Origin of the sequence: Brevibacterium renqingii (genome assembly GCF_017808095.1) — a bacterium.
In the GTDB taxonomy this organism is placed as follows: Bacteria; Actinomycetota; Actinomycetes; order Actinomycetales; family Brevibacteriaceae; genus Brevibacterium; species Brevibacterium renqingii.
Map to the genome: position 1 here is coordinate 1 of NZ_JADBHG010000004.1, position 57,193 is coordinate 57,193.

The window sequence follows — 57,193 nt, forward strand, 5'->3', positions numbered from 1 at the left end:
TCCAGGGGTGATGGCCATGGTGCTCCGGTTCCTCTCTCATCCGGAGTGGCTCACAACCAGCCTGACACAGAGGGTTTCTCGCTGGAAAGTATCCGAACGTGACCGCTGTTTCGGTGCTGACGCATCAGCCCCCGTCTGTAGGGTGCTTAGGTGGGAGGAATGGGCGGATTTTCCGCGGGTGGTCTCAGCCCAAAACGACCACTTAAGACGCCGAAGGGCCGGTTGCAGCCGAGGCCCGAATGTACCGCCCGGCCCACCCCGGGCCGCCACCCGGCCCACCCCGGGCCGCCACCCGGGCGATGCCTCGGCCGCTGCCCGGTCCTCCTCCGGTCCGCCTCGGGGCCGCCGCCCGCGTCGCCTTCCGGATTCAGGCCCCGGAACAGCGCGTGGAACTGCTCCGAAATCCCCGCGCACAACGACAAGCCTGCTTGCTGTCCCAATTCCGTCCAAGTGACATGGAATACGTGGAACCGCTGTTCCAAGCCGGCGCAAATGTAACGAAACGATAACGAAGCTCCAGCCCGGAATGAGCGCGAAGGAGTGCCCCGTCACATCCCAGAGATGCCATGGGGAAGACCGGGTTCGTTACATGTCAGTGGTTCGCGACGATGGTTGCGAAAGTGCCCCGTAATCGATGGTTGTGGGGTTGACGCTCGATCTCATCCCGTTAGGTTTGTTGGCGTGAGAAACGCACTCGCTGAACCGAAGACGCAAACCGACGTTCGTACTCCCGAGCTGGAGGACGGACAACATCTATGGCGGCTCGCGAAAGACACAGCCGTGCTCGATCTGAACTCCTCGTACTCGTACCTGCTGTGGTGCCGCGACTTCGCGGAGACCTCGGTGATTGCGCGGATCGACGGAGAGCCCGCCGGCTTCATCACCGGGTACACCCGTCCGGAGAATCCGGACACCCTGATGATCTGGCAGGTCGCCGTCGACGAGAAGTTCCGTGGCCACGGACTCGCATCGACCATGCTCCACGAACTGGCCGATCGGACCGGCGCTCTCCGCCTGGAGACGACGATCACCGATGACAACGCGGCCTCGAACCGTCTGTTCCAGGCGTTCGCCGAACAGCGCGGAGCAGGTTTCGACCGTCGACCGCTGTTCACCCCGGACCTCTACCCGGACGGCCACGACACCGAATACCTCTACGAGATCGCACCGCTGTAACGAGCCACACCCCGGCGCCGCGCGGAGCCCTGCATCAAGGGAAAAGGCCGCGCACGGCGCCAGGAGGCGGAAGCGACTGCCCGCGATGAGCGGTTGCGGCCACCGCCTCGGCGCCTGCATAAGTGCAGACGCACAATCAAGAAGTCGAAAGGACTCCAGTGATGACCGAAAGCTCCACACCTGCCAAGCCCGATATCTTCGAAACTCGCGAATCCGCCGTTCGCAGCTACTGCCGCTCCTGGCCCGCCACCTTCGCCCGCTCGCTGGGCGCGAAGCAGTGGGACGAGGACGGCAACGAATACCTCGACTTCTTCTCCGGCGCCGGTGCGCTGAACTACGGGCACAACAACCCTGTCGTGATGAACCCGCTGATCGAATACCTGCAGTCGGGAGCCGTGCTGCACTCGATGGACATGAAGACGCCGGCCAAGCGTGAGTTCCTCGAGACCTTCCAGGACCTCATCCTCAAGCCGCGTGGGCTCGACTACTCCATCATGTTCCCCGGACCGACGGGCACCAACACCGTCGAGGCCGCCCTCAAGCTGGCCCGCAAGGTCACGGGACGTCAGCACATGCTCTCCTTCACCAACGCCTTCCACGGCATGACGCTGGGATCGCTGTCGGTGACCGGCAACTCGATGAAGCGCGAAGGCGCAGGCATCCCGCTGACCAACAGCTCGAAGATCCCGTACGACGACTACTTCGACGGCGAGATCCCGGACTTCCTGTGGCTGGAGAAGGTCCTCGAGGACTCGGGCTCGGGCGTCGACAAGCCCGCTGCCGTCATCGTCGAGACCGTGCAGGGCGAGGGCGGACTCCGTGCTGCTCGGGCCGAGTGGCTGCGCGCACTGTCGGAGCTGACGAAGAAGCACGACATCCTCCTCATCGTCGATGACGTGCAGGCCGGCTGCGGCCGCACCGGTTCCTTCTTCAGCTTCGAAGAGGCCGGCATCGAGCCCGACATCGTCTGCCTCTCGAAGTCGATCTCCGGATCGGGTCTGCCCATGGCGCTGACCCTGTTCCGTCCCGAGCTCGACGTCTGGGAGCCGGGCGAGCACAACGGCACGTTCCGCGGAAACAACCCTGCGTTCGTCACCGCGACCGCTGCGATCAAGAACTTCTGGGCCGACAACGACTTCCAGAACCAGCTCGCCGACACGATCGCCGAGCTGCACCAGCGCCTCGACACCATCGTCGAGAAGGCCGAGGGCGCATCGATCCGCGGACGCGGTCTGCTGGCCGGGCTTCACTTCGAGGACACCGAGGTGGCCGAGAAGGTCGCCGCTTACGCTTTCGACAACGGCCTGCTCCTTGAGACCTCGGGTCCCGAGGACGAGGTCATCAAGATCATGCCGGCGCTGACGATCGACTCGCGCGATCTGCAGGCCGGGCTCGACATCATCGAGGCCGGAGTGCTCAAGTTCGCTCCCGCCGCCGAGGCCGTCCTGGCCTGATCTCAGCTGTGTCCGGGCCGGCGCCGCAGCAGTGGCGCCGGCCCGCCGCATGACGGCACCCCTGAACTCCATGAACTTCACTGAAAGGACCACGAATGTACGTAGTCAACCGCGATGACCTCAATGACACCGACCGCGACATCAAGTCCGAGACCTGGCGCAGCCGCCGCATGGTGCTCGGCAAGGAGCGCGTCGGCTTCTCGTTCCACGACACCGTGATCTATGCGGGAACCACCTCGACGTTCCACTACCAGAACCACGTCGAAGCCGTGTACTGCGTGCAGGGCAAGGGAACGCTGACCGACCAGGAGACCGGTAAGGAGTACCCGCTCCACGACGGCGTCATGTACCTGCTCGACGGTCACGAGAAGCACACCGTGGTCGCCGAAGAGGAGCTGCGCATGGCCTGCGTGTTCAATCCTCCGGTCACCGGCCGCGAGGTCCACGACGAGAACGGCGTCTACCCGCTGATCGTCGAAGACGAAGAAGCACCCGTGAGCTGATCATCCTTCACTCGCCGAGGCGGCCCGAGCGTTTTCGCTCGGGCCGCCTTTGTGATGTGGGCTGCGCCTGGAGCGGTGTCACACGCGTGTGCAGCCTGTCGTTTGTGGTCGCTCCGCCGAGGAGGATCCGCCGAAATCGCAGATATGCCTCGGCTCAGTGACCACAAACGCGGCTGCCGGTTTCTCCAAGGCGACTGCACGTGCTCGTTCCGTCGCCGAGAATCTGCTCCGAGCTGACTTCATGCGTGGTATTGTTCGGTCATACAACTTTCAAGTTTCGTAACCTGTCGTTGCCGACTCCACTCTCATTGACTCCAACTCAGGCATCTCTTTCGTCCCCTCTTCAGTTGGAGTCTCTATGAAGTTCCTCAAACGAGCCCTCGTGGCTTCGGTCGCCGCAGTTACTCTCGCCATCGGCCCAGCAGTTTCCGCTGAGGCGGCCAAGATGTCGTTCGACGTCACGAAGCTGTCTGCCAAGAATATGGTGATTGCCAACTCTGATTGCAAGTACTTCGACGTGCATATGAAGTACAAGAAGAAGAACGTGGACTCCTGGTCCGTCGATGCCGACATCGCTGGCCGCTATGGGAACGCGACAACAGCATTCTTCGGTACTTATTCGCGGCCCTACGACAAAGACAGGGCAATGATCTGCCCGAGTCTTGAGGGCCTCGGAAAATACAGGATCGGTCCGTCGGAGATTGATGCGGACTATGACGATGCGGACTATAACTCCTATTGGTACGCCCGCACGGACTACACCAAGGGCTACTTCTACGTTCGCGGTAAGGCCTACGCCTCGCTGTCAACCAAACGCAGCGGCAAGACCGTCACGCTGACCTCGAAGACGAAGGTCTACAACCCGGAGAAGTACGGCAAAGTCACCTACAACCCGAAGGTGAAGTTCCAGGTCAAATCCGGAAGCAAGTGGAAGACCTTGAAAACGGTCACCGCGAAGAAGGGCAAGGCCACGTACAAGATGAAGTCGAAGAGCAAGAAGTCCTACCGCGTGACTTTCAGTCAGATCAGCTGGGCGACCGGGGCCACGTCGAAGTCGGTCAAACGCTGACCGTCGCATGAATGACCGGCACTTTCGGGGCGATCCACCAGAAATGAATCGCCCCGAAAGTGCCGGTCTCGCTGTTCTGGCTCTGACCGGACTACCACCGGGAACGTCCTCCTGTTACGGTGGCCGCACAAGCCGATTTGCCAGATCGATAAGCGGTCACGACACCGCCTGGCAGTCGGCACATAGCGAAGGAAGGAGAAATGATGACAGCAGTGTCAACTGCAACCACCGCCACAGATCTCTATCCGACTCGCTCCGGTGAGGCCACTGAGGTCCTCCCGCGCACGGGTCCGATCGTCTTCGGTTCCCCCGACGATGGTCCCCTCGAGGCGACGGAGCTCAAGCATTTCGAGGACACGGGCTATCTCACGATCGATCAGCTCATCACGCCCGAAGAGCTGACTCTCTTCACTGATGAACTCCACAGGCTTTCGCACGACCCTCAGGTGAAGGCCGATGAGCGCACGGTCGTCGAAGCGAAGTCCGACGAAGTCCGGTCGATCTTCGACATCCATCGCACCAATGAGATCTTCAGGAAGATCGCGAACGATCCGCGACTCGTCGATCGTGCACGTCAGATCCTCGGGTCGGATGTCTACATCCATCAGAGCCGGATCAACTACAAGCCTGGATTCGTCGGCAAGGAGTTCTCCTGGCATTCCGACTTCGAGACCTGGCATGCCGAGGACGGAATGCCCGCTCCCCGTGCGGTGAGCATCTCACTGTCGCTGACGGACAACTACTCATTCAATGGTCCCTTGATGATCATGCCCGGCTCGCACAAACGCTACATCAGCTGTGTGGGAGGCACTCCCGAGGACAACTATCGGAAGTCTCTGATCATGCAGGGCGCAGGCACCCCGGACCGTCAGACGCTCAGTGACTTCGCCGACGAATTTGGAATCGATGTGCTCGAAGGCGCCGCCGGGGGAGCGATCATGTTCGACTCCAACTGCATGCACGCTTCGAACGGCAACGTCACTCCGTACTCACGCTCGAACATCTTCATCGTGTACAACTCGGTGGAGAACGCCTGCGTGGAACCCTTTGCCGCGCCGAAGCCGCGGCCGGAGTTCGTCGGCAGCACGGACTTCACACCGGCCGGTCGCTGAGAACTCGTACGAGCGTTGAGCCTCTCCGCAGTGTGAGTGCATCAGCACAGGAGGCCCGGTGCCGCAGAGGCGGCACCGGGCCTCTTCCTGTCAGCGGGGCAGGGGAAGGCCGAGCCTGGGTCGGCGGTCGACACGCGTCCGGGCCGGCCGAAGCCCGCACCGCAACTGCAGCCGTCACTGACCGTCGTCACGGACCTTCCTGCCGCGGTCCCGCCAGAACTGCGCGGTGGTCACCTCGTCGGTGCCGTCCCAGGCGTCGACCTCGGTGTTGATGAACTTGAATGTGGGCAGATCGCCCCGACGGAAGATCGGTTCCTGTCCCGCACGGCGCTGGTCCATGTAGTTCTTCAGCAGCGTGAACACCAGCGGCGAGAGCAGGATCAGGGCGAAGAGGTTGATGAGCGCCATGACGGCCATGAAGATGTCTGCCGCGGTCCAGACGAGATCGAGGGCGGCGATCGCACCGATGAACACCGCGGCCATCACGATCAACTGGTACACGCGCAGAGCCGTCCTGTTCGTCGTCAGGTGCTCGATATTGGCTTCGCCGTAGTAGTAATTGCCGAGGATCGACGAGAACGCGAAGAGGAAGATCGCGAAGGTGAGGAAGTGGATCGCCCACTGGCCGAGCTGCCCGCTCAGCGCGGTCTGCGTCAGCTGGATTCCCTCGGCCGAGCTGCCGTACTCCGGGTTCGACAGCAGGATGATGAAAGCGGTGATCGAGCACACGAGGATCGTGTCGAAGTAGACGCCGAGTGCCTGCACGAAGCCCTGCTTGGCCGGATGCGAGGCCGACGCTGTCGCCGCGGCGTTCGGAACGGAGCCGATGCCCGCCTCGTTGGAGAACAGGCCGCGCTGCACGCCGACCAGCATGATCGAACCGAGCGTGCCCCCGGCGATCGAGTGCATGCTGAAGGCATCGGAGAAGATCGTGGCGATCATGCCCGGCACGGCGCCGATGTTCATCGCCACGACGATGATCCCGACGATCAGGTAGAGCCCGGCCATGAACGGCACGAGATAGGCGGAGATGTTCGAGATGCGCTTGGCACCGCCGGCGAAGATCGCATAGGCGCCGACGGCGATGATCAGCCCCGCGATCGCCGTGAACATGAAGTTCGAGTCCTCGACGCCGAACGAGGCACCGACCGCGTCGACGATGGAGTTCGACTGCACCGTGTTGAACACGATGCCGTAGGTGATGGCGACGATCACGGCGAAGATCAGTCCGAGCCACTTCATCTTCAGCCCGTGCCTGATGTAGTACGCCGGGCCGCCTCGGAAGTTGGGGCCGTCCTTGAGCTTGTAGAGCTGACCGAGAGCGGACTCGGCAAAGGCCGTCGCACCGCCGACGATGGCAGTCAGCCACATCCAGAACATCGCCCCGGGGCCGCCGAGCGAGATCGCCAGAGCGACACCGGCGATGTTCGCCGTGCCCACGCGTGAAGCCGCAGAGATGGAGAAGGCGCGGAACGGAGAGATGTTCCTGTTGCCTTCCGAATCCCGTCCGCCGGGCTCCGTCAGCGTGCGGAACATCTCGGGGAGCAGCCGCACTTGGACGACTCCCGTGCGAATGGTGAAGTACAGACCTGTGGGGATGAGAACAGCCACGAGGATGTATGACGAGACTGTGCTGACATTGTCGAACACGCCCTGGAGCATCTCCATCGAACTGAGCCTCCTTCGGCTATCGAGCTGCGGGGATCGGAGGGGCACACGCGAGAACTCCGTCCGTGGTTGGCTCCAGTCTGCCACTTGCCACCGAACCGCGCAGACATCGACCCCTCATTGAGGTGCGCACGACCACAGGTCCGAGGAACGGCGGCGATGGAGGAACAGCGAAGGAAACGTGCAGCTCAGGCACCGCCAGGATTCACGTGGTGTCCATGCGCATATCATCGGAAACTCGATCGTGCCGACTAGTCTGGCCGCCATCGAACTGCACGATCGGACGCCGGAACGGACCCCCGATCACCACCCTCGCAGTCTTCGTGGAGGAGTCCTCACATGCCCATCACCCTCGTGACACCCACTGCCGGATCCGCGTTCCCACACACCGTCGACCCCACCTCTCAGAGCATCGCCGACGCCGTCCGCACCCACGTCCCACCGTTGGTCATCGCACACCGAGGCGCGTCCGAGGAGTGGCCGGAGAACACCATCCCGGCGTTCCTGGCCGGGATCGACCAGGGTGCGGACATGATCGAGACCGACGTCCACATGAGCGCCGACGGTGAGCTCGTCATCATGCACGACACCACCGTCGACCGCACCACGGACGTTCGCACGCTCTACCCGGATCGCACCGACCGCAGCATCGCCGGAATGGACGCGGCCCAGATCGCCGCGCTCGACGCGGGCCGATGGAAGGGTGAGGAGTTCGCCGGAATCCGCGTGCCCCGCCTCGCCGAGGTGCTCGCCCTCGTCCACGACACCCGCACAGGGCTCCTGCTCGAGGTCAAGCACCCCGAACGCTATCCGGGAATCGCCGAGGCGATCGTCGCCTCGCTGAGGGCCCTGCCCAACTATCTCGAGCGGGCACTGGCTGCCGGGATGCTCGTCATCCAATCGGCGGACTGGGCATTCGTGCGCGAATTCCATGCGCTCGCCCCGGAGATCCCCGTCGGCGTGCTCGGGCGCCCGTGTCCGGACGAACTCCAGGCCTTCTCCGAGTGGGTCGACCAGGTCAACCCCGAATTCATCGCCGCAGATGCCGATTTCCTCCGCTGCGTGCATGAATTGGGCATGTCGAGCCTCGTGTGGACCGTCGATGAGGTCGCCGACATGCGCCGGGCCATCGAGTCCGGAGCCGATGGGATCATCACAAACGCCCCGGACCGGCTCGTCGAGATCGTCGAAGCACTGTGAGGAGTGCTCGAGTCCTCACTCCCGCGGCGCGGGGGACACCTGACTGAACGGCGACTCCCACGTCGAGGGCTCCGTCACCTGGAAACGGCGCCCCGTGACCTCCTCGGCGAGTATGCGGATGAAGTGGTTTTTCGTCCCTGACTGCCAGGGTGCGACATCGACCGAGATCGTCTCCTGCAGGTCCTCGGGTGCGGTGACCTCTTTCGCGGTGCCCTTGACCACGACGCTCCACGCGGTGTCGGTCTCGGCATCGAGGCCGTCGATTTCGAAAGCGACGCGAGGATTCGCGCGGATGGCATCGACCTTCGTGCCGTCGCCGGTGCGGATCATCAGAGCGGAATGCTCGATGGCGTAGTTGATGGGGAAGATCTCGGGGCCCTCTTCGACGAGGACGGCCAGACGTCCGACCGTGGTGCTGCGCAGGTGGTCCCAGCAGTCATCGACGTCGAGGATCTGTGTCAGTTCGGCGCTCATGGTTCTTCCTCCTGTCAGCGACGGCTGGCGGGACGGTTCCCCCACCGTCTGGTTCTACGAATTGTAGAATAATCCTGCGCGAAGCGGAAGAGCCTGTGCCTGTTGTTCAGAGGTCGGAATTCAGCAGAGCTTTCCACCGCCGAGGCATCGGTGCCGTGACTACGAGGTCCGCGCCGTCCGGCTTGGGGATGACCAGCTTGGCGGCATGCAGATAGATCCCGGGACCGCCGAGGCCATTCACACGACGATTGAAACCGCGATCCCCGTAGCGGTCGTCACCGGCGATGGGGTGGCCCGCATGGCTGAGATGAACGCGGATCTGATGCTTCCGGCCCGTCACCAGTCGGACGTCGACGACGGTGGCCCGATTCCCGATCCGCCGCTTCACGGAGACACGCGTTTCGGCGCTCTGACCGTCCGCGGCGACGACGACGCCGTCCTCCTCGCGCCGCAGAGGGGCATCCACGATGTCCATGTCCGCCGGCCAGCGCCCGGCGACGACGGCCAGGTAGTGACGTTCGATCTCGTGTTTCCTGTCGCGCAGCAGTCCGTGGAGGTACCGCAGCATCGACGGGGTCTTCGCCAGCGCCAGCACACCGGACGTGCCTCGGTCGAGGCGATGGCTGAGTTCCAGCTCCGGCAGCTCGGGTCGCAGGTGCTGAAGTGCTTCGACCACGCCGGCCGAGACATCGGTGCCCCTGTGGACTGCCGCGCCGGCCGGCTTGTCGATGATCAAGAGGTCATCGTCTTCGTGGAGGACCGCGCCGCGCAGCTGGTCGAGCAGTGTCGACGGGACCGCAGGCCGGGGAGCTGCTGCGGTATCGACGTGCAGTTCGGGAACATCGATGACATCGCCTTCTTGCAGACGGTGGTTCTGCTGTGCCTTGCGCCCGTTGACGCGCAGCTTCCCCTGACGCAGGAGCCGGAACAGCAGTCCTGCCGGCACCCCTTTGAACTGTGAGCGCAGGAACTTGTCCAGCCGCCGGCCGGCGTGTTCGCCGTCGATCGTGATCGTACGCGCCGCCTTGCGCTGGCCGAGGCTTCGCTGCGGCGATGAACGCTCGTCGGAATGCCGTCGTCCGCCGAGACGAGGACCTGCCTCAGACACCCACTCACTCCATCCGGTATTCGCGGTCGCGACCGCGGCATTGTCATCTCGGACGGCATTGTACCGATGGAGCATGCTTCACCGAGGCGGTGCCACCTCGGTGAGGAACGCTCAGTCCTGAACGGCTGGGCTCTTCACACTGCGGCTCTTCACACTGCGGCTCTTCACAGCGTCGAGTGTGACGATGCCCAGCGCGAAACCGCCGATGGTGAAGGCGCACGCGTGCAGCACCCAGGTCATGAATCCAGTGCCGAGCTCGACTGGGAAGCCTGCCGCGATGGCGGTCGATGTCAGACAGAGATGGAGTCCGCCGGCGAGGGTGAAGAAAGTCAGCGCCCGTGCGAGCCGAGGGTGAGCACGGCGCGGGCCGACGACCGGTTCAGGGCGGGGCAGCGAGCGGGAGACCGCGACGCAGCGGAGCGCGAAGACGGCGGCGATGGTTCCGGCGACCGCGGCGAGGGCATTGATCACATCCCCTGAGGACCAGAGCACCGATAATCCGGGCGCCGACTGGCGGAGGAGCCAGACTCCGACTGTGACGATTGCAGCGGCAAGGAGTGCGAACGCGGACAGCAGCCCGCTGCGACGGACCGCCGAACGTTTGCGCTCGATCTCCGGACCGGCAGCCTCGTCCGTGGCGGGAGAGACTTGTGAGACCGTCGCGGCCAGGACCGCGGCGACGACGAGCGGGTAGAGCAGATCGGCGAGGAAGACGAACAGCGTCAGGGCAGAGAAGAGCGGGAAGCCGACATCTCGAGTCCCGCCGGTGAGAGCGGCGAGAGGAGTCAGTCCCGAGAAGACCGAGTAGCAGATCGTGATGACGATGAAGACGCTGCGGGGAACCGGCCTGAGGCTCCTGCCGACCACGATGGCAGCGGCCCCGGCGAGCAGGAACAGCGCGAGCTGGAGGAGGCTGAGGTCGGTTCCGCCGGCACCGTCGACCGGGACCGAGAAGGCGGTCAGCTTCGCACCGATCCACGCCGGAATGAAGACGACGAAGGCAAGGAGAGTGATGGACAGACCGGTATCGTCCAAGGCGGCAGGGGCAGTCCGGGGAGTCTCGCCGTGTGCGGCTCCCGCGGTGTCGTTCGGGGTCGCGCTCATGGCCTCATCATCGCATAGAACCAGGCGCCTTGTGTTTGAGAGTTCCGCGGCCCCTCGCCACAGCGGTCCCGAAGTGAGACGCTGGGTCCATGCCGAATGAACTCGCCACTTCGACCAGCCCCTACCTCCGCGCGCATGCCGACAATCCCGTGGACTGGCGGATGTGGACGCAGGACGCCCTCGCCGAGGCGGCCCGCCGAGACGTGCCCCTCCTCATCTCCATCGGCTATTCCACCTGCCACTGGTGCCATGTCATGGCGCACGAATCCTTCGAGGACGAAGCTGTGGCCGCGGTGATGAACGAACGGTTCGTCCCGATCAAGATCGACCGTGAAGAGCTGCCCGACATCGACGCCTATTACATGAATGCGCTGCAGGCGATGACGGGCCAGGGCGGATGGCCGATGACGATCTTCGCGACACCGAAGGGCAGCCCTTTCTACGCGGGAACGTACTTCCCGCCTGGCCAGCGCGGCAACCTGCCCGCCTTCACCCAGGTGCTCACGGCCGTGTCCCAGACGTGGACCGATCGCCGCGACGAGGTGGACCAGATGACGCGGCGCATGGACCGCGGGCTGGCCGAGATGGCCGACGCGGTCAGTGGTGCGCTCCCCGCCGAGGCGGCCGCAGAGTCCCTGAGCGCCGAGGAGCTCGATTCCGCCGCCGCTGCGCTGCTCGACTCCTATGATCCCGCCTGGGGCGGATTCGGCACAGCGCCGAAGTTCCCGCCGATGATGAACGTCCTGCAGCTCTTGGCGGCGTTCGTGCGCTTGGGCGGGACCGCCTCGGCGGGCGATGGCGCAGTAGGGGTCACTACGGCGGACGATGACCAGCGCGGGACCACCTCGGCGGATGGGGGCGAGACCGACGATCACCCGGTGTCGCGGGCACGGGCCGAGGGGCGACTCGGCTGGCTCGGTGCCGATGGTCATCTCAGCGGCGAACTCGTCCTCGACTGTCTCATCGCCGTCCGGGGGACTCTCGCCCGGATCGCCAGCGGCGGCATGCGTGACCAGGTGCGCGGCGGGATCGCCCGCTACAGCGTCGACCGGCAGTGGTTCGTGCCGCACTTCGAGAAGATGCTCTACGACAATGCGCTCTACCTGCGGGCCGTGGTGGCCTGGGCCAAGGTCGAACGCGCGCTCGACCCGGATTCGAAATGGCTGGCACTGGCCGAGCGCGAGATCACAGACACCGCGGACTTCCTGGTCAGCGACCTGTCGACCGACGACGGCCTCATCGCCGCGCTCGATGCGGACTCGCTCAACTCGGCAGGTGTCTCCGAAGAGGGAGCCGCCTACGTCTTCACTCCCGAAGAGTTCGCCGAGGCGGGTGGTGCCGGAGTGCTCGGACTCGTCGATTCCCCTGCCGGAGGGGAGCTGTCCGGACAGGTGGTCGCGGCCGTGCGCATCATCGACTGGCTCGGCATGGAAGACGTGCCCTTCGACGACGAGCATCCCGCTCCATGGAACATCGACGCCACGCGCAGCCAACGCGAGACGCTGGCGAACATCCGTGCGCGGCGTTCGCAGCCGGCCCGCGACGAGAAGATCATCACCGAATGGAATTCCCTGGGCATCACAGCCCTCGCCGAGGCGGCCCTGTACTCAGGTGCGGGTGCCGGTGATGCCGGCAGTGAGGCCTCCCGAGACGCCGAGGCGCGGGGTTCCGGCGGAGCCGAGGAATGGGGAAAGACCGCCCTGCACTTCTGGTCGGCCATGCACGCCCGTTTCGGCGGATCGGCCGAGGCGGCCGAACCATCCGAATTCGACGTGCGCCGCAGCTACACCGACGGGGTGGCCGGTCCCGGACACGGTGGACTCGCCGACTGGGCCCAGTTCATCACCGCCGGGATCACGGTCGGGCAGCTGCCAGGTGGGGCCGCCTCGGCGCCGGTGGGTCTCCTGGCCGGGGCGGGTGCGCGGATGCTCGATCTGTTCACATCCGATGGCGAGGACGGAATCCTCGAAGTGGTCGATTCGCTCGGCGACGGGATCCTCGAGGTGAAGTCCTCGGATCCGGTCGACAACACCGTGCCGTCCGGGCGGTCAGCCGCCGCCGAGGCCGTGCTGCTGCTCGCGGAACTCGGCGTCGAGGCGGCCGAGCGTGCTGCCGGCAGTCAGGCCGCCTCGTTGGACACCGGTCGGCTGCTCGACGTCCGTGATCGGCTGCTCGGCGTGTACCGGGCGCTCGCCGGGCAGGCTCCTCGCGGTTGCGGTCACGCCCTCTGGCAGGCCGAACGCGCCCTCGGCCCTGTACGTGTCGCGACCAGCGAGAACGACCTGCGGAATGCCGCCGTGCGGCATCCGTCTCTCACTCTGCTCACGGAATCGACCGGGGTGCCGGGCGCGGACGGCGACGAAATCGACGTTCCAACAGGCACGGCGATCGTGTGCCGGGGAACGCAGTGCTCCCTGCCGGTGACGACGACCGCCGACCTCACGGCGCTGTTGGACGGGTAGGAGTGCGCCGGGCAGATAGGCAGGCGCCGACGGACACCCGGGCTCCGCTCAGTGCGCCAGCCGCAGCTCCCTGTAGCGGTTGAGCGCCGCGGCGATCTCCTGTGTGCGGGGTCGGGTGAGGTGGCCCGGATGGTCGCGGTGCCCGGTGATCCCGTCGAGTCCCTGCGCCTCGAGCATGCCGTCGATCTCGGCCAGCGCCTCAGTCAGGGAAGTGCGGCCGTCGAAGATCTCCGCGAGGTACTCGAGCGCTTCTGCCACGCCGGCGGTCTGCTGTGCGTCGACGAGCTGAGCCACGGCGACGAGATCGATGAAGCTCCGGCCGAACTGGATCCGATCTGTGCCCTTGGCCCGGGCGGACTTCGTCTTCGACGCCGGCCGCAGAGCCTTCGCTGTGGGCACGCGCCGCACCGCACCGAACGCGGGGGAGCCGCCGCCCGGTTCGCCGGGCCCGGTGCCGTCAGAGCCGGTGTCGTCAGAGTCGGTGCCGTCGGCGTGGTCCTGATGCGCATCGAGGTTCTCGCCGGAGACGCCGACCAGCTCATGCGCCCGTTCGGTGACGACGCTGGGCACATAGGCGTCGAGGGCGATGACGTGATCGGCGACTTCGAAGAACGCGCTCGATCCGCCGGCGACGAGGACCGTGGACACGCCGCCACGAGTGAGCAGCGGACGCACCCGATCGACGAACGGGGTGATCGGCTCCTGCTCGGCGGGGATGAGCGCGCGCATGCGTTCGTCGCGGATCATGAAGTTCGTCGCCGAGGTGTCCTCGTCGATGAGCAGGGTGCGGGCTCCGGCCTCGACGGCTTCGACGAGGTTGGCCGCCTGCGAGGTCGAGCCGCTCGCGTTCGTCGTGGAGAAGGCCCTCGTGTCAGTGCCCGACGGCAGATTGTTGATGAACGCCGAGATGTCGTCGCCGGTCACGGCGCGGCCGTCCTCGGCACGGATGGAGGCGGCGCTCGGGTCGCTGATGACCCATTCGCGTCCGTCACCTGCGATATGCGGGTAGACACCGCGTTCGAGGGCGCGCAGGATCGTCGACTTGCCGTGGTAGCCGCCGCCGACGATGACAGTGACACCGCGGGGGATGCCCATGCCCGTGAGGCTGCGCCCGCTCGAGAGATTCACCGTGTGTTCGAGCTCGGGAGGGGAGGTGAAGCCGACCGCAGCCGCAGCATCCATCGGCCGGTCCGAGTCTCCGGCCTGACGCGGCAGGATCGCGCCGTTGCCGATGAAGCCGATGAGACCGGCCTCGCCGAGGTGGTCCCGCAGCTCCAGCTGATCCCGGTGCAGCTGCACATGGGCGGCCAGGTCCAACGCGGACGGGCCGGATTGCGCATGGACGTCGGTGGCGTGGTGCGCATCGGCGGCGTGGTGCGCATCGGCGGATGCGAGCGAGTCCGCGTCGCTCCAGCTGTGGAAGAGGAACAGCGTCTGCGCGAACTCCGGCAGATCACGGGTGAGGATGTCGGCGGCCTGATGGCCGAGGATGCTCCGACCGCGGGCGGGAAGATTGACGAGCAGCCGTGCTTCGAAGCCCGCATCGTCGATGAGGATGTTCGTCCTCTCGAGGATCTCCTGGCCGGGACGGCCGAGGATGGTCGCACGCTGCCCGATTCCCGACAGCACCGCATTGCCTGCGCGCTGCAGGTAGTCGGATGCGGCGATGCGGTCGGCACGATCGGTGGTGAGTTCCGGCGGGAACTTCGCCTCGTCGCGATCGACTCGGACCCGCACCTTCGAGGGGGAGGCGAAGGGGTCGGCCTGGACCCGGTCGATGAAGAGGGTCACCGGTCCGAAGGTGTAGCGACCGCGGATCTGTTTGAGATTGCCATAGCTGCGGCCGTCGAGGCTGCGCAATGTGGAAGCGAGATCTGTTCTGGAGCTCATTGGGGCATGCTACTCGATCGGGAAGCGGTGAAAGGACCTCAGTTGGCGCCGTTCGGTTCTGTCCCCGAACCGGGTTCCGAGATGACCCGATACCTTCCGGCTCGGGCCAAAGCCGAGTCGATGGTCTCGCGGCGGGGTTCGCAGCCGACCTTGTGCTTGATCCACAGTCGGGTCGGTTCGTTGGGCACGATCTCGAATGTGGCCTGGCCCAGACCGTTGGCGGCGAAGACGTCGTAGAGGGACTGAAGCGCCTTCTTCGTATCCCGGTCAGTGGTGACTCCCTCGACGAGGAAGCACGACGAAGAGATTGGTGCCACGGAGCTCAGATCCTTCCGTTGAATGCCTGCAAAGCGGAGTCCTCTCGAGTGCCTCCGCGGCCATCGCCGTAGTCAGCATAGTCGTGGATCCACATGATCCGCGAAACCCACTTCACGTGTTTGTAACCGTGGTTGGATTCGACGCGCAGGCGTGCGGGTGCGCCGAGGTGGTCCTCGAGCGGATGGCCGTTGCGTTCATAGGCCATGATCGTCTCCTCCTCCGCAGTCGAGTCGAGATCGATGGCCGCGTAGAACGGTTCGCGGGGGCGATTGTCGTACATCTTCTGCGCCAGCCCATAGGACTCCACCAACAGGTATCGGGCACCGTCAGGGCGGGGCCCGAGGAGATCCATTAGGTCGATCAGTCGGGCTCCGGTCCAGCGGGAGGTCGCCGACCACCCCTGCATGCACGTGTGCGTGGCGACGTAGGAATGCTTCGGCAGTGACTTGAGATCGCCGATGGTCACGGTCTTCTCGACGTCGTTGATGTCGTCGCGCAGGGTGATCGTCAGCCCCTCCCAACCGTTCTCGCGCGCTTCGGTCCACGGCTTCGACTCCTCAGCCGTCGGCGGCAGGCCGTTGGTCCAATGGAATTCGGAGATGTCCTTGTCGGTCAGTGCCCTCTTCTTATTCCCGATGGGACGCAGCCGGTTGAGGAAGATTGCGCGTCCGATCTCGGTGAAGCGCTCGGTGACGCGCTGAGCCCGAGCCCGATCGGCCAAACTCCAGTACGAGAGCGCGATCCAGAACACGACCACCGCCACTATCGTCGCGATCATGATGACCACTGCCTGCGCCGCGCGTGCGGCAGTGACCTCGCCGCCGCCGTAGACCATGTTGACGACGTTGTGGTCGCGGTGCACGAGGAAGACCAGGGTCACGTGCATGACGATGAATCCGGAGAAGACGACCAGTCCGATGAAGTGCAGGGAACGAGCGCCCTGATGGCCGCCGAAGGCTTTGACGAACCAGGGGAAGCGGGAGCGAACGGCCGGTGACATCGCGATGCCGCTGAGCATCATGAATGGGGCGAGGATGAAGATGACGAAGGTGTAGCCGAGCATCTGAAGTGAGTCGTAGGGCGTGAAGTGGCTGATGTCCGGCACGTCGAAGCTCAGGTAGATCAGCAGCGAGTCCCAGGCCTCACCGAAGACGTCCCACGAGGTCGGAATGATCCGCCGCCAGAGCCCGGTGGCGAAGAGCAGTACGGCATACACGACGCCGTTGAGCACCCAGAGCATGACGGATGCGCCGTGCCAGTGCCGTCCCAGGCCGATGTTCTCCCTCCCGGGCAGCGCGAGGGTCGGGTGGACCGATCTCTCGTCCATGAGAGAGGTGTAGACGCCCTCTTCGGCCGGCAGCTTCCGGCGAGTGAACTTCAGCCACTCCCTGCCCGGGGCGCAGTCATTTCGCCACCAGAGACGCGGCAGGGACGCGAGCATCTCGATGCCGGATCGGATGAGCATGCCGATGAGGATGAAATTGATCAGGTGCTGAGCACGCAGCCACAGCGGGAAATCACTTCCGACGGCTTCCATTGCCTCTCCTTGCGGGCTTGAGCGGCGGCCGGCGCTCGAACGCCGACCGATATGTCAGTCGTGGGACTCGAACGCGGCGATTTCGTCGACCTTCGGCCCGTAGGATCCGGTGGGATCATGTGTGAGGTCCAACCACAGGTCGATGAGCATTCGTGCGTACGGAGCGGCGATGACGTTCTGCCCCATGCACAGTATCTGTGCGTCGTAGTTCTCGACCGCCCCGCGAGCCGTCACCAGATCATGCGCCGTGGCGGCGCGAACTCCCCTGACCTTGTTGGCAGAGATTGCGGTGCCCACACCCGTGCCGCAGATGAGGACCGCCCGATCGACTTCACCGGCGGAGACCTTCTGCGCGGCGAGGAACGACACCGCCGGGTAGGTGATCTCGGGTTCGGACAGATCGAGGACGGCATCGACCCGGTCATCATCGACGAGGAAGCTCCTGATCTCGTCCTTGAGGATCTCCCCGTTGCCCGGGGCGCCGATCGCGATATGCATCTCTGTCCTCCGCCTGCTCACTACTTCGTAAGTTTCTACAGACTGTAGTAAAAAGCGCCTTGATAGTAAACAGTGCTATGTGGCTGAGCCCGCTCCTCCTGCGGATGTGACGGGCTCGATCCGATAGAACTTCGCCGCGTTCGTCCAGAACACCGCATCCGCCTCGGCGGGGGTGAGCACCTGGCGGATGAGTGCGAAGTCGGCATCGGCGAACGGCCTGCGCGCCCTCGTCGACGGCAGATCCGTGCCCACCATCAGTGCGGTCGGGTCGGTGTCGACGATGCGGCGCACCGCCTCGGCGGGGTCGAACTCCACCCGGCCGAAACCGGTCGCCTTGACCTTCACCCCTCGTTCGACCATGCGCAGCAGGATGGGCAGACCGTCCTCGTGCATGCCGAGGTGGTCGATGCTCGCAGCCGGCAGCGCGGCGATCCGATCAGCGAGCTCGTTATCGAGGGTGCGGGCGTCGATGTAGAGCTCGGTGTGCCACCCTGCAAGGTCATGGACCCGGCGGGCGAAACCGTCGAGAGCATCGAGCGTGGACGAACCGCCGCGGGCGATGTTGAAGCGCAGCGCCGTCACTCCCGCCTCGTCGAGCTCCCGGATCTCGTCATCGGTTGCCCCGTCGGGCAGCTGGGTGACGCCGACATAGTTCGGACCGAGTTCGTCCAGCGCGGCGATGAGATACCCCTGGTCGAAGCCCTGGAAGGATCCCGAGACGACGGCGCCGCCTGCGATCTCGACACCGACCTCAGGCAGGCTGCGCAGCCGGGCACGGTAGTCGGCGACGGTGAACGGCTCGGGCAGAAAGCCGTTGTTCTCGATCAGCGGATGGCCCGGATCGATGATGTGCAGGTGCGCGTCGAAGGCACGCTGGAGTTCACTCATGGAACACAACCTCATCGTCGGACGCGCTCGAGGCCGCTCGAGGTCGCTCGTTCAAGGCGCCAAGCGGATGTCGAATGGTGCACGGTTCTGGCGAGAGCTCGGTCCACGACGGAGGGAGCGGTGCGGAACCAGAGATTTCTGTCGTAGACCGAGCACTCGCGGCGGCTGTTGCTCGAGCGATCTCAAACGCCCTGGAGGAACGCCTTCGCGACAGCACCGAGGTCGACGATGTCGGAGACCGCTGCCATCTCGCGGGCCGAGTGCATCGAGTACAGAGCCGGACCCACATCGACGGTGGTCATGCCCAGCCGTGTGGCGGTCAGCGGGCCGATCGTCGACCCACAGGGCATGGCGTTGTTCGACACGAAATCCTGATACTCGACCCCGGCCGCCGCACATGCCCGCGCCCAGACTGCCGTGCCCACAGCATCGGTGGCGTAACGCTGCTGGGCGTTGAGCTTGAGCAGTGGACCGCCGCCGAGGCGGGGGCGGACATGCGGATCATGCCGTTCGGGATAGTTCGGATGCGCGGCATGCCCGGCGTCCGAGGACACGCAGATCGAAGACGCGAGCGCGGTCAGGTAGTCGCTGCGCGTCGAGTTCGGCAGCAGAGACGCGATGATGCGCTCGGTGACATCGGCCAGGAACGGTCCGCAGGCCCCGGACCTCGAGTTCGAGCCGATCTCCTCATGGTCGAAGGCCGCGAAGAGCGCGATGGCCTCGAGGTTGTCGGCATCGAGATGTGTCAGCGCGGTGACGCCGGCGTGGACGGACAGGAGATTGTCCAGTCGCGGCGAGGCGAAGAACTCCTCGGCGGCGCCGAAGCGGGCCGGCTCCTGGGCCGCGATGGTGTAGACGTCATGGCCGACGACGGTCTCAGGGTCGACCTCGGCCGAGGCGGCGAGCAGCTCGATGAGATCCGCCTCGGCGAGGTCGGCCAGCCCGATCACCGGCGCGGTGTGACGCTGCTTGTCCAGGGTCAGGCCCTCATTGACCTGACGGTCGAGGTGGATCGCCAGCTGCGGGATGCGGGCGATCGGCCCGGTGCGGGCCAGCACGACCGTGCCGTCGGCGAGACTGAGGCGACCGGCGAAGGCGAGCTCGCGGTCGAGCCAGGAGTTCAGCAGCGGACCACCGTAGATCTCGACGCCGACCTGACGCGTGCCTTCGGCGGTGTACTCCTCACCGGGCTTGAGCTTGAATGCGGGGGAATCCGTATGGGAGCCGAAGACCCGGAACCCGGGCACAGCCTCGGCGGGTGCCGTGGGATTGATCCACGCGATGAGCGCGCCGTCGCGGACGACGTAGTGACCGCTCCCCGGCGACAGCGCCCACGCAGTCGATTCGTCGAGGCGGGAGAATCCGGCCGCCTCCAGGCGTTCGACCGCGGCGGCCACGGCGTGATAGGAGCTGGGGGAGGCGTTGACGAAGTCACTGAGGTCGGCCGCAGTCTCGGCGGCCACGTCCTGTCTCGGGTGCGATTCACTCATTTCTTCAGCCTATCGTTTGCGGTAGTTTGGATGGCAGAGGGTTTGGTTCCAAGCAGCGGCCTGGCACCGGATTCGGTGGCAGACGCGGATGACAGGAGCCCGGTGACCGCGACCCGGTGACCGCAACAGCGACAGCAAGGAGTGTTCGACGTGAACCAGTTCGTGACTGAGTGGAACACCTGGCGCGATTCACGGAACTCGGCACTGGCGAAACCCTTCGGCTGGCTCAGCGTCGTCGGCCTCCACTGGCTCGACGAAGAGACGACCTGGCCCGATGCGCCCGGCACTTTCACCGTCGCGGACGGCTGGGTCACCGTCGCACTCGAGCCCGGAATCAAGGCCGGGCCCGCGGCCGAGACCTTCGACCTCATGAGCACCTCCCAGACCGCTGCGACCCAGGGCTCGACCGGCGTGACGAGAGCGACCAGCCCCTCGGTGCCCAGCGACACCTCGACCCTGCCGACCGTCAGCGAACAGGCCGCCACCGAGGAGACCGAACCCGCCCGGCCGCAGGTGCGCGTCGAAGACAACGGCTTCAGCGCACGCCTGCCCGAAGGGGGATCGCTGAGCTGGTTCACCGTCGGCGGTGTGCTCTACGAACTCATCGACCGCGGCGGCCGCCTCGGCGTGCGCGTCCGTGACTCGAAATCGCCCCTTCTGGGCAAGTTCTTCGAGGTCCCGGCCTTCGACCCGGACCCGGACTTCGTCTTCCTCGGCCGGTTCACCCGCTTCGACCCCTTCAGGACGTTCACGATCGAGACCGCCCAGGAGGATCTGCAGCTGCAGACCCAGGCGGCCGGGGTCGTCATCTTCGAGACGAAGCAGGGCGAGGTCAGCCTGCTCGCCACCGGGTGCCCGAAGACCGGGCTCCAGCTCGACTTCCACGATGCGACGAACGGGAAGACCACTCCTGCGTGGCGGACGCTCGACCTCGGCGTGCCGAACCAGGACGGCTCGCTCGTCATCGACTTCAACCGCGCCGTGAACTACCCCTTCGCGTTCACTTCGTTCGCCACCTGTCCCGCCCCGATCGAGGGCAATGACGTGCCCTTCGACGTCACCGCCGGCGAGCGTCGACCTCCGTTCTTCTACTCGGAGGCCGGGATCAACGTTCCGTTCCTGTTCTACGTCTGGTGGGACGAGGAGAGCGCCGAGGTGACCCGTCCGTGGTATTCGCGGTTCGGCCTCGACATCACCATCCTCAATCCGAACCATGACGACGAGCGGGTCTCCCTGACCGGTTTCGATGGTGTCGCGATGTCCGGCGGGGACGTCGGCCCGCTCGGACGCAAGGCGAGGTCGCGTCTCATCGACGTCGCCACCGAGGCGCTGACTTCGCGGATCCCGGTGATCGGCATCGGCGCCTACACCGAGTTCGTCATCCGAGCCCAGCGGGAGCTGCGCCAGCAGCAGGGCTACCGCGACGACATCGAATCCGAGTACCAGCCCTCCGAGGGGCGCCTGCTCATCGTGATGAACAACGAACTCGATCCGCAGCAGGCAGGGTTCGACATCGTCCACACCGATGCCAGCGGCCTCATCTACGTGGAGATGCCTTTCGACATCCCGCTCGAGTCCGATCTCACCGAGGTCGAGGACTTCGAAGCGGCGATGGAGGCAGACCGTCCGATCACGAGCTGGCAGGAATTCGACTACCGCATGGTCGCGCTCATCCGCCAACACCGCTGAGGGGCCGGACCCCGGGCCCTCGGGTCTCAGGTCATGTGCTGTCGGGCTCCTGCGAGGTGCGGATGATGCCGCCGGCCCGAGTGAGCCAGCGAGCGACAGTGGCGAGCTCTTCGTCGTCGAAGCCCTCGTTGAGAGCAGCATTGAGGTCGTCGAGTGCCGTTCTGGCTTCTGCGGCGACGTCGCTCCCTCGATCCGTGAGCGAGACTCGGGTGACGCGCTGATCCGACTCATCGGGCGTGCGAGCCACCAACCCGGCCGTCTCCATCCTCGCCAGCAGTCCGCTCGCCCCTGCCGGAGACGCGTGCAGGGCGGAGGTCAGTTCGCTCATCGTCGCCGCCGGATTCCGCCGCAGGTACATGAGGACCCCGCCCTTCGCAGCGGTCATGCCGGACGCGCTGCCGCGAGCCTCGATCCACCGTCGCACGGTGCGTTCGGCATTGCTGAGGAGGAAGATCAGCCGCGGGGGTTGTGAGCGGCTCATGATGCCGGTTCGATTCGCCGCCGCAGCCACTCGCTCACCTGCGGCCAGAGGCGGTCGCGGTTCGCGCGGCGGAAGAATCCCATATGACCGATCTTCTCCACGCCCACGGATGCGGGGTCGATGGTGCGCCGTTCGACCTCGGCATCGGCCAGGTGCCCGGTGATGGCATCGATCTGTTCGGGCGTCGCCCACAGGTCATCGCTGAATCCGATCGCCAGAACATCCGTCCGCACACCCGCGGCCCGCGCCTCGGCGTCCATCGTCGGGTCGTCGAAGAAGTAGCGGGGCAGCCTCGACCATCTGCTCCACTCGAGCATCGCCGCCCCGGGCATGTCCTCACCGAGGCCGATGCGCCGGCCGGGCACGTACCCGAGGAGCCGGGCCGTGACCGGTCCGAGCACGCGGAGCACGAAAGCGACCCGCAGGCGTTCGGCATGTGTGGGAATCGCACGGGTGACACCGGCATGCGAGGCGATCGTGACGAATCCCCGCAGCTCGGACGAGCCGTAGCCCAGGGCCAGGGCATGACCGCCGATGCTGTGGCCGACCGCCAGCTGGGGCGCATTCGGGAACCGGTCCTGGGTCCATTGTGCGACGGCCGGGACGTCGACGCTCATCCAGTCGCGCATCCGGATGCCGCGGTTCTCCCGCGGCACGCCCGACGTTCCGGTTCCGCGATAGTCGTAGGTGACGACGGCGAAGCCCTCGCCGGCGAGGAACTCGGCGAATCCTCGGTAGAGGCGCTCGGGCACGGCGGTGGCCGGGTGCAGGACGACGGCCGCCGCGACGGTCTGAGCATCCGCAGGCTCCAGCACGTGCCCGCGGACGGTCCCCGCCGAGGTGGGGATGGACACGCTCTCCGACGTGATCTCATTGAGAATATTTCGCATGCGAAGTAATGTACCTCGCATGCCCGCCGCATGGAACCCCGATGCTCGGGCGGAGGCAGACATTTCGCGAAGGAGACACAGCCCATGGCCCAGGACATCGTCATCGCCGAGCACGAGGGCGTGCTCACCATCACGCTCAACCGCACGGCGAAGAAGAACGCGCTGACCAACGAGATGTACGACGAGCTGGCAGATGCTCTCGAGCGCGCGGAGACGGACAGGGCGATCCGGGCTGTGGTCCTGCGCTCCGAGGGCGACACTTTCACCGCCGGCAACGACCTCGCGGACTTCGCCGAGCAGTCCGCCGGTCGGGGAGCCGCTGCGTCCGAGGAGGCGGCCGGTCAGAGATCCGAAGCATCCGAGGAGAAGCCGGTCCAGCGCTATATCCGCGCGCTCGTCGACTCCTCGACGCCGATCGTGGCGGCGGTGCAGGGCAAGGCGGTGGGCATCGGGACGACGATGCTGCTGCACTGCGACTACGTCCTCCTGACCGACGACGCTCAGCTCAGCACCCCGTTCGTCAACCTCGCCCTCGTGCCCGAAGCGGCCTCGAGCAGGCTGCTGACCCAGCGCATCGGGCACGTGCGCGCCTTCGGGATGTTCGCCCTCGGCGAGGCCCTCGACGCGCAGTCGGCGGTCGCCGACGGCGTCGCGAACGCGATCGTGCCCGCAGACGAACTCCATGCGCGGGCGCATGAGATCGCCGTGAGACTGGCGGCTCAGCCGGCGGGATCGCTGACGGCGACCAAGCGTCTGATGCGCGATGTGGGCCCGACGCTCGAGCAGATCGACGCCGAATCCGCCCTCTTCATCGAACGCCTCGGCAGCGCGGAGGCGCTCGAGGCCTTCACCGCCTTCCGCGAGAAGCGCCGCCCCGACTTCGCGCAGTTCTCCTGAGCCCGAAGCCGACCGGCCCGACCTGTCAGATAGCGGCCGAGCCGGCCAGGTGGCGGCTCAGCCCGCCAGGTGGCACCCCGACCTACCAGATGGTCACGCGTTCGGCCGGGGCGAGGTACATGCCGTCGGACTCGCTCACGCCGTAGGTGTCGTGGAAGGCGGTCATGTTCTTCACGACCTGGTTGCAGCGGAACTCCTCGGGCGAGTGCGGGTCGATCGACAGTCGACGCACGCGCTCCTCGGTGCGCATCTTCGACCTCCAGGCCTTCGCCCACGCGGAGAAGAACGACTTCGCCTGCTCCGTCGACGGCGCCACCGGCTGACCGGGGGTGCCGGCACGTTCGCCGAGTTCGAGCTCGAGCGCCTTCCACCCGATCGACAGGCCGCCGAGGTCGCCGATGTTCTCACCGACGGTCAGCGCCCCGTTGACGTGCTGGGACTCGTCGAGTCCGGCCGGAACCAGCTCTTCGTACTGGGCGATGAGCGCGTTCGTGCGCTCCTCGAACAGCTTCCGGTCCGATTCGGTCCACCAGTCGACGAGGTTGCCGTCCCCGTCGTAGCGTGATCCCTGATCGTCGAAGCCGTGTCCGATCTCGTGGCCGATGACCGCGCCGATGGCACCGAAGTTCGCCGCCACGTCACCCTCGGCGTCGAAGAACGGCGGCTGCAGGATCGCGGCGGGGAAGACGATCTCGTTCATCACCGGGTGGAAGTAGGCGTTGACCGTCTGCGGGGTCATCAGCCACTCGGTCCGGTCGATCGGCCCGCCGATGCGCTTGACCTGCCGCACATGCTCGGCCTGGGAGCAGCGGCGCACATTGCCGACGAGATCAGTTGCATCGATGACGGCCGGGTACTCGCGCCACACCTCGGGATAGCCGACCTTCGGCGTGAACTTCGAGAGCTTGACCAGGGCGCGCTCCTTGGTCTCCTCGCTCATCCAGTCGAGTTCGCGGATCGACTTGTCATAGGCCTTGATGAGCATGGCCACGAGGTGGTCGATGGCGTCCTTGGCCGTCGGCGGGAACTCGGCTGAGACGTAGAGCTTGCCCACGGCTTCACCGAGGCAGCCCTCGACGAGTCCGACCCCGCGCTTCCAGCGCTCCCGCAGGGCCGGCGTGCCCGAGAGAGTGCGGGAGTTGAAGTCGAAGTTCTCCTCGACGAGCTCATCGGTCAGCAGCGCCGCGGTGTCGGACACGACGACGAAGCGCAGCCAGGTCTTGATGGTCTCGATGTCGGTCTCGGCCCACACCTTCGCCATGCCCGTGACGAACGAGGGCTGGGAGACCACGAGGTACTTGAGGTCGGCCGCTTCGGCGGTGAGGATGCCCAGGTAGGAATCGAAGTCGAACTCGGGGCCGAGGTCGCGCAGCTCGGCGATCGAATACTTGTTGTAGGTCTTCTCGGCATCCCGGCAGGCGACCCGGTCCCAGTGGTGGCGGGCGAGTGCGGTCTCGAACGCCATCACCTTGGCGGCCACCTCGGTATCAGTGATCCCGGACTTCTCACCGAGGCCGGCCAGGGCGGCGATCCTCTGCACATGGGCGAGGAACTTCGCCCGCACCTCGGCGTGGTCGTCGTTGAAGTAGTAGTCCTCGTCGGGCAGGGAGATGCCGGCCTGGACGAGGTAGAGGGCGTAGACGTCGGAGTCCTTCGCATCGGCGGTGACGTAGCCGCCGAGCACCCCGCCGATGCCCTCGATCTCGAGGCGGGCGAGCAGCGCGGCGAGCTCGGACTTGTCCTCGGCGGCGTCGATGGCCGCGAAGGTCGAGTCGAGCGGGGTGACGCCGAGTGAGTTGATGCGCTCGACGTCCATGAACGAGGTGAACAGGTCGGCGACCTTCTGCCCTTCGCTGCCGGGTTCCTGCGGGGTTTCCGACACGGAGGTGATGATGTCGCGGACCTTGGTCTCGGCGGTGTCGAAGAGCTCGCGCATGGCACCGTCGCCGGCCCGGTCCTCTGGGATGGTGAATGAGTCGATCCACTCGCCGTTGATGTGGCGGTAGAGATCGTCCTGAGGCCTGATCGACGGGCGTGAAGTTTCAGAAGTCATGGTCCAACAGTATCGTGATCAGTGCCCGGGTCGATGGCCGTCGACGTCCGAGAAGTGCCGCCGCGGCCGCGTGTCGGTCGCAGCCGCGGTCGCGTGTTGAGGAGGAACGAATGAGTATGGCATCCGTCGTGTTCGTGTGCACCGGCAACATCTGCCGATCCGTCACCGCCGAACGCGTGCTCGAACATCATCTGCAGATCAACGGCGCCGAGGCTCTCGTCGACTCCGCCGGGATCAGCGACGAGGAGGCCGGCAACCCCATCGACCCACGACAGGCGCGTGTGCTCGCCGCCGCCGGCTACCGCACCGATGATCACATCGCGCGGCAGATCACGCCCGAATGGCTGGCCGAACGCGACCTGGCCGTGGCGATGACCGCCCGCCACTATCGAGTGCTGCAGAGGCTGATCGCCGACCTCCCCGCCGAGGCGGCCCCCGAGCTGCGGATGCTGCGCGAATTCGACCCGCGGGTGAGCGGGGCGGGCAAGGGTGCGGCAGGCGATGTGAGCGCGGATGCCACGGCCGGCGCAGGGGCCGCCTCGGCGTGGGACGACGATGCCCCGGCCCCCGATGCGCCGGATCCCTGGTACGGCGAATTGAAGGATTTCGAAGAAACTCTTGAGACAATAGAGGTATCCGTGCCGGGAATCACCGATCACCTGCATGCGCTGGCGGCGAAGTCTCAGTGATACTGGTAGGCAGAAGCTTGTCGGCACGACTCCACCGATATCGCAGGTACGCCTTGAAGGAGAATCTCTCATGTCTCGACTCATGACTCGAACGAACTGGTCCGCTCTCAGGCTGGGCTTCGCCGCCCTGCTGGTCGCCGCGATGAGCGTGTTCGCGTTCGCCCCGGCCGCCAGTGCGCACGACCAGCTCGTCTCGTCGAATCCCGAGGACGGCGCCGAACTCGACCAGCAGCCGAAATGGCTCGAGATGAACTTCTCCGGCGATATCCAGGAAGTCGGCTCCGAGGTCACCGTCGTCGTCGACGGCAAGGACGTCTCCGCAGGTGAGCTGACCGTCGAGGGCAAGAAGCTGAGCGTGGCGCTGCCCGATGACCTCAAGCCCGGCGACTACAAGGTGACCTGGCGGGTGGTGTCCCAGGACGGCCACCCGATCTCCGGCGACTACTCCTTCACCATCAAGGACTCCGAGGGCGCCGGCGGCTCCGTCGAGGAGTCGACGAAGGCCGGACTCGGCGGCGGCGTCGTCGACGAGCCGGGCAAGGACACCGAGGACCGCGGCGAGATCGGCGAGACCGCCGGCAGCGATTCCGGAATGTCGACCCCGATGATCGTGCTGCTCTCCGTCGGCGGCGTCGCCATCATCGTCATCGTCGTCCTGCTGATGCGCCGCAAGTCCCAGGGCCTGCCCGGCACCAAGGACGACTGAGCCTCAGACATACGCAATCAGGGCCCCGGAAGTGATCGCTTCCGGGGGCCTCTGTGTCTCACGGGGTGAAGCGCAGGAGTCGGTCGTCGTCCGGGCCAGGCTCTCCGCGGCCGTCGGTGTTGTTCGTCAGCACGAGCAGTGAACCGTCGGTTGCCTGGACCACGTCGCGCAGCCGCCCATGTTCGCCGGTCCAGAGCTCGGTGGAACTCGAGAGCTCGTCGAGCGGCACCTGGTGCAGGCGCTCGCCACGCAGCCCGGCGATGAGGATGCTGTCGTCGGTGACAGCCAGTCCGCTGGGGCTCGCCTCGTCGGGGGACCACTGCTGCACCGGATCGATGAAATCGTCGCCACCGCCACCTGCACCGCCGCCGTCCTCGGCGATGCCTTCGACCTCGGGCCACCCGTAATTGCCGCCGGCCTCGATGACGTTGAGCTCGTCCCACGTGTCCTGCCCGAATTCCGAGGCATACATCGTGCCCTCGTCATCCCACCCGAGCCCCTGCGGGTTCCTGTGGCCCATGCTGAAGACGAGCGAATCGCCGAATGGATTGTCCTCGGGCGCCTGCCCGTCGGGTGTCATGCGCAGAATCTTCCCGGACAGCGCCTTCTCATCCTGCGCACTGTCGCGATCGCCCGTATCACCGAGCGTGGCATAGAGCATCCTGTCGGGGCCGAAGGCCAGACGTCCGCCGTTGTGGAAATCCGCGGTGGGCAGCTCGTCGAGGATCGTCTCTTCCTCACCCAGCGACAGATCTCCGGCCTCGCCGAGGAGGTCGAACCGCACGATCCTATTCTCCGTCCCTGCCGCGAAGAAGGCATAGAGACGGTCGTCGTCGACGGCGAGACCGTGGAGCCCGGCCTCGCCCGATGCTGAGACCTCATCGATTCGACCGACCTCACGGACGTCACCACCTGCGGAGACTTCGAGGATGCGACCCGAATCGCGCTCACTGACCAGCGGGGTCTGACCATGGAAGGCGATCGACCACGGAGATTCGAGCCCAGTGGCGACGACCTCAGGGGAGTCCGCAGCCGGGGCGGATGAGGCCTCGGTGCTGCCACCGGAAGACCCGGCGTCCGCGCTCGCCGAGGCGGTCCCAGACTCGTCTGCGCCCTGGTCGTCGTCGGGATTCGAATCCGAGGAGCAGGCGGTGAGGAGGAGAGCGCAGGAGATCGCGGCACCGGCGAGAAGCCGTTCGGTGCGCCGCAGTGCTGGGGTTCTCATGTTCACTCCTCTTCAGGGGAGTCCGGTTTCTTCAGCGTAGCCGTCAGCACCCCAGGAATAGAACCGTCCGTCCGGACTGTTCACTGTAGCGATCGTCGTCTGCGACCGTGTTCTGCGCTCGCGTCGTCCACCTGCCTGAGGAGTCCTCTGTTTTGTCCGTTCCGCTGAATATCCTCGACCTCGTCTCCATCCGCGAGGGTGCCACTGCCCGCAGCGCCATCGCTGAATCGATGTCCTCGGCGGCTCTGGCCGACGAGCTCGGATTCAAGCGGCTCTGGTTCGCCGAACACCACAACACGATGGGCCTGGCCGCCAGCGCCACGGCCCTGCTCATCTCGCAGGCCGCCTCGGTGACGGAGCGGATCCGGGTCGGATCCGGCGGCGTGATGCTGCCCAACCACGCCCCGCTCATGGTTGCCGAACAGTACGGAACCCTCGCGAACATCCACGGCGACCGCATCGACCTCGGGCTCGGCCGCGCGCCCGGCACCGACGGAATGACGGCCGAGGCGCTCGCCCGGTCCTCGGCCGAACCGCAGGACTTCGCGCAGAACATCTATGACCTGCAGGGTTGGTTCGGCGAACGCGGGCAGGCGCACAGCACGCCGATCAAGTCCGCGGTCTCGGCGGGCACGGACGTTCCCATCTGGGTGCTCGGCTCGACGATGAACGGGGCGTCGATCGCCGGTCAGCTGGGTCTGCCGTTCTCCCTGGCCTCGCATTTCGCTCCCTCCCAGATCGACGCGGCGATCAAGGTCTATCGCGACTCCTTCACCACCGAGGCTCCGACCGCCCAGATCGACGAGCCCTATGTCATGGCCGGGATCAACGTCATGGTCGCCGACTCCGACGCCGAGGCGGACCGTCAGTTCACCTCGGTCCAGCAGATGTTCGCCGACATCGGCCGCGGTCGCAGCCGCGGACTGCAGCCGCCGATCGACCCGGCCGAGATCGCCGCGCAGGGCGGCGCCAATCCGATGCTCGAGATCAGCGCGGTCGGCTCGCCGGACAGGGCCACCGCCCAGATGGCCGAATTCGTCGAGCGCACCGGTGCCGACGAACTCATCACCATCACCTACGCATTCGACCCGGAAGTCACCCGGCAGTCGATGACGCTGCTGGCCGACGCCTGGTTCTGAGTCAGCGCCTCACCCCGCCAGCCGCACATGCGCGGCCAGGCCCGTGTCCTCGGAGGCCATCGCCCGCGCGGTCGCGAGGATCGTCGACTCCATCGCCGAGGCGGCCCTGGTGGCACGCACGTCCGCGCGCTCGGCGAGGCTGACCGTTCGCGACAGGCTCGGGTCGACCAGCTGCGCCGACGTCAGTCGCGGGCGGTCGACGAGCACCATGGCCGGGACGATCGCGACCCCGATCCCGCGTTCGACGAACCGCAGCACCGCATCCATCTCCGCGCCTTCGACGACGACATTCGGGCTCAGTCCCGCTGATTCGAAGGCCGCCGAGGTGGCTTCCCGCAGGTCGTAGCCGTGATGGAACAGCACCTGGGGAAGGTCGGCCACCTCGGCGAGGGTGATCCGATCCCTGCCGCTCAGCCGGTGACTGTCGGCGGCGTCGATGACGACGAGGTCCTCGCCGAGGACCTCCTGCAGGTCCAGCCGCGGCATCTGCGCGCCGAGGTCGAGGGTGCGGGTGATGAGCGCCAGGTCGAGCCCGCCGGCGCCGAGGGACTCGATGAGCTCGCGTGATCCCTTCTCCACGAGCTCGAGTTCGATGCCGGGATGCTCGTGATGGAAGCCGCTGATCGCCTCGGCGACGAGGCTCACGCACAGCGTCGGCGTCGCGCCGAGCCGGATCCGACCCCGTCGGAGGCCGGCGAGCTCATCCATGTCGCGGCGGACCGCCTCGGCGTCGGCGAGCATCCGCCGAGCTGTCGGCAGCAGGGTCTCCCCGGCCGCGGTCAGCGAGATGTGCCCGTGCGCACGATGGAAGAGCTCCGCGCCGAGCTCCTTCTCCAGGGTCGAGATCTGGCGGCTCAGCGACGGCTGGGCCAGATGCAGACTGGCCGCCGCCTTCGTGAAGTGACCGGTGGCCGCGACCTCGACGAAGCTGGTCAGCTGTTCCAAATTCATGCCGATAGCATATCGCTATCGAGTTCACTCAAACAATGCATTGGACGTATGCATTAGGCGAACCTAACGTGGAATCCATGAACACCACACAGGGACAATCCCACTCATCCCGCCAGGGCCACGGCTCCGTTCGCAGAGAGCACGCCGTCTCCACCTCGGTGCTCGTCATCGGCACCGGCGGATCGGGCCTGCGGGCTGCGATCGAGGTCGCCGAGGCCGGAGTCGACGTCCTGGCCGTGGGCAAGCGTCCGAAGGAAGACGCCCACACCTCGCTCGCCGCCGGCGGCATCAACGCCGCCCTGGCCACGATGGATCCCGAGGACACCTGGGCCCAGCACGCGGCCGACACGATCAAGGAATCCTATGACCTCGCCAACCCCCGCACCGTCGAGATCGTCACTCAGGGCGCAGCCGAGGGCATCGCCGACCTGGAGCGATATGGAATGGACTTCGCAAAGGAGGACGACGGTCGGATCTCACAGCGCTTCTTCGGCGCCCACACCTGGCGTCGCACCGCTTTCGCCGGCGACTACACGGGGCTCGAGATCCAGCGCACCCTCATCCATCGTGCCGAAGCCTTAGAAATCCCGATCCTCGACCGCGTCTACATCACCAAGCTGCTCGTGGCCGACGGCCGCATCTTCGGTGCCTACGGCTTCGACGTCATCGACGGCGCGGGCTATCGCATCCATGCCGACGCCGTCATCCTCGCCGCCGGCGGACACAACCGCATCTGGCGGCGCACCTCCTCGCGCCGGGACGAGAACACGGGCGACTCCTTCCGCCTGGCCGTCGAGGCCGGGGCGCGCCTGCGCGACGCGGAGCTCGTCCAGTTCCACCCCTCGGGCATCATCGAACCCGAGAACGCCGCCGGAACCCTGGTCTCCGAGGCGGCCCGCGGCGAGGGCGGGATCCTCACCAACGGGCTGGGGGAGCGGTTCATGGAACGCTACGACCCCGAGCGCATGGAGCTGTCCACCCGCGACCGCGTGGCCCTGGCCGCCTACACGGAGATCGCCGAGGGCCGCGGGACGGAAGGCGGCGGCGTCTGGCTCGATGTGTCCCACCTGCCGCGCGAGACGATCATGAACCGGCTGCCCCGGGTGTTCCAGACGCTCATGGAGACGCAGATGCTCGACATCACGCGCTCGCCGATCGAGATCGCCCCGACCGCGCACTACTCGATGGGCGGGGTGTGGGTCGACCCTGTCGATCACAGCACCGACGTCGAGGGCCTGTGGGCCATCGGCGAGGCCTCCTCCGGACTGCACGGGGCCAACCGGCTCGGCGGGAATTCGCTCATCGAGCTCCTTGTCTTCGGCCGGATCGTCGGCAGGTCCGCCGTCACGTACTCCGATGAGCTCGAAGCGCAGGTGCGTTCGCGGGACGCCGTCGCCGAGGCGCGGGACGAGATCGCTGATCTGCTCGCCTCCGAGGGCACGGAGAATGTGCGCGCCCTCCAGCGCGAGGTCCGCAACCTCATGACCGAGCACGCCGGGGTCGTCCGCGACGAGGCCGGCCTGCAGGCAGGTCTGGAGAAGCTCGCCGGCATCGAGGCGCGGATGGCGAATGTCGGCATCCACCCGGATATCGCCGGGTTCGCCGACCTCTCACATGCCTTCGACCTCAAGTCCTCGGTGCTCGCAGCCCGCGCGACGCTCGAATGCGCCCTCGAGCGCAGGGAGACGCGCGGCTGCCACAACCGCAGCGACTATCCGGCGCAGGATCCGTCGCTGCAGGTCAACCTCGTGTGGTCGCCGCAGGCCGGGGTCGTGCGTGAGGGGATCCCCGAGGTCGACCCCGAGGTCGCCGCACTCATGCGCACCGACGAGATCAGCCAGGTCGGCAAGCTCGTGGAGTGACGCCCCTTCTCGAGCTGTCTGACGGCCCTGCAGCTTCATGTGAGGCTGCAGGGCCGCCGTGTGAGCACGGGATGCTGTTGCATCTATCAATGCATGCATCTGTTAGTCTGGCGACGTGAACAACATGCTGACGCTCCCGTGGGAGCGCATCGACGACAGCTCACCGATCGCGGCGAAGATGGCCGCCTGGGCCGCCCGCGAGATCATCGAACAGCGATTCGCACCCGGAACCCTGCTCACCGAGGCTGAACTCGCCGCGGCCCAGGGTGCCAGCCGCACCCCTGCGCGGGAAGCGATGCTCCAGCTCGAGAGATGGCGCCTCGTCCGACTCGTACCGAAGAAAGGCGCGATCGTCACCACTGTGACGGGTTCGGAGCGCCGCGACCTGCTCGCCGTCCGCGTCTTGTTCGAAGTCGACGCTGCCCACGCCCTCAAGTCCGCGAGCGGACTCGAGCCGGTGGCCGCCGACCTGCGCACTCTCCTCGATCGACAGCGGCAGGCCCTGAACGCAGGCGACACCCTCGGTTTCGCCAGCGCCGACTACAGCTTCCACGCCCGCATCATCCGCAGCGGCGGCAACGCCGTGGTCGATGAGATGCTCACCACGATGGGCCCCCGCCTGGCTCGACTGACCTATCAGGCCGTCATCGACCGCCCAGGCTCCCTCGACACCCTCTTCGACGAACACGCAGAGCTCACCGACCTCGCCGAACGCAGCGATGCCGACGCCTTCGGTGCGCTCATCCGCCGACATATCGACGCGACGCACTTCGCCTGAAATCGGGACTCCGCCCGGGGTGCCGAGGAACCATGGCACCCCGGCCGATGCCCCGGACAGCCACGCACAGCCGACCCGGAATCGCCAGACATGACCCCAGAACCAACCACCGATGCCCCTGCTCGCACTACCACGGGGGAAGCATCGAACACCGACACCGTCCCCGCTGAGCCGGGGGCCCACCGCCGCCGAGGCGGGTCCTGGATGCGCGTGGCACCGGCGGTCTTCCTGCTCGCCTGGGGCGGGAACCACTTCACCCCTCTCGTGCACATGTATGAAGTGGACGGCAGGTACGCCGTCTGGCAGGCGAACCTGCTGCTGGGCATGTACGTCGGGGGACTGATCCCGGGCCTGCTGGTCGCCTCGGCGCTGTCGGATCGACGCGGACGCAAGCCCATCCTCGTCGGCGGAGCGATGGCTGCGATCATCGGCAGCATCTGCCTCGGGCTCGGCTACGACCTCTTCTGGCTGCTGTGCGGCGGGCGAGTGCTCGCAGGCATCGGCGTCGGCGTCGCGATGTCGGTGGGCACGAGCTGGATCAAAGAGCTCTCGGCCCCGCCGTTCGATTCCAGGGCCGACATCACCGCCGGCGCTCGCCGCCCGGCTCTGACGCTGACCATGGGGTTCGCAGCCGGTGCTGCGGTCACCGGATGCCTGGCCCAATGGGGACCGGTCCCCGAGGCGCTGCCCTACGCGGTCCACGGTCTCCTCAACGTCCTGGCTCTGCTCATCCTCCTGACCGCGCCCGAATCCCTTCCGAAGGGCAAGCGCTCGAACCAGCACTGGTGGCGGGGCCTGCGCATCCCCCTGGTCGCCCATCGCACGTTCGTCAGGCTCATCGTCCCCGCCGCCCCGTGGGTCTTCGGTGCCGCCGGCATCGCCTATGCGGTCATGCCCGCACTCGTCCAGGACGAGCTGGGAGAGTGGACGACGCTGTATGCGACCGTGCTCACCGTCGTCACCTTGGGAGTCGGCGCCTCGGTGCAGAATCTGGTGCCGGCGATCAACCGCTGGACCGGCGGGCGCGCACTCGTCGTCGGACTCGGGCTGATGACGTTCGGGATGGCGTCGGGCATCGTCGCGGCGCTGACCGTCGATCCGGTCCTCGCTTTCGTCGTCGCCGTCGTGCTCGGGCTCGCCTACGGCATCTGCGTCGTCGCCGGCCTCATCATCGTCCAGGCCATCGCCGAACCCGACGACCTCGCGGGCATCACCGGCGTCTACTATTCACTGGCCTACTCCGGATTCCTGCTGCCGACCGTGCTCGCAGCGCTCCTGCCGGTCATGCCCTATGCCGTCTCCTTGGGCGCAGTGGCGGGGATCTGCCTGCTCTGCCTCGGCGCTGTGGGACTGGGATCGCGGAATCGACGGTGAATGGCAGCACGTGGTGAGCGCAGCGGAGGGGCCTGTCGGCCCTTGCCGCCGGGAACTAGGATGAAAACGGAGTCCTCACCCGCAGGCGGATCCACGACGACGGAGGTGACACAGTGAGCCAGGAACCACCGTCATTGTTCGAACCCGACGACATCGGGCGGCCCCTCGCCGACCGTCTGCGTCCGAAGACTCTCGAAGACGTGCTGGGGCAAGACCACCTTCTCGGGCACGACGGGCCGATCGGCCGCATGGTCGACGAACGCCGACTGGTCTCCATGGTGCTGTGGGGGCCTCCGGGGTGCGGGAAGACCACAATCGCGCGTCTGCTCGCTGACCGCACCGGATTGGCCTTCGAACCGCTGTCTGCGACCTTCTCCGGAGTCGCCGAGCTCCGCAAGGTCTTCCAGGCGGCTGCCAAACGCCGAGAGATCGGCCAGGGCACGATGCTGTTCGTCGATGAGATCCACCGCTTCAACCGAGCTCAACAGGATTCCTTCCTTCCCTATGTGGAGGACGGCACGGTGATCCTCGTCGGCGCGACCACGGAGAACCCCAGCTTCGAACTCAACTCCGCACTGCTCTCTCGCTGCCAGGTGTTCGTCCTCAAACGCCTCGACGAGCAGACGCTGACCACACTCATCGAACGTGCAGAAACCGCCACGGGGAAATCACTTCCGCTCGACGAGCAGGCCCGGCACGCGATGGTGGCGATGGCCGACGGCGACGGCAGGTACCTGCTCAACCTCATCGAGCAGCTCCAAACCGTCAGTGAGACGCTCGACACGTCCGGCCTGACTGAGCTGGTTCAGCAGCGCGCACCGATCTACGACAAGGGGCAGGAAAGCCACTACAACCTCATCTCTGCGCTGCACAAGTCCATGCGCGGCTCCGACCCGGACGCGTCACTGTACTGGTTGGCGAGGATGCTCGACGGCGGCGAAGACCCGCTCTACATCGCCCGACGTCTGGTGCGGTTCGCCAACGAGGACATTGCGATCGCCGACCCACAGGCCGTCCACCAGGCCCTGGCGGCATGGGACGTCTATGAGCGGCTCGGCTCCCCGGAGGGCGAGCTCGCGATCGCCCAAGCCGTCGTCTACCTTGCCACCGCACCGAAGTCCATCGCGGTCTACTCGGCATTCAATGCCGCCAAGCGGCTGGCGAAGAAGACCGGGTCTCTCATGCCGCCGGCGAATATCCTCAACGCCCCGACGAAGCTGATGAAGGACCTCGGCTACGGAGAAGGCTACGAGTACGATCCGCACACGCCGGGAGGATTCTCGGGCGCGAATTACTTCCCCGAGGAGATGGAGCCGGAGAGGCTGTACCGGCCCACCAGCCACGGCTACGAAGGTGTCATCGCCGAAAAACTCGCCGAATGGCACCGGATGCGTGCGGAGAAACGGACGCAGGATGGGCAGGACGACGACGGAACCGAGACCTGATGATTGGACTGCCGGGCCGCCTCGGCGTGCATCGACGACGTTCCACGATGAAAACAGCTCGCAACGACAGAGAGGGAGCGACACCATGCTCGGACGATCACAGGAACCATCACCGGCGGTCAGCGCCTTCATCGACATCATGGGCAGGCGACACGTGCTCACCTCGAAGCGGGCGACCGAGCCGTATGCCAAGGGCAACCGGTTCGGCGGCGGCAGTGTGCTGGCCGTTCTCAAACCGGGCAGCCTCGTCGACATGTGGCGGGCCCTGCAGGTCTGCGTCGACCACGACCTCATCGTCATCCCGCAGTCGGCCAACACCGGCCTGACCGGCGGTTCGGGCCCGGGCGCACAGGACTACGACCGCGAGATCGTCATCATCTCGACCCTGCGCATCAACGGCATCCATCTCATCAACGACGCCCGCGAGGCGGTGTGCCTGGCCGGTTCCACTCTCTACGAACTCGACGAGGCTCTCGCCCCGCTCGGGCGCGAACCGCACTCGGTCATCGGCTCGTCCTCGATCGGTGCCTCGGTCGTCGGCGGCATCGCCAACAACTCCGGCGGCAGCCAGGTCCGGAAGGGACCGGCGTTCACGAAGCACGCGATCTTCGCCCGCGTCACCGAGGCGGGGCGACTCGAACTCGTCAACCACCTCGGCGTGGAGCTGGGGGAGGATCCGGCCCACATCCTCGACAAGCTGCAGCGCGGCGACTGGTCTCCGGCGGACGTCACCCCGCCGCCGGAGGACACGATGGAGACCGAATACGGCGAGCACGTGCGCGAGATCGTCGACTCGCCCGCGCGGTACAACGCGAACCCGAAGTTCCTCTATGAGGCCTCCGGTTCGGCCGGCAAGCTCATGGTCTTCGCGGTGCGCACCCGCACATTCCCGAAGGAGACGGGCGCGACGACGTTCTACGTCGGCACGAACAGCCCCGCCGAACTCGAGGGGCTGCGTCGGGCGATCCTGACCTCGGACATGCCCCTGCCAATCTCCGGGGAGTACATGGGGCGGCCCTCATTCGATCTCGCGGAGAAGTACGGCAAGGACACGTTCGTGTCCATCAAGCACGCCGGCAGCCGCGAGCAGATCAAGCTCTTCGCGCTGAAGAACTGGGCCAACGGGGTGTTCGCGAAGATGCCGTTCTTCGGCGAGACCGTCGCCGACACCATCGCCCAGCGGGCCTTCGGCCTCCTGCCGCAGCAGCTGCCGAAGCGCATGCTCGAGTTCCGCGATCGCTTCGAGCATCATCTGCTGCTCGTCGTCAGCGGCGAGGAGAAGGAGCGGATGGGGGCCTTCCTCGACGAATTCTTCGCCGAGGCGGGGCGCGGTCCTGAGCACGAGGGAGACTACTTCGTCTGCGACGCCGATGAGGCTCAGTCCGCGATGCTCCACCGGTTCGGCGCCGCGAGTGCCGCGACCCGGTACTTCAACCTCAACCGCGAGGACTCCTCGGCGATGATCACCTTCGATGTCGCGCTGCGTCGCGATGAGGACGACTGGCTCGAGGTCCTGCCCGACGAGATCGCCGAGCAGCTGCACATCAGCTCCTACTACGGCCACTTCTTCTGCCACGTCCTCCACCAGGACCATGTGGCGAAGAAGGGGGTCGACCCGGTGGCGCTGAAGCAGCAGATGATGGAGCTGCTCGAGGCCCGCGGCGCTGCCGTGCCCGCCGAGCACAACTATGGTCGCCTCTACCACGTGCCGCCGGAGATGGAGGCCCACTTCAAGGAGCTCGACCCCTGCAACGTCTTCAACCCCGGCGTCGGCGAGACCTCTCCACGCAAGAACTGGGCGGGAGCCTGCGTGCGCCGGGCGTGAGAGCAGTGTTCGGTGAGCGGTGGCTGCTCCTGAGCCAGCCCCGTGCCTGGTCGCCGGCTGAGCGCACCGTTGGCGTCAGCGCCTACCCTCGCTGACACAACGCACTCTCCCTCGCGCATCCTGCTCCGTTAGTGTCATAACCCCCTGGTGCAACGGGATGTCATGACGCTAACGGTGAGGGATGCTGGCGGCGCTGAGGCGGCTGGCCCGGCGCCGGCACTGCCGGGCGTCGCCTGTTCAGTCTTCGTCCTCGATGTCAGCGGCTGCGGCCGCCTCGGCGCGGGCCTGCTTGATCTTGCGCGACCGCGAGATCGACATCGCCACGATGGCACCGACGAATCCGACCGCTGCTCCGATGGCGATCGACGACGAGCTGGTCACTCCGCTCAAGTCGCTTCCGAGGCTGACGTCGATGAGAGGACGGCCGACGGTCATATGGAAGACGAGGGCCGCGACCCACGCAATGGCGAACCCGGCCCCGACGACATTGGAGATGAGCAGTCTTCTCGGGGAGACGCGGGCAATCGCCATCGAGAAGTCCACGTTCTCACGTTTGCAATAGGCCGAGACCGCCACACCGGTCAGACCCGAGGCCAGGATGATCAGCACGGACCACATCCCGGCGCCGATGGCTGCGAAGACGAGGCCGAGAGCGAAGAGCGCATAGGTTGAGATGACGGAGCCGAACGTGTAGGCGCGCAGGATGACGTCACGTTCGCGTTCGTCCCCCATGGACGGGTCGTCGAAACCGACGATCCTGTCGGCCAGTGAATTGGTGCGGGGCTTCTTTCCGCTCATGTTGCTCATTGATATTCCTCCTGAAGCGAGAAGATCTCTTCCACTGTGGTGTTCAAGGCGCGTGCGATACGCAGAGCCAGATAGACGCTGGGGGCGTAGTCGCCCTTCTCAGTGGCGATGATCGTCTGTCGCGATACTCCGGTCACCTGTGCCAGCTGCGCCTGAGTGAGCCCCGACGCTTTGCGAACCTGCTTGAGATCCGAGGTCTGCACTTCCATACGGTTCCTTGATGTCAAGTTTCTTTTACACGAAAAGTAAAACATTCTTAACGCCTCAATGTCAACGATCGTTGACATTTCCGGGGTTGGCGCGCGGCTTCGATCGGGTGGCAGGCAGTTGCGCGCACGACAGCGGCTCCGGGAGAATCCCGGAGCCGCTGGACGTTCGAATGAAATCGTGGCCGAGGTCGGCGCTAGTGCCGCGCGCCCGGCTGGTCGGACTGCGGGTCGATCCGCGGAGGTTCGCCGAGGCGGCCCGGCGTCCCGTCGGGACCTGAAACTCCGGCGCTCGTTCCGCCAGCGCCGGAGGCACCCGATCCGCCTGCACCCGATCCGCCTGCACCCGAGCTACCTGCACCCGATCCGCTGGCAGGCGCAGAACCTCCGGAATCGCTGATGGTGCTGCGGGCCTCTTCTGCCTGGTCCTTCACATCCTGGGCGGCGTCCTGGCCCTCGTCCTTGACGTTCTCGGCCGCGCCCTGGGCCGTGTCCTTGACCTCGGCGGCAGCTTCCTTGGATGGCTGCTTCATGTCCTCGGCAACTTCCTTGGCTGCATCCTTGATGTCGGAGACCAGAGGTTCGCTCTCGTCCTTGATCCGCTGGGCCGCGTCCTTCTCCTTCTGGCTGGCAGGCAGGAGGGCTGCGGCGAGCAGGCCGGCACCGAAGGCGATGAGACCTGCGGCGACAGGGCTGCCCTGTGTCTGCTCTTTGACCATGCGCGGTGTGTCACGAACGGTGTCGGCTGCGTCCTGTGCCTTGTCCTGCACGACGTCCTGTGCCGTCGCCCCGCTGTCGCCGGTGTGGTCGGCCTCGCCCATGATCCGGTTCTTGAGCTGTTGGGCCTTGCCGCGGGCGTCGTCCATGCCGCGCTGGGCGATCGAGGACGGATTGACCTTGTGCTCGACGGCGTCGACGTCAGCGCCCAGTTCGGCTCGGGTCGCTTCGATGTCTCGACGTATCTGCTCTGGTGACTGACTCATGATTCATCGCCTCTTCTCACTCGAATGCCTTCGGGATGTCTTTGACGGTCTCAGCTGTTCGAGGTGCACCCTCGATGGTTTTCAGTTCCTTCTTGCCTGTCAGCGCGAGGATCGCGGCAACGATCGCCCAGATGACGGCGACAATGATCGCCGACCAGACCAGGCCGGTGAGGTAGGAGATGCCGACCCAGACCGCCAGCGAGAGGAACAGCAGCACCATGTAGCCGCTGAGAGCGGCACCGGTGAACATGCCGGCTCCCTTTCCTGCCTTGGTCGCCGACTCGCGCATCTCTGCCTTGGCCAGCTCGACCTCCTGACGGATGAGCGTCGACAGGTCCTCACTGACTTCCTTGAGCATGTCGCCCAATGACTCGCGGCGGGCGCGCAGATCGGCGGCGTCCTCGGAGGCTCGAGGCTCCCCAGTGCCTCCGGGAGGACCGTCGGATGCTGCGCTTCCGACGTTCGGGTTGTGTGGTTCCGTCATGTGCCGTCCCTCCTCAGCTCAGCCCTCGGGCGCCGTCGTCGGGGAAGGTCGGCTCCAGCGAACTCGGCCGACCTCCGGGGGCGGTCGCGGGATAGCCGGGCGCCTCCGAGGGATATCCGTCCACCGGCTGCGCGAGAGTCTCCTCCGGCGGCTCCACATTGCCGATTCCGCCTCGGAGGGAGCCTCTTGCGGCTTCTCCCTCCGGGCGGGTCCCTGGAGGTGCTGTCTGCGATTCGGGCCCGGAACTTCCACCGTCGCCGGCGCCTTTGAGACCGCGTGCGAGACGCCCGGCAAGCAGCCCGGCTCCCGCCGCAATCGCGAGGAAAGCGACAGGACGATTGCGAGCGAATCGCTTGGTCTCGTTCAGCACCGAGGCGGGATCACGCTCATCGAGCCATCCGGCAGCGCTTCCGAGCCGGCCTGCGGCCTCCTTGACCCATTGGGTGGCCATGCCGGGCTGCTCCGAGTTGTCCGCCATGGAATGCAGCTCGTCGCTGAAGGAGCGCAAGCCCTCGGCCGCTCTCTGCTGCTGATGCGCAGCCTGGTCGCTGAGTTCGCTCTGCAGAGTGCGAGCGAGGTTCTGGGCTTGGCCCTTTGCCTCCGCGGCGACGTTCTGAGCTTCGTCCTTCGCAGTGTCGGCGACGTGCTTCCCGGCAGCCTGTCCCTCCCGGCCGACCTGGCGTGCCTCGTCCTTGGCCGCTTCCGCGCGAGAACCGTCCTGGTCCGAACTTCTGCCCTGCTCCGGGGCGGCATCGGCGTCTTCAGTCCCGGCTATTCCCGTGGCCGGCAGAGGTTCGGTCGGTGTCGCCTCCGGTGGGTCGGGCAGGGGGTCGTTGCGAAAACTCTCATTGCTCATAGCGCTTCCTCCTTGTGCGGGGGTGCTTCGTCAGTGGACTTCGCCAGCGTTTCCGAACAGCAGATCGAGAGACAGCAGATCGAGATGGTGGAGGCGCCTGTTCGCCGCACCCCAGCGCTCGAGGGATCCGAGCCGAACTCGAGAGCTGCTGTTCGGATGACCGACTCTACGCCCGAGGAGGTCTTTGAGAAGGCGGGCTAGGAACTCACTGACAGTACCCGCGGGGGCAGGTGCCTTTGCTGCACAGGCGTCCGACACCGCAGACAGCACAACGCCCCGTCGCAACGGGGCGTTGTGGCATCAGCGGGAGTATGGGGCGCCGCTACTTGTCGACGCGCACCCGGCGGGCGTCCTTGGCCAACCGGACCTCGTGGCTCGACCGCGAGGGGTTGAGCAGTTTGAGCAGCGACAGCGCGATGATCGCCCCGAGCACCGCACAGCCGGCGGGCAGCAGCATCGCGGTCTTCGCATTGTGCGCATCGATGATGTTGCCGGCGATCGCCGACCCGAAGGCGACGCCGAAGCCCAGCGAGGTGCCGAGCCACGCAAACGCCTCCGTGAGTCGCCGAGGCGGAGCGAGCTGCTCGATGACCGAATTCGCTCCGATGAGGCTCGGGGCGATCGCCGAGCCGACGATGACGAGGATGATGCCGTAGGAGACCATGTTCTGTGCCAGAAGCATCATGCACGCACCCACCGCCAGGCACGATACGGCGATGCCGAAGCGGTGATGCACCGCCGAATTCCAGTTCCTGGCTCCGTACAGCGCGCCGGAGATCAGCGAACCCAGCGCCAGACATGACAGCAGCACTCCGGCCGAGGATTTCACCCCGAGCTCGTCGGCGAAGGCCACGGCGATGACGTCGATGGCACCGAAGTTCACGCCCAGGAAGATATTGACGATGATGATCGCGAAGATGCCCGGGTTCGAGAACACGTGTCCCTTGGCTTCTGTGGTGCGCTCGACCGGAGGCGGTTCGGTCGACTTCTGGACGTAGAGCAGCAGCGAGCCGACTCCGACGGTGACCATCGAGAGGATGATTCCGGCCGGCGGCCAGACTGCGGTCGCCATCACCGTCGCGAGCACGGGTCCGGAGACGAACATCAGCTCATCGGCCACGGACTCCCAGGAGAACGCGGTCTGCAGCTTCTTCGGCGAGTCGACGATATGCGACCAGCGCGAGCGCACGAGCGAACCGACGGAGCCGACTGTGGCACCGCCGATGCCGGCGAAGACGAAGACCAAGCCCGTCCACCATTCCTCGTACACGGACACGATGAGCAGCGTCAGCGCTGTCAGGTGGATGACGACGATGGGCGCCATGACCCGCGACTGGCCGTGGCGGTCGACGAGGCGAGCGATCCCGGGGCCGGCAAGTGCCTGGACGATCATATACACGGCGGAGACGATGCCCGCCATGCCGTATGACCCGGTCACGCCCTGGATGAAGAGGACGATACCCAGCCCCAGCACTGCGATGGGCATCCGGGCGACGAGACCGGCCAAGGAGAACTTGAGAGCACCGGGAAGCGACAGAATTTCCCGATAGTTGTTGAACACCAGAAAAGTCTACCCAGCCCGCAGCGGCGCCACCATCCGGAACGGGTCCTGGTGCCGGTGAGACGCCTCACCTCGGCGGGGAGCGAGACCGAGGTGTCCTGGGGTTTGTAACAAAAGCTATATAATTGCCGAGATTGCAATTTTCTCCCCCGTCGGCGTGAGTGCCGCACCGACATGACCCCGGAGTGCCGATGACGGACAACACCACTTTCGACGATCTCTTCGACCACCAGCCCGAGGAGCAGCGACCGCGGAAGAAGAAGCGCGTCTGGCGCAAAGTCCTCGTCATCCTGCTCATCATCGTCATCCTCGGCGTGCTCGGCATCGGACTCTACGTCTGGAGCGTGGGACGCTCCTTCGACAAGAACGCGAACCAGCTGTCCGACGAACAGGTGTTCGGCAAGCAGAAGTCCGGGGACAAGGGCGACGGCGGAACGAACATCCTGCTGCTGGGCTCCGACGAGCCGATGGACGAGGTCGACGTCAACGACTCGCGCGGCCTGCGGTCGGACACGATCATGGTCATGCACCTGCCCGATGACGGCGGCAACGTCCAGATCATGTCGATCCCGCGCGACACCTGGGTCGACGTCGAAGGCCACGGCAAGTCGAAGATCAACTCGGCCCTGTCCTACGGCGGTCTGCCGCTGGCCGTGTCGACGATCTCGGACTTCATCGGCACCGACCTCGACCACGTGGCGATCATCGACTTCGAAGGCTTCAAGGCCCTCACCGACAGCCTCGGCGGGGTGACCGTGAACTCCGAGCAGTCGTTCGAGAAGAACGGGTACACCTTCACCAAGGGCGAGAACGTCCTGGACGGCGATGAGGCCCTGACCTTCGTGCGTGAGCGCAAACAGTTCAAGGACGGCGACTTCCAGCGCGCCCGCAATCAGCAGGCCTTCATCCGCGGCCTGACGAACGAGATCATCTCCGCCGACACCCTGTCGAACCCGGGCAAGATCCAGGACATGGTGAAGAACTTCGCGCCGTACATGTACGTCGACTCGGGGCTGGATGCGAAGTACATCTCGGCCACCGCCTTCGATATGCGCGACGTCCGCCCCGGGGACATCGAGTTCTTCACGGCTCCCGTCGCCGGCGTCGGCACCTCGCCGGACGGTCAGTCGATCGTCAACGTCGACGAGGAGGAGCTTTCGAAGCTCCAGGACGCGTTCAAGAACGACACCGTCGACGACTACGTGCAGAACGCCCCGGAGGCGCATCTGTAGGCATTCCCGCCGACAGGAGCCCCGCACCGATCTTCCGTCGGTGCGGGGCTCCGGTCGTTCGCCGAGGTGGCTTCACCCTTCGAATCTGATGCTGTGCACCGCATTGGGTTCGCCCCACTCGCCGCCGTTGTGCACCGCCTCGGTGGGCAGACCGAGGGTCATCTGCTCGCCGGTGACTGTGTTCACGTAATCGACGTAGGTCGTGCCGGCGGCGCCTTCGACCCGCGTACGGTCCCAATGGGTGACGTTGTCGTCGCTGTGTGCGTTGATCTTGTCCACGACGTCGGCCGAGGCGAACGCCTCGACACGATCGGTGTTGTCATTGCCCCACGCCCGGACGAGTTCGTCAGCATAGACAGCGGGGTCGGTCGGGTAGTGGACGGACTGAGTGCCGGCATCCGAGGAGGCTGTCTGCGATGACGAATCGGCGAGGGCGGCCCCGTCGGCCATGGCTGGACCGCCGGCGAGGCCGATGCCGGCGAGTCCCGCGACGCCGGCGATTCCCAGGGCTGCTGCGCGGTGGCGGATGGTGGACTTCATTGTGTCGATCCCTTCTGCTCTTCTGCTGCCGCCGCAAGGCGGCATGGTGTCTGTCGCAGATCAGTATCGTGACCGAGTATGAGCCGATGACAACGCCGCCTGAATAGCGACTCGGAGCCGGTCACAGCTCGACGACGATTCTGTTGCAGTCATGCGGCGACGGCTGCTGCTCGTGCACGAGCGAACAGTTGAGGGCAGCAGAACCTGCTTGCGAATCCGGTGGTGGTGACGCCAAGTCGATTGCGCTGCTGATGCCGCCCGGCGCCCAGGATCGGCAGCGGATGCGACGATTCCGATGACGCAGCGATATGTGATCGTTGTATCCGCGTTCTGCAGCGGTGGCGGAGTCCGCGCTGAGGCGGACGGAGTAATGTTGGCGTTCCGAAGGCAGAGTCTCTGCGGCAGCGAAAGGAAAGGATGAGGACACCATGCCCGACCACCTCCCGCTTCCGCTTTCGCCGCTGTCACCGTGTTCGGCTGCCCCGTCCGCGTGCCAGCACTCGACTCGTCTCGAGGCTCTGACCAAGGCACCCCTCTTCGCGGCCCTGCCCGTGGATGAGCTCCTCGAGCTTGAGGGACGGGTCAGTGCTCCCGGCTACGTCGCAGGCGAACGGGTCTACCGGGCGGGTGAGCGCGCTGCTTCTCTCTTCATCGTCGCCTCGGGCGCGGTCAAGCTCCTGCGGCCGTCTCCCCATGGGGACGAGGCCGTCGTGTCGGTGCTCGGGCCGGGAGACAGCTTCGGGACTCTCACCCGCACTGAGCACTGTGGGGAGACCGCTGCGGTCATGGTCGATTCGTGCATCATCGGCATTCCCGTCCGCGTCGTCCGCGGTGTCCTGGAACGTCACCCGAAAGTCGCCATGGCGGCATTCGATGAACTCGCCGAGCGTCTCGAACAGTCCTACCAAGCGCTCGAGCAGCTCTCCGTGGGCAGTGCGGACAAGCGCGTGGCCGCCGTGCTGCTGAACCTGTCGGAGAAGCTGGGCCGTCCGGCACAGGGAAGGATCGAGCTGTCCATTCCCCTCAGCCGCGCTGATCTCGGTGCCATCGCCCGGATCACGCCGGAGTCCGCCAGTCGCGCGCTGGCACGACTGCGCGCGGCCGGAGCAGTCGATTTCGGACGGCAGTGGACGTCGATCGTGGATCCGGCGATGCTGCACGACATCGCCACGAGCTGACTGCACCAGGCCGACGTCAGCCGAGTGTGTCGAACATGATCGGGATCATATGCGCCCGCGCCGTTCTTGCCTATGGTGGGCACTGACCCTGGAATCTGGAAATCGAGTCCGGAATCGGGACCGCGGAGGTCGCCGGAGAGCCCGTACGACCTGAAGGAAGGCGGTAGGAACGCATGACCTATGTGATCGCGCAGCCGTGCGTGGACGTCAAGGACAAGGCCTGTGTCGACGAATGCCCGGTCGACTGCATCTACGAGGGCGAACGCAGCCTCTACATCCATCCGGACGAATGCATCGACTGCGGTGCCTGCGAACCGGTGTGCCCGGTCGAGGCGATCTTCTACGAAGACGACGTCCCGGATGAATGGGAGGCCTATTACAGCTACAACGTCGAGTTCTTCGACGAGCTGGGCTCACCCGGCGGCGCTGCGAAGCTCGGCAACACAGGCCGGGACCATCCTGCCGTGGCGGCCCTGCCCCCGCAGAACCAGGACTACCAGGGCTGAGTTCACAGCGTCGTGCGCACGATCGGTCAGGCACCGTCAGTGGTGTTCGACACGACCGGCCAGGTGCCGTCGAGGCTCGGCAGTGGAACGGAGCAGCTACCCCAGCACGCCGTCGACCAGAGTCCGGGCATCGTGCTGGACGGTGCGCAGGTGGTCCTCGTCGCGCAGGGACTCGGCGTAGATCTTGTAGACGTCTTCCGTGCCCGAGGGACGCACAGCGAACCAGGCGTTGTCCGTGGCGACCTTGAGGCCGCCGATGGGTGCGTTGTTCCCCGGCGCCGAGGTGAGCACCGCCGTGACCGGTTCTCCGCCGACGGTCTTCGCGCTCACCTGGGAGGAGTCGAGGGCGGCGAGCTTCGCCTTCTGCTCCCGCGTGGCCGGAGCGTCCTGACGGGCGTAGACGCTCGTGCCGTAGTTTGCGGCCAGGCCCGCATAGCGCTGCGAGGGCGTCTGCCCGGTCTTCGCCGTCATCTCGGCGGCGAGCAGAGCGAGGATGATGCCGTCCTTGTCCGTCGACCACGCCTTGCCGTCTCGGCGGAGGAACGAGGCACCGGCCGATTCTTCGCCGCCGAAGGCCAAGGTTGAGTCGAGCAGACCGGGGACGAACCACTTGAAGCCGACGGGAACCTCGACCAGCGAGCGATCGTGGGCGGCCACGATGCGATCGACGATCGACGAGGTGACCAGAGTCTTGCCGATTCCGGCATCGCTCGGCCAGTCCGTGCGGGAGCCGAGCAGGTAGTCGATGGCGGCGGCCAGGTAGTGGTTGGGGTTCATCAGCCCCGCATCCGGGGTGACGATGCCGTGCCGGTCCGCGTCGGCGTCATTGCCCGTGGCGATGTCGAAGTCGTCGCGGGAGGCGATGAGGCCTGCCATCGCGTACGGCGAGGAGCAGTCCATACGGATGTTCTCGTCCCAGTCCAAGGTCATGAACGACCAGGTGGGATCGACGTCCGGGTGGACGACGGTGAGGTTGAGGTCGTAGTCCTCGGCGATGGCCGCCCAGTAGTCGACGCTGGCTCCGCCGAGCGGATCGGCACCGATCTTCAGTCCGGAGGAGCGGATGACGTCGAGGTCGATGACGGATTCGAGGCCGTCGACGTAGTTCGAGACGTAGTCGAAGTTCTCGGTGTTCTCCAGGTGGAAGGCTCGTTGGAAGGCGGTGCGGGGAATCTTCTCCCAGCCGTCGACGAGGTAGGCGTTGGCGCGTTCGGCGATCCAGGTCGTGGTCTCGGTGCCGGCCGGTCCTCCGTGTGGAGGGTTGTATTTGATGCCGCCGTCGGTGGGCGGGTTGTGGCTGGGGGTGACGATGATGCCGTCGGCCTGCGCGTCCGTGCGGGACATCCCGGCGTTGTATCCGAGGATTGCGTGCGAGACGGCCGGGGTCGGGGTGAAGCCGTCGCGATCGTCGATGAGCGCGGGCACCTCGGCGGCGGCGAGGACCTCGAGGACGGTGAGGAACGCGGGCTCACTCAGGGCGTGGGTGTCGCGGCCGAGGAAGATCGGCCCGCGGATTCCCTTGTCCCTTCGGAAGTCGACGATGGCGGCGGTGATGGCCGCGATGTGCGCCTCGTTGAAGGAGCGGTTGAAGCTCGATCCGCGGTGCCCTGAGGTGCCGAAGCTCACGGCCTGAGAGGGCACGGACGGGTCGGGAACGAGATCGTGATAGGAGTCGAGAAGCGCGGGGATGTCCACGAGATCCCGATCCTGGGCCAGCTGGCCGGCGCGAGTAGTCATGTTCCTACCTTGCCAAATCCCCACGACCCGGCACAGTTGTGTCCACGTAGTTCTTGCATGGTGGACGCGTCGAGTGCGTGCGGGCGAGATTCCCCGATTCGGGAGGCGCGCTCGCCGAGAGAGGCATCCCGCCTGCGCAGGGACTGCTCAGTCCGGCGGCTCCGAACTGGTGTCCTCGTCCTCCTTCGTGTCTCCGCCGCGCACATCGCGGTCATCATCGTCGGAGGAGGAAGAAGCGCCTTCGCCTGCGGCTTGGGCCTCCTTGGGGTCCCGGTCCACCGGCACATCGTGCTCTGCGGCAATGCGCTCGAGCTTCTCCTCGGGAGTCTGTGAACTGCCTTCGGCTTCTGTCTCGGAGTCCACACTGACGGAGGAGGAATCTATCTCCTTCTCCTCGTCGTGGTCCTCTCCTGTCGCACCGTCGGGCAGGTGCTTCTTCTCGTCGCTCATGGGTTGCCACTCCTTTCGGAGGCTTTCGAAAGATGACCATCGTCACCCCGTGCGCTGCGGGGTCGGGTGATCAAGGGATGGTGCGATCCGTGGTCTCGACGCTAGACCCATCGCGGCGCGGGATCAAGGCCCCGGTGCACGGTTCACCCGAACCGGTTCGCTGTCCGGAGATTTCTCCGATCATCCCTGGTCAGAATCCTGTGCAGGAGGAAAACCCTGTTATAGAGTGAAATCACTCTGCGGACAGGCGCCGAGAGGCCTGCCCCACTCGAACGGGACGAGGAGCTCAGACATGGTCGGTGCCGACGAGGAATCGATCAGACAGCGAGCGTTCACCGGTGAACTTCCCTCCGACGGCTTCATCGACGCGACGCTGGCCGACATCCATCAGCGCTACCGCGGGCTCGACGACGGTGAGGTCGCCGACTACATCCCCATCCTCGCCGAGGCAGACCCGAACTGGTTCGGCCTCAGCCTCATCGAATCGGCCGGGACCGTGCATGAGATCGGTGAGGCGGACATCGGATTCTCCATCCAATCGATCTCGAAGGCCTTCGTTTTCGCGCTCGTCTGTCAGGCCCGCAGCACCGAACTCGTCCACGAACGCGTGGGCGTGAACAACACGGGACTGCCGTTCAACTCGGTGATGGCCATCGAACTCAACGGCGGCAAACCGCTGAACTCGATGGTCAATGCCGGAGCCATCGCAACGACCGCGCTCATGCCCGGCTCGACCCCGGCGGAGAAGTGGGAGAACATCCGATCAGGGCTGTCTCTCTTCGCCGGTCGGCAGCTGAGCCTCGACGGGCGGGTCTATGAATCGGAGATGCAGACGAACCAGCGCAACAAGGCGCTGGCTCGGCTGCTGGAGAGCTACGGGCGCATCATCACCGACCCGCTCGACACCGTCGACATCTACACCCGGCAGTGCTCGCTGTCGGTGACCGCGCACGACCTCGCAGTGATGGGAGCGACCCTCGCCGATGGCGGAATCAACCCGCTGACCCGTCGACGTGTCGTCTCGGCCGAGGTCGCCCGCGACACCCTGGCCCTGCTCGCCTCGTGCGGAATGTACGAGAACAGCGGCGAGTGGCTGTTCGAGATCGGCCTGCCCGCGAAATCCGGCGTAGCCGGGGGAATCGTCGCCATCGCTCCGGGCAAGGGCGCGCTGGGCACCTTCTCGCCGAGGTTGGACTCCGCCGGCAACAGCGTGCGCGGTCAGCGAGCCTGCTTCCACATCTCCCGCGTCCTGGGCATGAACCTCTTCGCATCGAACGCCGTCGCAGACAGATAGGGGAGGGCCACGCTTCGAGCCGCCTCGGCGAGATGAACGGAATAGTCGAACGCACACGGAAAGGACACCGATGAGCACCGAGACCGCACCGCACGACGAGATCGAGGAGCGCCGTTCCTGGGCGCCGATGATCGGGCTCTTCCTCGCCCAGGTCCTCATGTCATTCAACGTCGCCGCTCTGCCGATCTCATTGGGCGGCATGGTCGAGGACTTCGGGGTGCCGCCCACGGTCGCCTCGTCGACCATCGTCGTCTACGGACTCGCGGTGGCCGCCCTCGTGATGACCGGCGCGAAGCTGGGCCAGCGGATCGGCTGGGTGCTCATCTTCCGGATGGTGCTCGTGGTCTTCGCGGCCTCCTCGCTGCTGATGATCTTCTCCCGCACCGTCACATGGGTCATCGCCGGTCAGCTGCTCGCCGGGGCCGCCGCCGCGATCATCGTCCCGGCGCTGGTGGCGCTCATCGCGGAGAACTACCGCGGCGCCCAGCAGGCGGCGGCGGTCGGCTCCCTCGGTTCGGCGCGCGCCTTCTCGGGGATGAGCGCCTTCCTCATCGGCGGCACCCTGGGCACCTTCGTCGGGTGGCGGCCGATCTTCATCATCACCCTCGGCCTGGCCGCCATCGTCTTCGCACTCACCTTCACGCTGAGATCGGACAAGGGGAATCCGTCGATCCGGATCGACCTGGTCGCCTCGGTGCTCATCGGCCTCGCCGTGGTGCTGCTGACGATGGGGTTCAACAACCTCAACGCCTGGGGCATCGTGCGCGCCGAGGACGGGGCTCCCTTCGCCCTCGCCGGGCTCTCGCCGGCACCGGTGTTCATCGTCGTCGGGGTCGTGTTCGTCCAGCTGTTCTTCATGTGGACGAAGCGCAGGATCGCCGGGGGCAAGGTGCCGCTGGTCGACATCAGCGTGCTCGGCCGATCGAGCGAACGCGCCGCGGTGTATGCGATGTTCGTCATCGTCGCGATGGAGGCGGCGGTCAACTTCACCGTCCCGACCTACATCCAGGTCGTCCAGGGGCGCACGCCCTTCGACACGTCATTGGCGATGCTGCCGTTCAACCTCACGGTCTTCGTCACCGCCACCCTCATCGTCCGCTTCTACAAGCGCTACGCCCCGCGCACCATCGCGCTGTTCTCGTTCGGGCTGACGACCCTCGCACTCGTCTGGCTGGCGCTCGTGGTGACGAACAACTGGGAGACGCTGCCGACGATCCTCGGGCTCATCGTCTTCGGCATCGGTCAGGGCGCGCTCGTGACCTTGGTGTTCAATGTGCTGGTCACGGCCGCGCCGAAGCATCTGGCCGGCGATGTCGGATCGATCCGCGGCACCGCCCAGAACCTCGCCTCGGCGGTGGGCACCGCCGTCATGGGTGCGCTGCTGGTCACAGTGCTGTCGACAGGGATCCTCGGCGCCGTCGAGGACCATCCGGAGCTGCCGGAGGAGCTCGTGGCGCAGGTCGATCTCGACAACGCGAACTTCATCGGCAACGACGAGCTGCGTGAGGCTCTCGAGACCACGACGGCGACACCCGAGCAGATCGAGCACGCGGTCGAACTCAATTCGGAGCAGCGTCTGCGCACGCTCAAACTCGGCTTCCTCGTCCTCGCCGGAATCAGCCTGGTCGCAGCCCTGCCGGCCTCCCGACTGCCGAAGTACCGACCTGATGAGATCCCGGACCCCGCCGAGGAGGCCGATCCGGAGCAGTGACGGGTCCCGCCGAGGCGGCTGTTCCGGAGCAGTGACGGGTCCCGCCGAGGAGGCTGTTCCGGAGCAGTGGCGGACCCCGCCGAGGCGGCTGTTCCGGAGCAGTGACGGGTCCCGCCGAGGAGAACCGGCGTGAGGCGCTGGCAGGCGGAGAGAGGCGCCTCATCCTCAAACAGTGGTCACGTTCGGATACTTTCCAGCGAGGAAAGTATCCGAACGTGACCACTGTTTCGGTGCGGGCGTATCAGCCCTCGACTGTCGGGCGCTCAGGTGGGCGAAATGGGCGGATCTTCCGCGGACAGTCCCGTTCAGGGGCCCTAGCCCCTCACTTCACCCAGTTCCCTCACTTCACCCAGGGCTCCTCGCCGGTCTCGGAGACGATGGGCTTGCCGTTGTCGAGGTTCCAGGAGCCCATTCCGCCCTGGACGTCGAAGGCGTCGAAGCCGTTCTGGTTCAGCCAGGCCACGGCGCGGTTCGAGCGTCCGCCGGTGCGGCAGATGACGTACATGTCGTCATCGAGGGGGAGATCGTCGAGGCGGGTGGGCAGCTCGCCCAGCGGTACGTGGTACGCGCCTTCGATGTGCCCGGCCTCCCACTCGTCGTCCTCACGGACGTCGATGATCGCGGCACCTTCGGGAATGTCGTTGACGGTGACGGTGGTTTCTTCATCCATGGCCCCAGTGTAGGCACGCAGCTGCGCTGTCCGCACCCGTCCCGGGCCAGCGACGGAGCCCTCGAAGAGCCTGCGCAACCCCTCCGACCGCACCCGCGCGACCCCGCTCCAAGGGGACTGTTGCCCATCGGAATGGCGTGTGAGAATGACCGTACAGTCGTCCATGCGCTCGCCGGCTACGGCTCGTGCGAACGACTGAAGTGCCAGGAACCGTCTGCGAAGGGAAATGGTCATGGTCAACAGAGACAAGAGTGACGAGTCCGCTGCTGAGGAGAAGGCACGCGACGTCGCAGCCAAGCTGGACGAGACGACGGAGCCGCTGGGCGGCACGTCGAACATGGAATCTCACGCCAGAGTCGGATACACCGAGCACAACGTTGAAGAACGCGCCCAGCAGACCGCCGAGGAAGAAGGTGTGACACTGCATCGCAACCCCGATGGATCGCACACCGCGATCGATGAATCGAACGCCGCCGAGGTGACCCCGGGCTCAGGCTCCAAGGAATCCGGAGTCGCCAGCAGCACCCCCGCCGACAGCGCGCCGTCGGCCGTCGCGCCAGGTGCCGGTGCCGCAATCGGCAGCACCTCCGGCGCCGACGAAGGGGACCATGAGAAGTCCCGTCCTGCCGTCGCTCCTGGAGCCGGTGCCGCAGTCGGCCACACCTCCGGTTCCGACAACGGGGCGAACGAGGATTCCCGTCCCGCTGTTGCACCGGGTATGGGCGCTGCGGTCGGCACGACGAACGAGACCGACGACGTCGACAGCGCTCCCGGCATGGGAACTGCTGTCGCCAGTACGGCAGGAGGCGGTGCCGCGAGCACTGCGGCTGCCGCCTCCGCAACCGGCAGCACCTCCGCCAGTAACGACACCGCCGCCGGCAACGCCGCCCCCAGCGACGACACCGAAGGCGGCCAGGCCCCCGGCAATGACCGGCAGAAGCCCGCAGGTGAGGCGGCGACGGACGAACTCGGTCAGGCCGATGTCGTGAAGATCCTGCGCGGCAGCGATTCCGTCATGCTCGCCACCGCACTGGCCGACGGGAAGATCCTCGCCCACCCGATGGCCCCTCAGCAGGTCGCCGAGGACGCCGACGTCTGGTTCTTCCTCGCCCTCGACGGAGATCAGGCGAAGGCGCTGCGGACGAACCCCGAGGTCAACATCAGCGTCGCCGAGGCGGGCAATTGGCTCTCCGTGGCCGGTCGCGTCGAATTCGTCGACGACCAGGCGAAGATCGATGAGCTGTGGTCCGATTCGGCCAAGGCATGGTTCGATGACCGCAAGGATCCGAACCTCGGGCTCGTCAAGGTCGTCACGGACTCCGCACAGCACTGGGGTCTGCCCGGCGGGAAGGCCACCGGCCTGTTCCGGATGGTCAAGTCCAAGATCACCGGAGGCCGCCCGGGCGGCGGCACTCAGACCACGGAGCTCTGAGCCCGCAGACGCCTGCGGCGACAGGGCGCCCGGCACGATCAGTCCTCTGGTCGAACCGGGCGCCCTGTCCCGTCCCGGCCCGAGGGCTAGCATGGGAGACATGAGCAAGCGGATCGTCATCATCGGCGCAGGGCTGGCCGGAACCACAGCGGCCCGGGAACTGAACGAACGCGGTCAGGCGGTCACCGTCATCGACCCGCAGGCCGGAGACACCTGCGAGCGGCCGCCGCTGTCGAAGCACCTCTTCGACACCTCCCGCCACCACCTGCCCTACCGGCTCGAGTCGACCGAACACATCACGTTCGTCCGTGACTGGGCAGAGGAGATCACCCTCGCCGAGGCGGCCGCCGAGTCCCGCTACACCGCCGAGACCCAGCGACACCCGCAGCGCCTGGAAGACCACCACGACACCGTCGGCACCGTCCACCTGGCCTCGGGGGAGTCGATCGACTTCACCCACTGCATCCTCGCCACGGGGATGGAGGCGAACCGGCCGAAGATCCCGGACTACCCGGAGGCGCTGCCGGTCTACGACCTCGCCGATGCCGAATGGATCCTCGCCCGGGTCGAGGAGGCCACGCAGCCGCTCAACGTCGGAGTGCTCGGCTCCGGTTACCTCGGGATGGAGGTCGCCACCTCGGCGGTCGCGGCAGGGTATAAGGCCACGGTCTACCTGCGCGGGGACGAGCCGCTGCGCAAGCAGCTGTCCGCACCCGTCCGGCAGGCCCTGTTCGACGCGCACAAGGCCGCAGGCGTGCAATTCGTCACCCACACCTCGAGCCCGGATGACATCGACGGAAATATTCACGATCTGTTCATCACCAGCGTCGGAGCCCGGCCCCGGCTCATTCCGATCGACGGCGATCGGCCCGCCGAGGCGTGGGAGGTGAATGAGAGCTTGGCAACATCCCATCCCGGCATCTTCGCCGCTGGGGACTGTGCGATCGTCACTGCTGGACCCTATGCCCTCGACCATCCGTGGGCCTGCGAACCGGTGGCCGAAAGCCACGGAAAGTTCCTCGCCGACCTCCTCACCACCACCTCGGACAAGACCCCGACTTCCGGCGCCGTCGCCCCCACGAAGACCGACGAAAACCCAGCCGAGACGGCACCGAGAGCGTGGTCTGACGTGCCGTGGCACTGGAGCTTCCAAGGCCCCGAGAAGGTGTTCACGGCGGGCCTGACCAGCCCCGATGCCACCGACACGATCATCAGAGGCGATGCGAGCGAGAAGAAGTTCCAGGTCTTCCACTTCGACGGCACCGAACCGGAGTCGCAGCTCATCGGCGTCGAGACGTATAACTGGCCGCCCATGCAGGCCGCCGCCCGACGGGTACTCGGCGGTAACCACATCCCGACGAGGGCTCAGTTGGACGACCCGGAGTTCGACTTCAAGGCTCACAGCCGACTGTGAGTCTGCGCTAGTCTCATCACGTAGACTTTTCATCTGTTCTATCCCCAGTCGCCGACGAGAGAATCTTCTGTTCATGGATATGGCCAAGCTTGCTGCCGAGCACGGACTCGACAGAGTGGGTGGACGGCCGTCTTTGCCCCAGTACGTCAAACAGCTGATCAGCCGCAGCGACTTCACTTATACGTTGGCGAAGTATCGGATGCAGTCCGAGAACGAACGCAACCGTCTCGGTATGCTCTGGGTGCTGCTGCGCCCTTCGTTCTCCGCCCTCATCTACGGCACGGTCTTCGGCGTCATCATGCAGGGTGCGACCGCTCGCCCGCCGGACTTCGCCCCCTTCGTCGTCATCGGCGTCTTCGTCCTCGAGTTCTTCAACACCTCGATGAACGGCGGTGCGAAGTCGATCATCAACAACGCATCGCTCGTCCAATCCCTGCCGTTCCCGCGCATCGTTCTGCCGATCGCCATCGTGTTCCAGAATCTGCTCAACTTCATCCCCACCTTCATCTTCATGGCGCTGTTGGCGATGATGTGGGGCGGCAGGCCGGACTGGGACTGGTTCCTCTTCATCCCCCTGTTCTTCCTGTTCTGGGTCTTCAACCAGGGTGTGGCGTTCATCTTCGCCCGCGTCACGGTCCATTTCCGTGACCTCTCGCAGGTCACTCCGTTCATCTCCCGCATGATCTTCTACACCTCGGGCGTCTTCTTCGAGCTCAAGACCATGGTCGAGAAGATCAACCCGAGCCTGCAGCCCTTCGCCGACTGGCAGCCGATCAACAACGTGCTCTCCATCGCCCGCGGCATCCTCATGAAGGACGGTGTCGTCCCCTACGACTACTTCTGGCACCTGGCCATCTGGGCCTTCGGAATCTTCATCTTCGGCTTCATCTTCTTCTGGCAGGCCGAGGAAAGGTACGGTCGCGATGAATGAACATGACGATCTCAGTTTCGGCGCCATCTTCAACGACACTGGAAGCCGGTCCGAGCCAGCCAACACTGCGGCAGCCTCCACCGACGAGCCCGTCGTCATCTGCGATGGCGTCCACGTCCGCTACAAGACCCTGGCCACGGGCAAGAAGCTCAAGCTCGGCGGGGGAGGCGGCATGCTCAAACGCCAGCGGGGCATCCAGGAGGTCCACGCACTCAAAGGCGTGAGCTTCGTCGCCCACCGCAACGAGTCCATCGGGGTCATCGGCACCAACGGTTCCGGCAAGTCCACGCTCATGCGCTCGATCACGGGGCTGACCCCGACCTCGGAGGGCGCGATCTATGCGAAGTCCCGTCCGAACCTCCTCGGTGTCGGGGCTGCGCTCATCCCGGATCTCTCGGGCGCCCGCAACATCATGATCGGGTCCCTCGCCCTGGGGCTCACCCGTTCGCAGGTGGAGGAGAAGTTCGACGATATCGTCGAGTTCACGGGGCTCGAGGACTTCATCGACCTGCCCATGCGCACGTACTCCTCGGGGATGTCCCAGCGGCTGAAGTTCGCGATCGCGACCTCGGTCCAGCATGAGATCCTCATCGTCGACGAGGCGCTCAACGTCGGCGACAAGAAGTTCCGTGACCGTTCGGAGGGGCGGATCCGCTCGATCCGCGAGAACGCGGGCACCGTCTTCCTCGTCTCACACTCGATGCGTACGATCAAGGACACGTGCAATCGGGCGCTGTGGATCGAGAAGGGCGAGCTTCGCGCCGACGGCCCGGCCCTCGATGTCATTCGGGAGTACCAGGCTTTCAACAAGGAAGCGAAGGAACGGGGCGAATAATAGCCTACTTGTGAGTAACATGTCGGTATGCACTTCTCTCGGATGATCCTCCAGCTGCTCAAGTCCCGCCGGCGTCCTTGTCAGGGACTGTGGGACGCCTCTCGCCTGTCGCTGCGGGTGCTGCCGACGGAGATCGACATCTTCGGGCACGTCAACAACGGCATGTACTTCTCGATCATGGACCTCGGGCGCCTCGACATGATGGTCCGCAGCGGGGTCTGGAAGACTCTGCAGGCCAAAGGCTGGAGCGGGGTCGTCAGCGCGGAGACGATCAGCTTCCGAAAGTCCCTCAGACTCGGACACCGCTATGACATCGACACCAGGCTCATCGGAGCCGACGGACGCACCGTCTTCTTCGAGCACCGCATCGTCGTCGACGATGAGATCTTCGCTCGCGCCTATGTCGGCACG

The 57,193-nt window shown here is 65.9% G+C and carries 52 protein-coding genes (1 of these 52 cut by a window edge); 27 read left to right on the forward strand and 25 right to left on the reverse strand.

What is annotated here, in order from left to right; all coding sequences use genetic code 11:
* Positions 1-780 precede the first annotated feature (780 nt).
* The 5 genes from ectA to thpD all read left to right on the forward strand — a co-directional run bounded on the left by ectA (position 781) and on the right by thpD (position 5,314).
* A complete protein-coding gene (ectA, locus tag IIE29_RS09085; RefSeq protein ID WP_425491448.1) occupies positions 781-1,176 on the forward strand; it encodes a diaminobutyrate acetyltransferase in 396 nt (131 codons plus the stop codon).
* Between the two features lie 161 nt (positions 1,177-1,337).
* Complete coding sequence (gene ectB, locus IIE29_RS09090) at positions 1,338-2,630, forward strand: diaminobutyrate--2-oxoglutarate transaminase (protein WP_209324939.1); 1,293 nt, start codon at positions 1,338-1,340, stop codon at positions 2,628-2,630.
* A 95-nt stretch (positions 2,631-2,725) separates the two neighbouring features.
* The gene (locus IIE29_RS09095; protein WP_209324940.1) at positions 2,726-3,133 is read left to right on the forward strand and encodes an ectoine synthase; all 408 of its coding nucleotides are present in this window, start codon (positions 2,726-2,728) and stop codon (positions 3,131-3,133) included.
* 358 nt (positions 3,134-3,491) lie between these two features.
* The gene (locus tag IIE29_RS09100; RefSeq protein ID WP_209324941.1) at positions 3,492-4,202 is read left to right on the forward strand and encodes a hypothetical protein; all 711 of its coding nucleotides are present in this window, start codon (positions 3,492-3,494) and stop codon (positions 4,200-4,202) included.
* Between the two features lie 203 nt (positions 4,203-4,405).
* The gene (gene thpD, locus IIE29_RS09105; RefSeq protein ID WP_209324942.1) at positions 4,406-5,314 is read left to right on the forward strand and encodes an ectoine hydroxylase; all 909 of its coding nucleotides are present in this window, start codon (positions 4,406-4,408) and stop codon (positions 5,312-5,314) included.
* Positions 5,315-5,488: 174 nt separating this feature from the next.
* Here thpD and IIE29_RS09110 read toward each other — a convergent pair whose 3' ends face one another.
* Positions 5,489-6,982 (reverse strand): alanine/glycine:cation symporter family protein, encoded by a 1,494-nt coding sequence (locus IIE29_RS09110; RefSeq protein WP_209324943.1) that lies wholly within the window; start codon positions 6,980-6,982, stop codon positions 5,489-5,491.
* A 339-nt stretch (positions 6,983-7,321) separates the two neighbouring features.
* Between IIE29_RS09110 and IIE29_RS09115 the strand changes: the two genes are divergently transcribed.
* On the forward strand, positions 7,322-8,182 hold the full coding sequence (locus IIE29_RS09115) for a glycerophosphodiester phosphodiesterase (protein ID WP_209324944.1): 861 nt from the start codon (positions 7,322-7,324) through the stop codon (positions 8,180-8,182).
* Between the two features lie 15 nt (positions 8,183-8,197).
* Here IIE29_RS09115 and IIE29_RS09120 read toward each other — a convergent pair whose 3' ends face one another.
* From IIE29_RS09120 to IIE29_RS09130, 3 genes are all read right to left on the reverse strand, one after another.
* On the reverse strand, positions 8,198-8,656 hold the full coding sequence (locus IIE29_RS09120) for a pyridoxamine 5'-phosphate oxidase family protein (RefSeq protein ID WP_209324945.1): 459 nt from the start codon (positions 8,654-8,656) through the stop codon (positions 8,198-8,200).
* 106 nt (positions 8,657-8,762) lie between these two features.
* Complete coding sequence (locus tag IIE29_RS09125; protein ID WP_343071856.1) at positions 8,763-9,764, reverse strand: RluA family pseudouridine synthase; 1,002 nt, start codon at positions 9,762-9,764, stop codon at positions 8,763-8,765.
* 111 nt (positions 9,765-9,875) lie between these two features.
* Positions 9,876-10,868, reverse strand: coding sequence for a hypothetical protein (locus tag IIE29_RS09130; RefSeq protein WP_209324947.1), 993 nt, complete (start codon positions 10,866-10,868; stop codon positions 9,876-9,878).
* A gap of 89 nt (positions 10,869-10,957) precedes the next feature.
* Here IIE29_RS09130 and IIE29_RS09135 point away from each other — a divergent pair, with 89 nt between their 5' ends.
* Entirely contained in the window at positions 10,958-13,330 is a 2,373-nt protein-coding gene (locus IIE29_RS09135) for a thioredoxin domain-containing protein (RefSeq protein WP_209324948.1), read from the forward strand.
* Between the two features lie 48 nt (positions 13,331-13,378).
* Here the strand turns inward: IIE29_RS09135 and IIE29_RS09140 are convergent, their stop codons facing one another.
* The 6 genes from IIE29_RS09140 to IIE29_RS09165 form a co-directional block, all read right to left on the reverse strand.
* Positions 13,379-15,220, reverse strand: coding sequence for an ABC-ATPase domain-containing protein (locus IIE29_RS09140; RefSeq protein ID WP_209324949.1), 1,842 nt, complete (start codon positions 15,218-15,220; stop codon positions 13,379-13,381).
* Between the two features lie 38 nt (positions 15,221-15,258).
* The gene (locus IIE29_RS09145) at positions 15,259-15,537 is read right to left on the reverse strand and encodes a hypothetical protein (RefSeq protein WP_209324950.1); all 279 of its coding nucleotides are present in this window, start codon (positions 15,535-15,537) and stop codon (positions 15,259-15,261) included.
* 5 nt (positions 15,538-15,542) lie between these two features.
* A complete protein-coding gene (locus IIE29_RS09150) occupies positions 15,543-17,075 on the reverse strand; it encodes a molybdopterin-dependent oxidoreductase (RefSeq protein WP_209324951.1) in 1,533 nt (510 codons plus the stop codon).
* A gap of 54 nt (positions 17,076-17,129) precedes the next feature.
* Positions 17,130-17,573, reverse strand: a complete 444-nt coding sequence (locus IIE29_RS09155) for an RpiB/LacA/LacB family sugar-phosphate isomerase (RefSeq protein ID WP_209324952.1) — start codon at positions 17,571-17,573, stop codon at positions 17,130-17,132.
* A gap of 75 nt (positions 17,574-17,648) precedes the next feature.
* A complete protein-coding gene (locus IIE29_RS09160) occupies positions 17,649-18,461 on the reverse strand; it encodes an amidohydrolase family protein (RefSeq protein ID WP_209324953.1) in 813 nt (270 codons plus the stop codon).
* 182 nt (positions 18,462-18,643) lie between these two features.
* Positions 18,644-19,951, reverse strand: coding sequence for a M18 family aminopeptidase (locus IIE29_RS09165; RefSeq protein WP_209324954.1), 1,308 nt, complete (start codon positions 19,949-19,951; stop codon positions 18,644-18,646).
* A gap of 150 nt (positions 19,952-20,101) precedes the next feature.
* Between IIE29_RS09165 and IIE29_RS09170 the strand changes: the two genes are divergently transcribed.
* A complete protein-coding gene (locus tag IIE29_RS09170; RefSeq protein ID WP_343071857.1) occupies positions 20,102-21,640 on the forward strand; it encodes a DUF1684 domain-containing protein in 1,539 nt (512 codons plus the stop codon).
* A 31-nt stretch (positions 21,641-21,671) separates the two neighbouring features.
* Here IIE29_RS09170 and IIE29_RS09175 read toward each other — a convergent pair whose 3' ends face one another.
* Positions 21,672-22,121, reverse strand: a complete 450-nt coding sequence (locus IIE29_RS09175) for a MarR family winged helix-turn-helix transcriptional regulator (RefSeq protein WP_209324956.1) — start codon at positions 22,119-22,121, stop codon at positions 21,672-21,674.
* A complete protein-coding gene (locus IIE29_RS09180) occupies positions 22,118-23,011 on the reverse strand; it encodes an alpha/beta hydrolase family protein (protein WP_209324957.1) in 894 nt (297 codons plus the stop codon). Before IIE29_RS09180 ends, IIE29_RS09175 begins: the two co-directional genes overlap by 4 nt.
* Positions 23,012-23,095: 84 nt before the next feature.
* Between IIE29_RS09180 and IIE29_RS09185 the strand changes: the two genes are divergently transcribed.
* Positions 23,096-23,908 (forward strand): enoyl-CoA hydratase, encoded by an 813-nt coding sequence (locus IIE29_RS09185; RefSeq protein WP_209324958.1) that lies wholly within the window; start codon positions 23,096-23,098, stop codon positions 23,906-23,908.
* Positions 23,909-23,990: 82 nt separating this feature from the next.
* Here IIE29_RS09185 and IIE29_RS09190 read toward each other — a convergent pair whose 3' ends face one another.
* Positions 23,991-25,961, reverse strand: a complete 1,971-nt coding sequence (locus IIE29_RS09190; RefSeq protein WP_209324959.1) for a M13 family metallopeptidase — start codon at positions 25,959-25,961, stop codon at positions 23,991-23,993.
* A 110-nt stretch (positions 25,962-26,071) separates the two neighbouring features.
* Between IIE29_RS09190 and IIE29_RS09195 the strand changes: the two genes are divergently transcribed.
* Both IIE29_RS09195 and IIE29_RS09200 read left to right on the forward strand, forming a co-directional pair.
* Positions 26,072-26,650: a low molecular weight protein-tyrosine-phosphatase gene (locus IIE29_RS09195; RefSeq protein WP_209324960.1), complete on the forward strand. Its 579-nt coding sequence runs from the start codon at positions 26,072-26,074 to the stop codon at positions 26,648-26,650.
* A gap of 70 nt (positions 26,651-26,720) precedes the next feature.
* Positions 26,721-27,356 (forward strand): copper resistance CopC family protein, encoded by a 636-nt coding sequence (locus IIE29_RS09200; RefSeq protein ID WP_246475857.1) that lies wholly within the window; start codon positions 26,721-26,723, stop codon positions 27,354-27,356.
* A gap of 58 nt (positions 27,357-27,414) precedes the next feature.
* Here the strand turns inward: IIE29_RS09200 and IIE29_RS09205 are convergent, their stop codons facing one another.
* Positions 27,415-28,581: a PQQ-dependent sugar dehydrogenase gene (locus IIE29_RS09205; RefSeq protein ID WP_209324961.1), complete on the reverse strand. Its 1,167-nt coding sequence runs from the start codon at positions 28,579-28,581 to the stop codon at positions 27,415-27,417.
* A 152-nt stretch (positions 28,582-28,733) separates the two neighbouring features.
* Between IIE29_RS09205 and IIE29_RS09210 the strand changes: the two genes are divergently transcribed.
* On the forward strand, positions 28,734-29,720 hold the full coding sequence (locus IIE29_RS09210) for an LLM class flavin-dependent oxidoreductase (protein ID WP_209324962.1): 987 nt from the start codon (positions 28,734-28,736) through the stop codon (positions 29,718-29,720).
* A gap of 9 nt (positions 29,721-29,729) precedes the next feature.
* Here IIE29_RS09210 and IIE29_RS09215 read toward each other — a convergent pair whose 3' ends face one another.
* Entirely contained in the window at positions 29,730-30,671 is a 942-nt protein-coding gene (locus IIE29_RS09215; RefSeq protein ID WP_209324963.1) for a LysR family transcriptional regulator, read from the reverse strand.
* Between the two features lie 77 nt (positions 30,672-30,748).
* Between IIE29_RS09215 and IIE29_RS09220 the strand changes: the two genes are divergently transcribed.
* The 5 genes from IIE29_RS09220 (at position 30,749) to dld (ending at position 37,955) form a co-directional block, all read left to right on the forward strand.
* Positions 30,749-32,533 (forward strand): FAD-binding protein, encoded by a 1,785-nt coding sequence (locus tag IIE29_RS09220; RefSeq protein ID WP_209324964.1) that lies wholly within the window; start codon positions 30,749-30,751, stop codon positions 32,531-32,533.
* A 124-nt stretch (positions 32,534-32,657) separates the two neighbouring features.
* Positions 32,658-33,311 (forward strand): GntR family transcriptional regulator, encoded by a 654-nt coding sequence (locus IIE29_RS09225; protein WP_246475873.1) that lies wholly within the window; start codon positions 32,658-32,660, stop codon positions 33,309-33,311.
* Between the two features lie 90 nt (positions 33,312-33,401).
* Positions 33,402-34,685 carry an MFS transporter gene (locus tag IIE29_RS09230; RefSeq protein WP_246475858.1) on the forward strand — a complete coding sequence of 428 codons (1,284 nt, stop codon included), beginning with the start codon at positions 33,402-33,404 and terminating at the stop codon, positions 34,683-34,685.
* A 113-nt stretch (positions 34,686-34,798) separates the two neighbouring features.
* Positions 34,799-36,130 (forward strand): replication-associated recombination protein A, encoded by a 1,332-nt coding sequence (locus tag IIE29_RS09235; protein ID WP_343071858.1) that lies wholly within the window; start codon positions 34,799-34,801, stop codon positions 36,128-36,130.
* Between the two features lie 85 nt (positions 36,131-36,215).
* Positions 36,216-37,955 carry a D-lactate dehydrogenase gene (gene dld, locus IIE29_RS09240; RefSeq protein WP_209324966.1) on the forward strand — a complete coding sequence of 580 codons (1,740 nt, stop codon included), beginning with the start codon at positions 36,216-36,218 and terminating at the stop codon, positions 37,953-37,955.
* Positions 37,956-38,192: 237 nt separating this feature from the next.
* Here the strand turns inward: dld and IIE29_RS09245 are convergent, their stop codons facing one another.
* From IIE29_RS09245 to IIE29_RS09270, 6 genes are all read right to left on the reverse strand, one after another.
* Entirely contained in the window at positions 38,193-38,762 is a 570-nt protein-coding gene (locus IIE29_RS09245) for a hypothetical protein (protein WP_209324967.1), read from the reverse strand.
* A complete protein-coding gene (locus tag IIE29_RS09250) occupies positions 38,759-38,971 on the reverse strand; it encodes a helix-turn-helix transcriptional regulator (RefSeq protein ID WP_209324968.1) in 213 nt (70 codons plus the stop codon). The genes IIE29_RS09245 and IIE29_RS09250 overlap by 4 nt, the downstream gene beginning before the upstream one ends.
* Before the next feature lie 194 nt (positions 38,972-39,165).
* On the reverse strand, positions 39,166-39,951 hold the full coding sequence (locus tag IIE29_RS09255) for a DUF3618 domain-containing protein (RefSeq protein ID WP_209324969.1): 786 nt from the start codon (positions 39,949-39,951) through the stop codon (positions 39,166-39,168).
* A 16-nt stretch (positions 39,952-39,967) separates the two neighbouring features.
* Positions 39,968-40,435 (reverse strand): phage holin family protein, encoded by a 468-nt coding sequence (locus IIE29_RS09260; RefSeq protein WP_209324970.1) that lies wholly within the window; start codon positions 40,433-40,435, stop codon positions 39,968-39,970.
* A 13-nt stretch (positions 40,436-40,448) separates the two neighbouring features.
* Positions 40,449-41,291, reverse strand: a complete 843-nt coding sequence (locus IIE29_RS09265) for a hypothetical protein (protein ID WP_209324971.1) — start codon at positions 41,289-41,291, stop codon at positions 40,449-40,451.
* Between the two features lie 322 nt (positions 41,292-41,613).
* The gene (locus IIE29_RS09270) at positions 41,614-42,852 is read right to left on the reverse strand and encodes an MFS transporter (protein WP_209324972.1); all 1,239 of its coding nucleotides are present in this window, start codon (positions 42,850-42,852) and stop codon (positions 41,614-41,616) included.
* Positions 42,853-43,043: 191 nt separating this feature from the next.
* Here IIE29_RS09270 and IIE29_RS09275 point away from each other — a divergent pair, with 191 nt between their 5' ends.
* Complete coding sequence (locus IIE29_RS09275; RefSeq protein ID WP_209324973.1) at positions 43,044-44,084, forward strand: LCP family protein; 1,041 nt, start codon at positions 43,044-43,046, stop codon at positions 44,082-44,084.
* A gap of 72 nt (positions 44,085-44,156) precedes the next feature.
* Here the strand turns inward: IIE29_RS09275 and IIE29_RS09280 are convergent, their stop codons facing one another.
* Complete coding sequence (locus IIE29_RS09280; protein WP_209324974.1) at positions 44,157-44,624, reverse strand: hypothetical protein; 468 nt, start codon at positions 44,622-44,624, stop codon at positions 44,157-44,159.
* Positions 44,625-45,052: 428 nt separating this feature from the next.
* Between IIE29_RS09280 and IIE29_RS09285 the strand changes: the two genes are divergently transcribed.
* Positions 45,053-45,802, forward strand: coding sequence for a Crp/Fnr family transcriptional regulator (locus tag IIE29_RS09285; RefSeq protein ID WP_209324975.1), 750 nt, complete (start codon positions 45,053-45,055; stop codon positions 45,800-45,802).
* A gap of 173 nt (positions 45,803-45,975) precedes the next feature.
* Complete coding sequence (fdxA, locus tag IIE29_RS09290) at positions 45,976-46,308, forward strand: ferredoxin (protein ID WP_209324976.1); 333 nt, start codon at positions 45,976-45,978, stop codon at positions 46,306-46,308.
* A 96-nt stretch (positions 46,309-46,404) separates the two neighbouring features.
* Here the strand turns inward: fdxA and pgm are convergent, their stop codons facing one another.
* Both pgm and IIE29_RS09300 read right to left on the reverse strand, forming a co-directional pair.
* On the reverse strand, positions 46,405-48,045 hold the full coding sequence (pgm, locus tag IIE29_RS09295) for a phosphoglucomutase (alpha-D-glucose-1,6-bisphosphate-dependent) (protein WP_209324977.1): 1,641 nt from the start codon (positions 48,043-48,045) through the stop codon (positions 46,405-46,407).
* 147 nt (positions 48,046-48,192) lie between these two features.
* On the reverse strand, positions 48,193-48,495 hold the full coding sequence (locus tag IIE29_RS09300) for a hypothetical protein (RefSeq protein WP_209324978.1): 303 nt from the start codon (positions 48,493-48,495) through the stop codon (positions 48,193-48,195).
* A gap of 292 nt (positions 48,496-48,787) precedes the next feature.
* Here IIE29_RS09300 and glsA point away from each other — a divergent pair, with 292 nt between their 5' ends.
* Together glsA and IIE29_RS09310 are read left to right on the forward strand one after the other, a co-directional pair.
* Complete coding sequence (glsA, locus tag IIE29_RS09305) at positions 48,788-49,789, forward strand: glutaminase A (protein ID WP_209324979.1); 1,002 nt, start codon at positions 48,788-48,790, stop codon at positions 49,787-49,789.
* 70 nt (positions 49,790-49,859) lie between these two features.
* The gene (locus IIE29_RS09310) at positions 49,860-51,500 is read left to right on the forward strand and encodes an MFS transporter (protein WP_246475859.1); all 1,641 of its coding nucleotides are present in this window, start codon (positions 49,860-49,862) and stop codon (positions 51,498-51,500) included.
* 340 nt (positions 51,501-51,840) lie between these two features.
* Here IIE29_RS09310 and IIE29_RS09315 read toward each other — a convergent pair whose 3' ends face one another.
* Positions 51,841-52,170 carry a rhodanese-like domain-containing protein gene (locus IIE29_RS09315; protein ID WP_209324980.1) on the reverse strand — a complete coding sequence of 110 codons (330 nt, stop codon included), beginning with the start codon at positions 52,168-52,170 and terminating at the stop codon, positions 51,841-51,843.
* 232 nt (positions 52,171-52,402) lie between these two features.
* On the opposite strand from IIE29_RS09315, the gene IIE29_RS17040 reads away from it, so the two are divergent.
* From IIE29_RS17040 to IIE29_RS09340, 5 genes are all read left to right on the forward strand, one after another.
* Positions 52,403-53,602: a pyridoxamine 5'-phosphate oxidase family protein gene (locus tag IIE29_RS17040; protein WP_281389120.1), complete on the forward strand. Its 1,200-nt coding sequence runs from the start codon at positions 52,403-52,405 to the stop codon at positions 53,600-53,602.
* Positions 53,603-53,702: 100 nt separating this feature from the next.
* Complete coding sequence (locus tag IIE29_RS09325; RefSeq protein WP_209324981.1) at positions 53,703-55,016, forward strand: FAD-dependent oxidoreductase; 1,314 nt, start codon at positions 53,703-53,705, stop codon at positions 55,014-55,016.
* A gap of 79 nt (positions 55,017-55,095) precedes the next feature.
* Positions 55,096-55,947, forward strand: a complete 852-nt coding sequence (locus IIE29_RS09330) for an ABC transporter permease (protein ID WP_246475860.1) — start codon at positions 55,096-55,098, stop codon at positions 55,945-55,947.
* A complete protein-coding gene (locus IIE29_RS09335; protein ID WP_209324983.1) occupies positions 55,940-56,782 on the forward strand; it encodes an ABC transporter ATP-binding protein in 843 nt (280 codons plus the stop codon). Before IIE29_RS09330 ends, IIE29_RS09335 begins: the two co-directional genes overlap by 8 nt.
* Before the next feature lie 27 nt (positions 56,783-56,809).
* On the forward strand, positions 56,810-57,193 hold the 5' portion of the coding sequence (locus tag IIE29_RS09340) for an acyl-CoA thioesterase (protein WP_209324984.1). Its footprint extends 159 nt past the window's final position; only the first 384 of its 543 coding nucleotides appear in the window; the start codon lies at positions 56,810-56,812; the stop codon falls past the right edge of the window.

Bases quoted from the DNA above. Each gene is read 5' to 3' on its own strand.
- IIE29_RS09180 (WP_209324957.1), bottom strand. From the start codon at position 23,011: ATGCGAAATATTCTCAATGAGATCACGTCGGAGAGCGTGTCCATCCCC.
- IIE29_RS09205 (WP_209324961.1), bottom strand. From the start codon at position 28,581: ATGAGAACCCCAGCACTGCGGCGCACCGAACGGCTTCTCGCCGGTGCC.
- fdxA (WP_209324976.1), top strand. From the start codon at position 45,976: ATGACCTATGTGATCGCGCAGCCGTGCGTGGACGTCAAGGACAAGGCC.
- IIE29_RS09195 (WP_209324960.1), top strand. From the start codon at position 26,072: ATGAGTATGGCATCCGTCGTGTTCGTGTGCACCGGCAACATCTGCCGA.
- IIE29_RS09200 (WP_246475857.1), top strand. From the start codon at position 26,721: ATGTCTCGACTCATGACTCGAACGAACTGGTCCGCTCTCAGGCTGGGC.
- IIE29_RS09230 (WP_246475858.1), top strand. From the start codon at position 33,402: ATGACCCCAGAACCAACCACCGATGCCCCTGCTCGCACTACCACGGGG.
- IIE29_RS09150 (WP_209324951.1), bottom strand. From the start codon at position 17,075: ATGGAAGCCGTCGGAAGTGATTTCCCGCTGTGGCTGCGTGCTCAGCAC.
- IIE29_RS09165 (WP_209324954.1), bottom strand. From the start codon at position 19,951: ATGAGTGAATCGCACCCGAGACAGGACGTGGCCGCCGAGACTGCGGCC.
- IIE29_RS09245 (WP_209324967.1), bottom strand. From the start codon at position 38,762: ATGAGCAACATGAGCGGAAAGAAGCCCCGCACCAATTCACTGGCCGAC.
- IIE29_RS09110 (WP_209324943.1), bottom strand. From the start codon at position 6,982: ATGGAGATGCTCCAGGGCGTGTTCGACAATGTCAGCACAGTCTCGTCA.
- IIE29_RS09275 (WP_209324973.1), top strand. From the start codon at position 43,044: ATGACGGACAACACCACTTTCGACGATCTCTTCGACCACCAGCCCGAG.
- IIE29_RS09260 (WP_209324970.1), bottom strand. From the start codon at position 40,435: ATGACGGAACCACACAACCCGAACGTCGGAAGCGCAGCATCCGACGGT.
- IIE29_RS09155 (WP_209324952.1), bottom strand. From the start codon at position 17,573: ATGCATATCGCGATCGGCGCCCCGGGCAACGGGGAGATCCTCAAGGAC.
- IIE29_RS09215 (WP_209324963.1), bottom strand. From the start codon at position 30,671: ATGAATTTGGAACAGCTGACCAGCTTCGTCGAGGTCGCGGCCACCGGT.
- IIE29_RS09130 (WP_209324947.1), bottom strand. From the start codon at position 10,868: ATGAGCGCGACCCCGAACGACACCGCGGGAGCCGCACACGGCGAGACT.
- IIE29_RS17040 (WP_281389120.1), top strand. From the start codon at position 52,403: ATGGTCAACAGAGACAAGAGTGACGAGTCCGCTGCTGAGGAGAAGGCA.
- IIE29_RS09120 (WP_209324945.1), bottom strand. From the start codon at position 8,656: ATGAGCGCCGAACTGACACAGATCCTCGACGTCGATGACTGCTGGGAC.
- IIE29_RS09265 (WP_209324971.1), bottom strand. From the start codon at position 41,291: ATGAGCAATGAGAGTTTTCGCAACGACCCCCTGCCCGACCCACCGGAG.
- IIE29_RS09285 (WP_209324975.1), top strand. From the start codon at position 45,053: ATGCCCGACCACCTCCCGCTTCCGCTTTCGCCGCTGTCACCGTGTTCG.
- IIE29_RS09175 (WP_209324956.1), bottom strand. From the start codon at position 22,121: ATGAGCCGCTCACAACCCCCGCGGCTGATCTTCCTCCTCAGCAATGCC.
- IIE29_RS09315 (WP_209324980.1), bottom strand. From the start codon at position 52,170: ATGGATGAAGAAACCACCGTCACCGTCAACGACATTCCCGAAGGTGCC.
- IIE29_RS09300 (WP_209324978.1), bottom strand. From the start codon at position 48,495: ATGAGCGACGAGAAGAAGCACCTGCCCGACGGTGCGACAGGAGAGGAC.
- IIE29_RS09310 (WP_246475859.1), top strand. From the start codon at position 49,860: ATGAGCACCGAGACCGCACCGCACGACGAGATCGAGGAGCGCCGTTCC.
- IIE29_RS09135 (WP_209324948.1), top strand. From the start codon at position 10,958: ATGCCGAATGAACTCGCCACTTCGACCAGCCCCTACCTCCGCGCGCAT.
- ectB (WP_209324939.1), top strand. From the start codon at position 1,338: ATGACCGAAAGCTCCACACCTGCCAAGCCCGATATCTTCGAAACTCGC.
- IIE29_RS09335 (WP_209324983.1), top strand. From the start codon at position 55,940: ATGAATGAACATGACGATCTCAGTTTCGGCGCCATCTTCAACGACACT.
- IIE29_RS09140 (WP_209324949.1), bottom strand. From the start codon at position 15,220: ATGAGCTCCAGAACAGATCTCGCTTCCACATTGCGCAGCCTCGACGGC.
- pgm (WP_209324977.1), bottom strand. From the start codon at position 48,045: ATGACTACTCGCGCCGGCCAGCTGGCCCAGGATCGGGATCTCGTGGAC.
- IIE29_RS09250 (WP_209324968.1), bottom strand. From the start codon at position 38,971: ATGGAAGTGCAGACCTCGGATCTCAAGCAGGTTCGCAAAGCGTCGGGG.
- IIE29_RS09225 (WP_246475873.1), top strand. From the start codon at position 32,658: ATGCTGACGCTCCCGTGGGAGCGCATCGACGACAGCTCACCGATCGCG.
- IIE29_RS09325 (WP_209324981.1), top strand. From the start codon at position 53,703: ATGAGCAAGCGGATCGTCATCATCGGCGCAGGGCTGGCCGGAACCACA.
- glsA (WP_209324979.1), top strand. From the start codon at position 48,788: ATGGTCGGTGCCGACGAGGAATCGATCAGACAGCGAGCGTTCACCGGT.
- IIE29_RS09280 (WP_209324974.1), bottom strand. From the start codon at position 44,624: ATGAAGTCCACCATCCGCCACCGCGCAGCAGCCCTGGGAATCGCCGGC.
- IIE29_RS09100 (WP_209324941.1), top strand. From the start codon at position 3,492: ATGAAGTTCCTCAAACGAGCCCTCGTGGCTTCGGTCGCCGCAGTTACT.
- IIE29_RS09115 (WP_209324944.1), top strand. From the start codon at position 7,322: ATGCCCATCACCCTCGTGACACCCACTGCCGGATCCGCGTTCCCACAC.
- IIE29_RS09220 (WP_209324964.1), top strand. From the start codon at position 30,749: ATGAACACCACACAGGGACAATCCCACTCATCCCGCCAGGGCCACGGC.
- IIE29_RS09160 (WP_209324953.1), bottom strand. From the start codon at position 18,461: ATGAGTGAACTCCAGCGTGCCTTCGACGCGCACCTGCACATCATCGAT.
- IIE29_RS09255 (WP_209324969.1), bottom strand. From the start codon at position 39,951: ATGAGTCAGTCACCAGAGCAGATACGTCGAGACATCGAAGCGACCCGA.
- IIE29_RS09095 (WP_209324940.1), top strand. From the start codon at position 2,726: ATGTACGTAGTCAACCGCGATGACCTCAATGACACCGACCGCGACATC.
- dld (WP_209324966.1), top strand. From the start codon at position 36,216: ATGCTCGGACGATCACAGGAACCATCACCGGCGGTCAGCGCCTTCATC.
- IIE29_RS09185 (WP_209324958.1), top strand. From the start codon at position 23,096: ATGGCCCAGGACATCGTCATCGCCGAGCACGAGGGCGTGCTCACCATC.
- thpD (WP_209324942.1), top strand. From the start codon at position 4,406: ATGACAGCAGTGTCAACTGCAACCACCGCCACAGATCTCTATCCGACT.
- IIE29_RS09190 (WP_209324959.1), bottom strand. From the start codon at position 25,961: ATGACTTCTGAAACTTCACGCCCGTCGATCAGGCCTCAGGACGATCTC.
- IIE29_RS09330 (WP_246475860.1), top strand. From the start codon at position 55,096: ATGGCCAAGCTTGCTGCCGAGCACGGACTCGACAGAGTGGGTGGACGG.